We start from the raw sequence: 46,931 nt of genomic DNA on the forward strand, positions 1-46,931 counted from the left end.
CATCGATCAGGGCGAGGTCGGCATCGGGTTTGGCCGTCTTGAGCAGCTCGGCGTCCTTGACGTCGACCTGCATGTCATTTCGCCCCTGGACGATCAAGGCCGGCATTTTCAGCTGGGCGAAGGCGGCTGCCGGGTCCTGGCGAAACAACGAAATCAGGTAGGGTTGGACGCTGGGACGAAAGATCACCTGCAGTTGCGGGGGCACGTTGGCGTCGGTCTGGCCGGCCTTGAGGTGGTCGATCAACTCCAGGGCGCGAGGCAACAAAGGGCGGGGCAGGCGTGCCTGCAATTGTTCGCGCAGCACTTGATCGATGGGGCGCGCACTGCCGGCCAGAGAAATCACAGCCTGGGCATCGACCTGCCCGGCAGCGAGGCTGGCGATCAGCGCGCCTTCACTGTGGCCCAGCAAAATCAGCGGGCCCAGCCGCGGGTCGCGCTTGAGCTTCTGGCTCCAGGCCACGGCATCAGCGACGTAGGCGTCCACGCTGAGTTTGCGTTCATCGGGCTGGGCGGCAAAACTCTCGGCCACCCCGCGCTTGTCATAGCGCACGCTGGCAATGCCATTTTTGGCCAGGAGCAGGGCCAGGCGCTTGAGGCTGTCGTTACGCCCACCGGCGGGGTTGTTGCCGTCGCGGTCGGTGGGACCGGAGCCGGCAATGATCAACACCACCGGTACCGGGACGTCCGAGCGTGGCAGCAGCAAGCTGCCCTTGAGGATGCCGCTGCCGGTGTCGAGGCTGATCGGCCGCTGCAATACGCCAGGGCTGGCTGCCTGGGCCAGGCCGCAGCACAGCAATAGGGCCAGCATCAAAATCCGCAACATCATCAAGCCATCATCTTCAGGGTGACCATAGGACTCGACAATTGATCGAAGGTTCGCAGGCATGAGGGATGAACTGACCGGTTAGCCTGCGTATACTGGCGCCCTGGTTTAATTAGGCTGATTTCGCGGAGCGTCCTGCATGTCCGGCAATACCTATGGCAAGCTGTTCACTGTCACCACCGCTGGCGAAAGCCATGGACCGGCGTTGGTCGCCATTGTCGACGGCTGCCCGCCGGGGCTCGAATTGTCGCTGCAGGACTTGCAGCATGACCTGGACCGGCGCAAGCCCGGCACCAGTCGCCATACTACCCAGCGTCAGGAAGCCGACGAGGTGGAAATCCTTTCCGGGGTTTTCGAAGGGCGCACCACGGGGTGCTCCATCGGCCTGTTGATCCGCAACACCGACCAGAAGTCCAAGGACTACTCGGCGATCAAGGACCTGTTTCGCCCGGCCCACGCCGACTACACCTACCACCACAAATACGGTGAGCGCGACTACCGTGGCGGTGGCCGCAGCTCGGCACGCGAAACCGCGATGCGCGTGGCTGCCGGTGCCATTGCCAAGAAGTACCTGGCCACCCAGGGTATCCGCATCCGTGGCTACATGAGCCAACTGGGCCCGATCGAGATTCCGTTCAAGACCTGGGAGTCGGTGGAGCAGAATGCCTTCTTCAGCCCCGACCCGGACAAGGTCCCGGAGCTGGAGGCCTACATGGACCAACTGCGCCGTGACCAGGATTCGGTCGGGGCGAAGATCACCGTGGTCGCCGAAGGCGTGATGCCGGGTCTGGGTGAGCCGATCTTCGACCGTCTGGATGCGGAACTGGCCCATGCATTGATGAGCATCAACGCGGTCAAGGGCGTGGAAATCGGCGCCGGCTTCGCCAGTGTCGCCCAGCGTGGCACCGAACATCGCGACGAGATGACGCCTGAAGGTTTCCTCAGCAACAACGCCGGCGGCATCCTGGGCGGGATTTCGTCCGGCCAGCCGATCGTTGCCCACCTGGCGCTCAAGCCCACTTCGAGCATCACCACCCCCGGGCGCTCGATCGATGTGGATGGCAACCCGGTCGAAGTCATCACCAAGGGCCGTCACGACCCATGCGTCGGTATCCGTGCCACCCCGATCGCCGAGGCGATGATGGCGATCGTGCTGATGGATCACCTGCTGCGTCACCGTGGCCAGAACGCCGATGTACGCGTGAAGACACCGGTCCTGGGTCAACTTTGATGGGCTACGGCGGCAACCCAGCTGCGGCGGTATGACCGCCGTGGCGCCGATCCCATACTGGCGCCTGTCCAGTTTCTACTTGTTCTATTTTGCCCTGCTCGGTTCGACCGCGCCGTTTCTGGCGCTGTATTTCGACCACCTGGGCTTTTCCAGCGCGCGTATCGGCGAACTGGTCGCCATTCCCATGCTGATGCGTTGCGTGGCGCCGAACCTGTGGGGCTGGCTGGGCGATTACACCGGGCGGCGCCTGGCTATCGTTCGCTTCGGCGCAGCTTGCACGCTGTTGACCTTCTCGCTGATCTTCATCAGCAAGAGCTACGCCTGGCTCGCCATGGTCATGGCCCTGCATGCGTTCTTCTGGCATGCAGTGCTGCCGCAGTTCGAGGTCATTACCCTGGCGCATCTGCAGGGGCAAACCGCACGTTACAGCCAGATTCGCCTGTGGGGCTCGATCGGCTTCATCCTCACGGTGGTCGGCCTGGGCCGGCTGTTCGAGTGGTTGAGCCTGGACATCTATCCGGTGGCCCTGGTGATCATCATGGGCGGTATCGTGTTCAGCAGCCTGTGGGTGCCCAATGCCCAGCCACCGGCCACGGACAATCGCGCGGCTGGCGAAGGCTTTCTCAAGCAACTGGCCGGCCCTGGTGTGCTGGCCTTCTACGGCTGCGTGGCACTGATGCAGTTGAGTCACGGGCCGTATTACACCTTTCTGACCCTGCACCTGGAGCATCTGGGTTACAGCCGAGGCGTGATCGGAATGCTCTGGGCCCTGGGCGTGGTTGCCGAGGTGCTGATGTTCCTGGCCATGAGCCGGATCCTGGCGCGGGTCTCGGTACGTCGGGTATTGCTGGCGAGTTTCCTGCTGGCAGCGCTGCGCTGGTTGTTGCTCGGTACACTGGCCGAACACCTGTGGGTATTGTTGCTGGCGCAGGTGCTGCACGCGGCCACGTTCGGCAGCTTTCATGCCGCGGCCATCCATTTCGTGCAACGTAGTTTCGGCGCTCGCCAGCAGGGCCAGGGCCAGGCGCTCTACGCAGCGCTGGCCGGTACCGGCGGCGCTCTGGGGGCCTTGTATTCCGGCTATAGCTGGAATCTGCTGGGCCCGGCCACCACCTTTAGTATTGCCAGCGTCGCAGCCCTGGCTGCAGCCGTTATGATTGCCACAAGAATGAAAGAGGACAGGGCATGAGCCTTACCCGTGAACAACTGGCCCAGGAAATTATCGACGCCGGGCGCTTTCTCTACGGTCGTGGCTGGTCGCCGGCGACCAGCAGCAACTATTCGAGCCGCCTCTCGGCCAGCGAAGCCTTGTTGACCGTCTCCGGTAAACATAAGGGCCAGTTGGGCCTGGATGATGTGTTGGCCACCGATCTGGACGGCAATAGCCTGGAAGCCGGCAAGAAACCTTCGGCAGAAACCCTCTTGCATACTCAGCTGTACCGCTGGAGCCCGCAGATCGGTGCTGTGTTGCATACCCATTCGGTCAATGCCACGGTGCTTTCGCGCCTGACCGCCGACGATCATCTGTGGTTCGAGGATTACGAACTGCAGAAGGCGTTCAGCGGGGTGACCACCCATGAATCCCGGGTGTGTGTGCCGATCTTCGATAACGACCAGGACATTGCCCGCCTGGCCAGCAAGGTCCAGCCGTGGCTCGAGGCGCACCCCGATTGCGTCGGCTATCTGATCCGTGGCCATGGTTTGTACACCTGGGGGGCACGCATGTGCGATGTCCTGCGCCAGGTCGAGGCCTTCGAGTTCCTGTTCGAATGTGAATTGAAAGTGCGATCGGTCACCGGTCGCTAGAAAAAGGAGTTGCCTGATGAGCAGCCTGAGCGTCTACCACGAATCTTCCCCGGACATCCCGAACAAGGTCCTGACCCACCTTGAAGATATTGCTTCGACCCTGGCCGAGCGTGGCGTGCGCTTCGAGCGTTGGGAAGCTGCCGCACCGATCCAGCCCGGGGCGACCCAGGAGCAGGTGATCGCGGCCTACCAGACCCAGATCGACAAGTTGATGACCGAGTGCGGTTACATCACCGTCGATGTGATCAGCCTGAACAGCGATCACCCGCAGAAGGCCGAGTTGCGGGCAAAATTCCTCGACGAGCACCGTCATGGCGAAGACGAAGTGCGTTTTTTTGTCGCTGGGCGTGGCCTGTTTACCCTGCACATTGATGACTATGTCTATGCGGTGCTGTGTGAAAAGGGTGACCTGATCTCGGTGCCGGCCGGCACCCCGCACTGGTTCGACATGGGCGAGCATCCGCATTTCGTGGCCATCCGCCTGTTCAACAACCCCGAAGGCTGGGTTGCCAACTTCACCGGCCAAGACATCGCCAGCCGCTTCCCGCGGCTCGAAGACTGATCTGGAGCATTCATGACGATCAAAGCCATCCTCACCGATATCGAAGGGACGACCAGCGCGGTGAGCTTCGTGTTCGACGTGCTGTTTCCCTTTGCCGCCAGGCACTTGCCCGATTTCGTTCGGGAACACGCCGGTGAAGCGGACGTGGCCGGGCAACTCGATGCCGTGCGCCGCGATAGTGGCGAGTCGGGCGCCGATGTGGAAAGGGTCATCGAGATTCTGCTTGGCTGGATCGCCGAAGATCGCAAGGCCACGCCACTCAAGGCCCTGCAGGGCATGGTCTGGGCCCAGGGCTACCAGGCCGGGCAGCTCAAGGGGCACGTCTACCCGGATGCCGTCGAAGCACTCAAGCGCTGGCATGCGGAAGGCTATCGGTTGTACGTGTATTCGTCGGGGTCGATCCAGGCACAGAAGCTGATTTTCGGCTGCTCGGAAGCGGGCGACCTGACACCACTGTTCACCGATTACTTCGATACCACGTCTGGCGGCAAGCGCGAGGCGCAGTCGTATCGCAACATCGCCGCTGCGATCGGTTTACCGGCGGAGGAGATTCTGTTCCTGTCGGACATCGTCGAAGAGCTGGATGCCGCGCAGCAGGCGGGGATGGCCACCTGCGGGCTGGTGCGTAATGGCGGAGAACTGGCTGGGCATGCGAATGTGGCGAGTTTCGCGGTGATCGACGTGGCGGCGAGCTGACGTTCTTGCGACCCCTGCGGGCTCGAGCGCAGCCTGGCGGCAGCGGCTACGGAGATCGCCTGTAGCCGCTGCCGTCAGGCTGCGCTCGGGCCCGAAGGGGCCGCAAATTCCCTAGGCCGAATGATAAGTCGGCAGCGCAAAGCGGTGCTGGCTCTGCAACTGGGAGATGGCCGGTAGATCACTGGCGTCTTGCGCCAGGTCCCGACGAATCGCGCTGATCACCCAGGTCAACTGCTCCGAGGCGTGTAATTGCGCGTAGGAAATATTCCGCTTGATCGTTTTACCGTCCGCACTGCGCAAGGTCAGCAATACGGCCCCATCCGGGCGCGGTTGAGTGGTGACTTCGTACGCAGAGAACACGGAAGCGAATTTTTGCTGGATGAGGTCCATATCAACTCCTTGGCTTCTGGTGGGCAAGCTGGAGTGATAGGTGCAGTGATTATGCCAGCATTCGTTGTTTATAAATTCATTCAAAATCAATAGCTTAAAAAGTGACGTGAAATCTGCGCTCGTGCAATTTGCATGATCGGTTCGGTTCTGCAATGCAATATGCAGGCTGTCGCCGTTTGCCGGTTTGTGGTCCCCTTACTGTGTAAGACCCCGTGGTTCCAATAAATTCCCTTGCAGTTGCCCATAGCCTGTCACTGTTGACCGCAAGTCCTGTGCTCGTGACACTGAATGCTTCCGCCAGCCAGGAGGTATTTATGTCAGATGAGCGCAATCCACAGCCAATGACCGAGGACGAAACCGCGGAATTTGCCGAACAGGTTTTCGATGTCGCGAGAAAGGGCGATGCCGAAATGCTTGGCCGTCTGTTGGAAAAAGGCCTGTCGGTAAACTTGCGCAATCACAAGGGCGACACATTGCTGATGTTGGCCAGCTATCACGGCCACCTGGAAGCGGTACGCACGCTCCTTGCACACGGCGCCGATCCGGAAATTCGAAATGACAACGGGCAAAGCCCTATTGCCGGCGCAGCCTTCAAGGGAGACTTGCCGGTTGTCGAACTGCTGGTGGAGCAGGGCGCCGACATTGAAGGGGCGGGGGCTGATGGGCGCACCGCCTTGATGATGGCGGCGATGTTCAATCGCATGGCGATGGTCGATTACCTGCTACGCAAAGGTGCCGATCCCAAGCGTGGGGATGCCAAGGGCATCACTGCACTCGGCGCTGCCCAGGCCATGGGCGCGACAGAGACCGCAGCTCGATTGCAGGCGTTGATCGGCTAACCCTGATGCCGGTTTTGCGGCTATCCTTTGCGCCCTTTTTGTTTTGTTGCAGGCTACTCGCATGAAAGACCAGCTCGTCGAACTCATTGGAAAAATCAGCTCGGGTTGCCTGCCGGAAACTGAAATCGAGCGTATTGCCGACGAAGCCGCCCAGGCCTATGCCGACCCGCAGGCCTTCCTGGTGGCCAATCCGGACATCAATTACGACGATAGCTTCCCGATTCCGCTGGGTGAGTGGGTGGTGGTCGGCAGCCTGCCGGACACCGTCCTGTTCCAGGCTGACAGCTATCAGGACCTGTTCGCGCAGATCGTTGCCTCGTTCGGCCCGGACGTGGCGTTCAATATCAAGCCCAAGCAACTGGCAAAGGTCGAAGCCCTGACGGCACTCAATCGTATCCAGGTGCAGATGGGCAGCATGAACAAGGAAGCGGGTGGCTATGTGCTGATGAACTTCAGCCAGTTGCTCGACGATGAGCTGCAAATGGTGTTGGTCTACGGCAATGACGTGGAGCGGGTACTGGAGCTCTGTGCTCAAGTGGGCATCGCTGCCGCGCCTGCATTGGAAGCATTGCGAGTAGCCCTGCACGTTTGACGTCGCCGCAGAAAAACACGGAGCCTTTGTCACGCCGGTCTATCCTGTGTCTTGCATGCCATCACAAGGGAGCGTCACATGGGTTCCACATTCAATAGCCTGGTTGGCCTGATCATCCTGGCACTGGATATCTGGGCGATCATCAATGTCTTGAAAAGCGGTGCCAGCACCGGACTTAAAATCGTCTGGGTGCTGCTGATCCTGCTGTTGCCAGTGCTGGGCCTGATCATCTGGGCAATCGCCGGCCCGCGAGGCGATGTCAGGCTCTAGCGCTGTGGATAAAACCCGCTCTGTGGATAAATAAAGATACCTGTGCGTCGCGCAAGTGTTCGACCTGTCATGCCTGGCGACGTAAAATGCGCGCCTTTCTTCATGGACGGGCGACCGTCCGTTGCCAGCATTCATCAGGGACCTGCCCATGAGCGACTATCAAGAAACACTGTACGAAGGCTACGGCCAGCGCTTTCGCATGGATAAACTTCTGCACGAAGTGCGCACCGAGCACCAGCATCTGGTGATCTTCGAAAACCCGCGCATGGGCCGGGTCATGGCCCTCGATGGCGTTATCCAGACCACCGAAGCCGACGAATTCATCTACCACGAAATGCTCACCCATGTGCCGATCCTGGCCCATGGCACCGCCAAGCGCGTACTGATCATCGGTGGCGGCGACGGCGGTATGCTGCGTGAAGTGGCCAAGCACCGCAGTATCGAACACATCACCATGGTCGAGATCGACGGCACTGTGGTCGACATGTGCAAAGAGTATTTGCCCAACCATTCCAAGGGCGCCTTCGATGACCCGCGCTTGAACCTGGTGATCGATGACGGCATGCGTTTCGTCGCGACCACCCAGGAGAAGTTCGACGTCATCATTTCCGACTCCACCGACCCGATCGGCCCGGGCGAAGTGCTGTTTTCCGAAAACTTCTACCAGGCCTGCCATCGCTGCCTGAACGAAGGCGGCATCCTGGTGACCCAGAACGGCACCCCGTTCATGCAGCTCAGCGAAGTGCAAACCACCGCGGGTCGCATGCGCAGCCTGTTCCCGGACTGGCACTTCTACCAGGCGGCGGTTCCGACCTATATCGGCGGCGCCATGACCTTTGCCTGGGGCGCGACCAACACCGCCTATCGCAAATTGCCGCTGGAAACCCTGCGCCAGCGCTTTGCCGGCAGCGGAATCGTTACGCGCTACTACAACCCCGAGATCCATATCGGTGCGTTCGCCTTGCCGCAATATGTGTTGCAAGCGGTGAACAAGCCCAGCAACGACTGATAGGTTCAGGGTTAGTCTGTGGGAGAATTGGATGTTGCCTGTCCGGGCCTCATCGCTGGCAAGCCAGCTCCCACAGCTGATCATTGAGCCACTGCTTACTCTGTGGGAGCTGGCTTGCCAGCGAAGGGGCCCGGGTAAACAACACTGGAACCTCTGTTTTGTGTTTCTAAACATTCTCCAAACGAAATTTTCACTACGCGTCGCAGAAAATCCGCGCGCGTATTTCTGCTCGATGAATGGCTGTGCATCGTCACGGCGATGGTGCAACATTGGCCGCTTCGCAAAGTCGATTCGAACTTCAACCCGATTCCAATGGATCCTCAATCCCCATGGCTAACACGGACGCCTTGAATCAGCAGCGGGCCTCGTCGCGCTTGCTGCAACCGACTGTAAAATCCCATCTGGCCTACACGCTGCTCTGCGCACTGGTCATGATGGTGATGCTCAGCCTGCTGCGCCTCGCGCTGCTGGTCTACAACCGCGAGATGATCGGCCAGACGCCGGCCTCGACCTTCTTTGAAGCTTTCACCAACGGTCTGCGTTTCGACCTGCGTCTGGTGGTCTATTTCATCATTCCTTTGATCCTGGCGCTGTTCAGTGCCCGGGCCATGGCCGCTCGTGGGTTTTTCCGTTTCTGGCTGACCATCGCTTCCAGCCTGGCGCTGTTCCTCGGGCTCATGGAGATGGACTTCTACCGCGAGTTCCACCAGCGCCTCAACGGCCTGGTCTTCCAGTATGTGAAGGAAGACCCCAAGACCGTCATGAGCATGCTCTGGTACGGCTTCCCGGTCGCGCGTTATCTGTTGGCATGGGCCGTGGGGACCTGGTTGTTGAGCCTGGCGTTCAAGGGCATCGACCGCCTGACCCGACCTAATGGCAATTACGCTTCGGCGGTTGCCGGTTCACGTGTTGTCGCGCCCTGGTATGCCCGCATCGTGATACTTGTGGTCTGCCTGCTGATTGCCGTGGTCGCCGCACGCGGCACCTTGCGTCAGGGCCCGCCGCTGCGTTGGGGTGATGCCTATACCACCGAATCGAACTTCGCCAACCAGTTGGGCCTCAACGGTACCCTCAGCCTGGCCACTGCGGCCCGCAATCGCATGTCCGAACAGCGCGATAACATCTGGAAGGCCACACTGCCGCCAGCTGAAGCGCAGCAGACGGTTCGTGACATGTTGTTGACCCCGAACGACAAACTGGTCGACAGCGATGAGGCCGCCATACGCCGTGACTACCTGCCACCGGCCCAGAACACCCTGCCGATTAAAAATGTGGTGGTGATCCTGATTGAAAGCTTCGCCGGCCACTCGGTGGGCGCCCTGGGCAGCGATGCGAACATCACGCCTTATTTCGACAAACTGGCCAAAGAAGGTCTGCTGTTCGACAAATTCTTCTCCAACGGCACCCATACCCACCAGGGCATGTTCGCCACCATGGCCTGCTTCCCCAACCTGCCAGGTTTCGAATACCTGATGCAGACGCCGGAAGGCAGCCACAAGCTGTCCGGCCTGCCTGCGTTGCTCAGCCCTCGCGGCTACGATGATGTGTATGTCTACAACGGCGATTTTGCCTGGGACAACCAGTCAGGTTTCTTCAGCAACCAGGGTATGACCAACTTCATTGGTCGCAATGACTATGTCAACCCGGTGTTCTCCGATCCGACCTGGGGCGTTTCCGACCAGGACATGTTCGACCGTGGCGCCGAGGAACTGGCCAAGCGCCAGGGTGACAAGCCGTTCTATGCGTTGCTGCAAACCCTGTCCAACCACACGCCGTATGCACTGCCCAAGGACTTGCCGGTGGAGCGCGTGACCGGTCACGGTACCCTTGATGAACACCTGACGGCCATGCGTTACACGGACTGGGCCCTGGGTCAGTTCTTTGAGAAGGCGCGCAAGCAGCCTTACTTCAAGGACACCCTGTTCGTAGTTCTGGGCGACCACGGTTTCGGCAACAACAAGCAGATCACTGAAATGGACCTGGGGCGCTTCAACGTGCCGTTGCTGCTGATCGGTCCTGGCATCCAGGAGAAATTTGGTGCACGCAATCACACCGTCGGTACCCAGATCGACGTAGTGCCGACCATCATGGGCCGCCTGGGCGGTGAAGTTCGCCACCAGTGCTGGGGACGTGACTTGCTGAACCTGCCTGCAGATGACAAGGGCTTCGGCATGATCAAACCATCGGGTACCGAGCAGACTGTTGCACTGATCACCGGTGATCGGATGTATGTTGAACCCAAGGATATGGCGCCAAGGGTTTACCGCTACGAGTTGGGTGCAAACCCTAAAGCCGAGCTGATCCAGGACCAGCCAGACGAGGCCGAGCTCAAGCGTAAGCTGGATTCCTTCATCCAGACCGCAACCAAGAGCCTGCTCGACAACACCGCCGGCGTTGTCAACGGCATGCCTGAATGATCGCAGTGCGTTGAACAGGAAGAGGCCCCTCAGGGGCCTCTTTTTTTTGCCTTGTGTCCGGCGGGGCGGCAGGGGGGGAACGAACGGCCGGTCGGCGGGGTCAAGAAGGAGTAAGCCCGCTTCTTGTCACTTTGCCGAGGAGATACCAATGAAACTATGGGAAATCACCTACACAGATAAAAGCGGTGCACCTGCCAGCCTGCAAACCAGCGCGTATCAACAGCCTTCCCACGAAGAGGCTGCCCGCCTGATTCGCTCGCACCTGTTCCCGGTCATCGACGAGGTTGACCTGAATGACTATCAGGGCAAAACCGCTGCGCCGACCGAGACGTGGCTGGACGAGAACAGTGGAGTGAAAATTCTTTCCATCGTTGAAGTGCCTTGAAACTTTAGTCTGTGCCGGGCCCCTTGGCACCGGCGTCAGCTTCGCGCTACTCTGCAATTGAGATCAGCGAATCACTCGCTACGATCCGATCTTGTCTTGTCAGCTCCATGCTTGTTCCAGGTCACTCAAACCCACCTGCCTTGCTTCAAGGCGGGCCCTGGAAGTACTGAAAGTCTATCCATCGGTATTGAGGAGGACGATTCATGAGCACAGCCTATCAAGAAGACATCAGCAGCAGTGTGCTGCGCCGCATGAAAGAGGGCGGTTTCGATTTTGCCCGTATTCACCCTATCGAGTTCTATGCCGTGTTCCCTGACGAGGAGCGCGCGCGCAGGGCTGCGGGCAAATTCCGTGGAGAGTCATTGAGTGCGCAAGTCAGTGAACGGGATGACGGCGGTTGGAATCTTGAGCTCAGCAAGGTGATGTATGCCACCTATGGCGGCATTGGTGAGTTCGAGCAGGACTTCGAGGCCAAGATTGCTCCCTTTGGCGGGGAGATCGAAGGTTGGGGTGTCAAGCAGGAGGTCAGGCGCCCCCTGGCATGACATGAATAGATTCACCGGCTTGCATCGGCTGACCTCGGGTCGGCCGATGTCGTTTTGGGGCCATAAAAAAGGCCACCGAAGCGGTGGCCGAAAGGGAAGAGCGCAGAATGTGTTTGCCGTAGGAGCTTGATCCTTGGCGTGCATGAATTATCGGCAATTTCCCACGTGCAGAGAAATCAACTCTGACTATGCTGGTGATAGCAAGAACCTGTGTCCAGACGCTTCGCAATGGAGCGTTGCCCTTGGCAGTTGGCTCAATCACCGCACAGCAATGGTGCGGCGTTTTTTTTGATATCCGGTCAACTAATTGAATTTAAAGCGTTTATGCCGATGGCACGGGCCTTGCGAAGGCCTTGATGTCCAGGTGACAAGGAGTACGGCATGATCCGCACCTTTTTTGATGAAATGTACGCTGCAGACGGCCAGGTCCGTCCGCATTATCGAGAGTTCGCCCGTTGGTTGGCCGAGACGCCAGAGGAGTTGCTGGCACAACGGCGACGTGAGGCCGACCTGTTGTTTCATCGCGCCGGGATAACTTTCACGCTCTATGGTGACGAGCAGGGCACTGAACGGCTGATTCCTTTCGATACGATTCCACGCAGTATTCCGGCCAGTGAATGGCGGGTGGTCGAGCGCGGGTGTATCCAGAGGGTCAAGGCCTTGAACCTGTTTCTGACTGATCTTTACCATGATCAGCGGATCATCAAGGCCGGGATCATCCCGGCCGAGCAGGTTCTGGCCAATGAGCAGTACCAGTTGGCAATGCAGGGCTTGAACCTGCATCGCGACATCTATTCACACATCTCCGGTGTCGATCTGGTGCGCGACGGCGATGGCACCTATTACGTGCTTGAAGACAACTTGCGCACACCCAGCGGTGTCAGCTACATGCTCGAAGACCGCAAGATGATGATGCGCCTGTTTCCCGAGTTGTTTGCTGCCCAGCGTATCGCGCCGATCGACCACTACCCGAACCTGTTGCTCGACACCCTGAAAAGCTCGAGCCCGCTGGATAACCCCAGTGTCGTCGTCCTGACACCGGGGCGGTTCAACAGTGCTTTTTTCGAACATGCATTCCTGGCGCGGGAAATGGGTGTCGAACTGGTGGAAGGCGCCGACCTGTTCGTGCGCGACGATCACGTGTTCATGCGCACCACGGACGGGCCCAAGCCGGTGGATGTGATTTACCGGCGCCTGGACGATGCCTTCCTCGACCCGCTGGCATTCAATCCGCAATCGATGCTCGGCGTACCCGGGCTGCTGTCGGCCTATCGCTGCGGCAATGTGGTGCTGGCCAACGCCATCGGCACCGGAGTGGCCGATGACAAGTCGGTCTATCCCTATGTCACCGACATGATCCGCTTCTACCTGGACGAAGAACCCATTCTCAAGAACGTGCCGACCTGGCAATGCCGCAAGCCCGAGGAACTGTCCCATGTGCTGGCAAACCTGCCGGAGCTGGTAGTCAAGGAAACCCAGGGGTCGGGCGGCTACGGGATGCTGGTCGGGCCGGCTGCCACTCGCGCCGAGATCGAGGCATTCGCCGCTCGGATCAAGGCCAGGCCCAACGCCTACATTGCCCAACCGACCCTGTCGCTGTCGACCTGTCCGACCTTTGTCGAAAACGGTATCGCACCACGCCATATCGATCTGCGCCCCTTTGTCCTGACGGGTCGCGAAACCCGTGTGGTGCCCGGCGGCCTGACCCGCGTCGCGCTGCGGGAGGGGTCCCTGGTGGTCAACTCCTCCCAGGGGGGCGGAACCAAGGACACCTGGGTGGTCGAGGATTAAGGAAGCCTGCCAATGTTAAGTAGAACTGCCTCGGATCTGTATTGGATGTCGCGTTATCTGGAGCGAGCGGAAAACCTCGCGCGGATGCTCGACGTCAGTTATTCGCTGTCTTTGATGCCCCAGGACGGTCGTGGCGCTGGCCTCGATGAAATGGCCATGCCGCTGTTGATCACCGGCACCCTGGATGATTACCTGGAGCGCCACGGTCAACTGCATGCCGAACGCCTGCTGCACTTCTTTGCCCTGGATGGGGAAAACCCGGCAAGTATCTACAGCTGCCTGGGCTCGGCACGTGCCAGTGCCCATGCCGTACGTGGGCGAATTACCGCCGACATGTGGGAAAACATCAACGCCACCTGGCTGGAGATACACGGCATAGCCGAACAGGGGCTGAGCCGTTATGGCATGAGCCGTTTCTGCGAGTGGATCAAGGAGCGTTCGCACCTGTTCCGTGGAGCCACCCACGGCACCATCATGCGTAACGATGCCTTTCGTTTCATTCGCCTGGGGACTTTCATCGAGCGGGCTGACAACACCCTGCGCCTGCTCGACGCCCGCTACGAGATGCTCGGCGACGAGGCCGAAGCGGTCAGTGACAGTTCTGCACGAGGTTATTACCAATGGAGTGCACTGTTGCGCGCGTTGTCCTCGTTCGAGGCCTATACCGAGATCTACCGGGACGCGCCCGGGGCACGGCATGTCGCCGAACTGTTGCTGTTGCGCGCCGATGTGCCACGTTCGCTGCGTGCCTGCACTGAAGAAATCGATCAGATCCTGGCGAGCCTGCCGGGTGTCAATGGCCGTCCGGCGCAGCGCCTGGCGGCAGAGGTTGATGCCCGCCTGCGTTATACCGCCATCGATGAAATCCTCGACGAAGGCTTGCACGCCTGGCTGACCGAGTACATCCCGCTGGTTCGCCAGCTGGGCAATGCCATTCACAGCGCTTACCTGGAGGCAGCATGAGACTGACCATTCGCCACGAAACTGCCTACCACTATGAAGATCAGGTACGCGCGAGCATCCAGTACCTGCGCCTCACGCCCCACGACAGCGAGCGTCAGCAAGTGTTGAGCTGGCAGCTTGACCTGCCGCGCCCCGTGCGGGCCCAGCTGGATCCGTTCGGCAACATCCTGCATGTGTTGACGCTGGATGAGCCGCACGCTGCAATCGTCATCGCCGCCCGCGGCCAGGTCGATATCGACGAGACACGCGAAGCCGAACATGAAAGCCAGTCGGCCTTGCCGTTCCTGCGTTTTACCCGACTGACCGAGGCCGACGAGGCGCTGCGCAGCTTTGCCGCCAGGGAATGCCGCAAGCGCAAGAGTCGCACGGCGCTGATCGACTTGATGCAGGCACTCAACCAGCACATGGCTTACAAGCCGGGCAGCACGGAAGTGGACACCTGCGCCGCCGAGGCCTTTGCCGCGCGTGCCGGCGTGTGTCAGGACCATACGCACGCATTCCTGGCTTGCGCTCGCAGTCAGGGGATTCCGGCGCGCTATGTGTCGGGGTACTTGTTCAGTGCCGAGAGCGAGCATATGGCCAGCCATGCCTGGGCCGAGGCGTGGTTCGATGGTGCCTGGTACAGTTTCGATGTCACCAACCAGCTGGCCCGTGCGGCGCGACACCTGAAGCTGGCCGTGGGGCTGGATTATCTGGATGCCTGTCCGGTGCGCGGGATGCGCCGTGGCGGGGGCGAGCAGATGCATGCGAAGGTGTTGGTTACGCCGACGATTTCGGTTCAACAGCAGTAATTAAAGCAGTGGCGGCTGGCGCCGCATCGCTGGCTTGCCAGCGATGGGGTCACTGCTTTCTGCCTGCCATGTGCTGTAGATAACCTATCAGCTTGTCCAACTCCGCATCTGGCAACACAACCTGATCAAACCCCGGCATCTTCGCCTGCGGCCATTGCCGCAGGCTCTGCGGATCACGGATGTAACGCCGCAGAAACTCCCCGCCGAAGTACTCGGTCGGGTTGTACGGAATATTCAAGTCAGGCCCCATCTGCGCATCACCGGCACCATTGAGTCGGTGGCACGCCATGCAATTTTTCTGGAACAGCGCAAAGCCCAGGTTCACCGGATCGTCGGCCGCCAGTTGCGAGTCGGGACGCATGGCCGGGAAGCGCTCTGCAACCGGGGCCAGGCGGCGGATGCTGGCGACATTGTAGGGCCATTGTTCGGGACTGATGTGCCCGGCCTGCGGGTTGGTCCAGACCAGGTAGAAGGGGCCGGCACTGGCTTTGCCTTTGCCCAGTGCGGGCCACGGATGCGCAGGGTCTTCGACCGCCAGCCAGGCACGGGCCGGGCCGTTGCTCAACAGAGGGGCGGCAGGCATTTCAGCTGCGAACCCGTCGGTCGCCACCGCTTGCAGGTGATCCTGCGCACTCACGCCCTCAAGCAGCGCGCTGACAGGTACAGCGCGGTAATGCATGAGTTTTTTGTAGGAAACATCGCTTTCGATCGTGATCGTCTGCGTCTGGGGATGCTTGAGCAGCGCTTCGGTCTGCCAGGTCTTGTGGGTCGAACCCAGATCAATCGTCAGCTGTGCCGCGAGTAGTGGGGCGCTCAGCAGCGTGGGTAACAGGGCAATCCAATAGCGCATGGGCCAATCTCCTTCAGTCAGGCAGGAAGATTGGCACACCTGCGCCGGCCTCGGAAGCTACCGAGGCTGGCGTATCAAGGATATGGGGCAAAGTGCCGCTCACCCGAACAGACGGGACAGGTTCGGAAGAATCAGCAGCAGTGTAGTGGCAAAGACAATGAGACTGGCCTGACGTACCTTGGTTTGCTTGAACATGGCTGACCGCCTTTTTTGTTGTTATTCCTGAGCGCCGCCTTGAGCTGGCCTGGCGTAAAGCATTTGAAATCGTATCCATGCCCGGCAAAACCCGGCCGCAATGGTTACATGTCTAACATTAGGGCCCACGTCACCTGTTGCTTAGAACGCTTTGGTATGGTTGCCTGCTTTAATTTGTATTTTTGGGTATGAATCGTTTTGCCATCATTGAGGCATGCCCTTTGCTAGACACTTGCGTATTCATACGACTGAATCCATTAGCGCGCTACCGTTCGTCCGAGCGTAGAAACATCGCCGGGTAGCTCGTCAAAGTCATGTAGCGGACTTGCCTTGATGCCAGTATTCAAGGCAGGCTTAGACACAATTATTTAATGCCCTTGTCGTGTCAGGTACTTCTTATGTCGTTACGCATCTGCATCCTCGAAACCGATGTCCTGCGACCTGAGCTGGTCGGCCAGTATCAGGGCTACGGAAAGATGTTCGAGCAACTGTTTGCCCGCCAGCCGATCGCCGCCGAGTTCAGCGTGTACAACGTGATGAACGGTGACTACCCGGCCGATGACATGCAATTCGACGCTTATCTGGTCACTGGCAGCAAGGCCGATTCATTCGGTACCGATCCCTGGATCGAAACGCTCAAGACTTACCTGCTGCAACGCTATGAGCGTGGCGACAAGCTGTTGGGTGTGTGCTTCGGTCATCAGTTGCTGGCGTTGCTGCTGGGCGGCAAGAGCGAGCGGTCGACCCAGGGCTGGGGCGTCGGTGCTCATCGTTACACCCTGGAGCACCAGGCGCCGTGGATGTGCCCGGCGGTCGAAGAGCTGACGCTGCTGATCAGTCACCAGGACCAGGTAACCCGGCTCCCGGAGAACGCCACCGTGGTGGCCTCCAGTGAGTTCTGCCCGATTGCGGCCTTTCACATCAATGATCAGGTGTTGTGCTTCCAGGGGCACCCTGAATTCGTTCACGACTATTCCCGGGCGCTGCTCGATGCACGCCAGGACCGACTGGGCGAGCAGGTTTATCAGTCGGGTATTGCCAGCCTGGCAGAAGAGCACCACGGCGCGACCGTGGCTGAGTGGATGATGCGGTTTGTGGCGCATAAGCCTGAGGCTGATCGGGCTTCCTGATTTCAGGTAGACCGCGTCGCTTCCATCGCTGGCAAGCCAGCTCCCACAGGGTTAGGCACCCTGCATTCCCTGTGGGAGCGGGCTTGCCAGCGATGAGGCCCTGCCAGGCAACACAAAATCTCCTACAACCACCCCGACCGCTTGAAGCTCGCATACAACGCCGTGCAGCCCAACGAAATCACCCCAAGCACGATAAAGTATCCGTACTGCCAGCTCAGCTCCGGCATATTCTGGAAATTCATCCCGTAAATCCCCGCAATCGCCGTCGGAAAGGCCAGGATAGCTGCCCAGGCCGCGAATTTGCGTTGGGTGATGCTTTGTCGCGACGACTCCAGCAGCATGCCGATTTCGATCGTCTGGCTGGCGATGTCGCGGATGCCCATCAGATCTTCCATCTGCCGGGTGACATGGATCTGCACGTCGCGAAAATACGGGCGCATGTTCTTGTGGATGAAGGGGAAGTCCAGGCGCTGCAATTCTTCGCTGACCTCGACCATCGGCGCTACATAACGACGCAGACGCAGAATGTCACGGCGCAGACTATGGAGCAGGCGGATATCTTCTTCCCTGAGCGAACCGCTGAGTACGCTGCGCTCGAGCTCCTCGATCTCGTCATGGATCGCTTCGCTGACCGGCTGGTAATTCTCGGTAACGAAGTCGAGGAGGGCGTACAGCACGAAGTCTTCGCCATGGTCGAGCAGAAGCGGGCGCGCTTCGCAGCGTGAGCGTACCAGCCCGTAGGATGCCGAACTGCCATTGCGGGCAGTAATGACGTAGCCGGTACCGGCAAAGATATGCGTTTCGATGAATTGCAACTGCCCTTCGTGGCGGATCGGTGAGTACGTCACGATAAACAGTGCATCGCCGAAGGTTTCCAGCTTTGGCCGGCTGTGTGCCTCCAGGGCGTCTTCGATGGCAAGTTCATGCAGGTTGAACTGCCGTTGCAGGATGGCCAGTTGCTCGGCACTGGGCTGCTCCAGGCCGATCCAGACAAAATGACCGGGCTTGCTCGCCCATTGGCTGCCTTCTTCGAGGCTGATATCGGCAACTCTTTTACCGGCGCTATACACCGCGGCAGCAACGACTCGACCCATGGTTGTTCGCTTCTAATTCAAATGGCAGTGAGAAGCAGCATACCGCCTAGCTTGGTCTGTGAGTCGAAAGTCGGCAAGTACCCACTCAAATTATCAGGCGTGTTGCAGTTCACGCTCCATGTTCTGGATGCACAGCTGCATTTGCTCGCGGCACTGCTCGATCAAGCCGGGCATGTCCTGCTGGCCGAGGTTGGCCGTGGGAATCGGCGCCAGCGAGCGGATGATGATGCGGCCACTGGTCCAGCGGTTGAGGCGCATGCGCCTCGCATAACGACTGACGCAGACCGGAACGATGGGCACACCGGCTTCGATCGCCATCTGGAAGGCGCCCTTCTTGAACGGCAAGAGTGCGGCGTCGGCATTGCGCGTGCCTTCCGGGAACACCCAGATCGAGGTGTCTTCCTTTTGCAGCGTGCGCGTTGTGGTGAGCATGGCCTTGCGTGCCTGGTAGGCATTGCCGCGCTCGATCAGGACGTTGCCGCCCAGCCAGAACAGTTGGCCGAACAGAGGCACCCATTTCAGGCTCTTCTTGCCGATGCAGACCGTGCGCCGCGGCACCACTGGGCCGAGCACGAACAGGTCGAAGTTGGATTGATGGTTGGCGATGATGACGCAGCCCGGTGGTTGATCGAACAACGGGCCGACTTCGGCCTGGATATCCAGGCGCAATATCCATCTAGTCGCCCAGCCATACAGGCGGGCAAACAGGCGGCTGTTGTCCGGGTTGAACGGACGGCACAGACCGATCAGCACACCCAGAACGCCGACCAATAAAAAGTGCAGACTCAACAACAACATGCGGACAAGGAAAAGCATTGCGCAACTCATCGGGACAAAAGCGGCGCAGTGTACGGATGTGCTCTACCTTCGGCAAATGCGCAATCAATACGTGCCCTGAACAGGCCGGCGCGGGGCCGGACCTGTTGCAAAGCAGCCGGTGAGGCTCAGATCGGGTGTTCCTGGTCGCGGATGATGGCGTCGTCCAGAGTCTCCAGCAGCGCCTTGCGCACTTTCAACTTGGTATTTTTGTGCGCCGTCATATTGATCTTCTTCAATTGCCGGGCAGCGACGAGGGCCGCTTCCTGCAGCTCTTCGGGCTTGACCACCTTGTCGAGGAAGCCGGCATCCACTGCGCTGGTCGGGTCGAACATTTCACCATTGATGACCGAACGGTGAAACGCCGAGCGACGCAGGCGGTCACGCGCAAGTTCGATGCCGACATGGTGCATGGTCATGCCGATCTGCACTTCATTAAGACCAATGCTGAAAGGGCCTTCGACACCGATCCGGTAGTCGACCGACAGCAGGATAAAGGCACCTTTGGCGACCGCATGGCCAGGGCAGGCGACGATGATCGGGAAGGGGTGCGCGAGCAGGCGACGGGTCAGGGTAGAACCGGCCGCTACCAGGCTGATGGCGGCCTGTGGCCCGGAGGTCATCACCTTGAGGTCGTAACCGCCGGAGAGAATTCCCGGCTGACCGGTAATGATCACCACGGCGCGATCTTTCTCGGCCTGGTCCAGCGCGGCATTGAAGGCGACAATCACGTCAGGGGAAATGGCGTTGACCTTGCCGTTGTTCAGCGTCAGGGTCGCGATGCCGTCATCGAGTTGGTAGGAAATCAGCTCACTCATGACAGGGTTCCTTGTAGAGAAGTGGGGAAGACGTTACCCAGCGCTCGGACCAAGGTAAAGCGCCGTGACTGACTGGTGAGTCAGCCCGGTTGGCGCATAGCCGCGCAATGTCGGGCGTAGGAGTGAGATCTTCAGAATGAGGGTGTCAAACAGCCCCGGAGATTGGCCGCTTTGCCATCGCCGGGTGCCGCGGCTGGGCTTTTTTCTGGATAAGTGCTTAAGCACATGAAAATTCTGAAAAAAACCTTTGCCATCACCGGAGCTTTCGACTACATTAGCGCGCCTCGACAGACTGAAAGGTTTGAAGAGAAACGGTGAAGTGTCCGAGTGGCTGAAGGAGCACGCCTGGAAAGTGTGTATACAGGAAACTGTATCAAGGGTTCGAATCCCTTCTTCACCGCCATATTCCATACAAGACCCCTGGTTTCCTCGCGAAGTCAGGGGTTTTGTGTTTCTGGGGTCCGTTTGTGCCAGGTCCTGGTCATTTTCGAGTAGGTCTTGACGTCGGTAATCGCCATCAGCTTACGACCATCCTTCAAGGTGGCCACGAAGGTGACTTCCTCTTCCTTGCCACCGAGCCACAGGCCGGCGATCAGTCCGATGGGGCCAGCCACCAGTGCGCCCGCCATGCCCCAGCCGATGGCACTGCTCAGGCTCTTGCTGCTTTCCTGATTGGCAACAGACATTTCCTTGATGCGACTGAGGGCGATTTTCTCTCCGGGAGAAGGGCTTATGGCCGTCTTGAGAGTGAGCGATCCATTGCTGTACTCGCCTTCACCCTGCAAGAAGTCGCCCGCTTGAACGGTGAGTCTTGTCATGGGAAATACCCTTTTAAAAGAAGAGCATAAAAAACTTACTCAGCGCCTTCGGCGGGCGCTGAGTCAATGTTTTTGCGACGAAGTGCAGTGTAGGACGAAGCCAGAATCATGCAGAGAAAATTGCCCTGTATTTTGTACAGGGCAGGTTTGGCGTGGGTTCAGGCTGAAAAGCCGCCGTCAATGGTCAGGCTGGCACCGGTGATGTATCCGGCTTCAGGGCCGGCCAGGTAGCTGACAAAGCTGGCGATCTCATTGGCCTTGCCATAACGACCGACCGCCATGAAACCGATCAGTGTCTCGGCAAACTCGCCGTCGGCCGGGTTCATGTCGGTGTCGACCGGTCCTGGTTGAACGGTGTTGATGGTTATGCCACGCGGGCCGAGGTCACGTGCCAGGCCTTTGGTCAGGCCCACCAGTGCCGACTTGCTCATGGCATAGGGACCGCCGCCTGCGAACGGCATGCGCTCGGCATTGGTGCTGCCGATGTTGATGATCCGGCCACCCTCGGTCATGTGCCGCGCGGCTTCCTGGGTCGCGATGAATACACTGCGTATATTGATGTTGAGGGTGCGGTCGAAGTCTTCCAGGCTGAAGCTCTCCAGCGGGCCGATCGCCAGGACACCGGCGTTGTTGACCAGGATATCGAGCCGACCAAAGGCTTTTACCGTAGCACCGACGGCCTCGCGAATGGCGGCCTCGCTGGCGCTGTCGGCAAGAATTGCCAGGGCCTTGCCGCCCGCTGCCGTGATGCTGTCTTGCAGGTCCTTGGCCTTGGCCGCCGAGCTGACATAGGTGAAGGCTACGGCAGCGCCTTGCTCGGCCAGGCGTTTGACGATAGCGGCACCGATGCCGCGCGAGCCGCCCTGGACGAGGGCCACTTTTCCGTTGAGGTTTGCTTGAGTCGACATTTCGTAATGCTCCAGGAATTCAAGGCGGTATGCCTTGTTGATGGGTGGAGTATCGACGGCTGATTACCCTCTGTGTAGATGGTAATTGCTATAGTCAGAGTGAACTAAATGTATCGAGTGAGCCTGTGGAAAGTTTCAGCAGCATCGAGTGTTTTGTCCGTAGCGCCGAGGCCGGCAGCTTCGCCGAAGCAGCCCGACGTCTGAGCCTGACCCCGGCCGCGGTGGGCAAGAATGTCGCCCGACTCGAGGCGCGGATGGGCGTGCGGCTGTTTCAGCGTAGTACTCGCAGCCTGATGCTGACAGAAGCCGGTCAGCGATTTTTGAACGAAGTCGGCAGCAGTTTTCAGATCATCCAGAATGCCGTCGCCAATCTCGCCGGCGCCGAAGGACAGCCCGCCGGGACCTTGAAGGTGAGTATGGGGACCGTTTTCGGCAGGTTGTATGTCGTGCCGTTGCTGGGTGAATTCCTGCGACGCTATCCGGCAATCACGCCGGACTGGCATTTCGATAATCGCCAGGTCGACCTGATCGGTCAGGGGTTCGATGCCGCCATCGGTGGTGGTTTCGAGCTGCCGCAAGGGGTGGTGGCACGCAAGCTCGCGCCGGCCCATCGGGTCCTGGTGGCCTCGGCCGGCTATCTGGGTGGGTGCGCGCCGATCCGGCATCCCGAAGACTTGCTTGGGGCCGATGGCATCCTGATCCGTTCACCCCAGACGGGGCGCGTGCGCTCCTGGCCATTGAGCAATCGTGCCCAGGAGCACAGCCCGTTGAGCCTGAAAGCGCGCATGACCATGAGCGATTCGGAAGCGGCCTGCGCAGCGGCCGAGCAGGGCCTGGGCGTTGCCCTGGTCAGCATGCCGTTTGCCGTGCCGTACCTGCACAGTGGTGCCTTGCATCGGGTCTTGCCGGGCTGGTATGTGGACGACGGCAATATCTCGCTGTACTACGCCGAGCACAAGCTGCTGCCGGGCAAGACCAGGGCCTTCATCGATTTTGTCATCGAGCAGTTTGCCGAGCAGAAGCTGGCCGAGCGTTTCAGTGCGATTTGATTTACAGGACTTCCAGCACTTCGTAGCGCTGACTGACGCCGTCGACCTTGATCTGCACCTCATCTCCCTCGTGCTTGCCCAGCAGGCTCTGGCCCAGCGGCGAGCGAGGAGTGATGACGGTGACCTGGCGACCGTGGCAGGCGATTTTCAGACCTGCCGCTTCCGGCCCCAGGAACAGGTACTGCTGGCTGCCGTTCTCGGCCTCGAGGGTGACCAGCATGCTGACCTGAATGCCGGACTGCTCATCGTAGGTTCGCAGGGTCAGGTTTCGATAGAGCGCGAGCGCCTGGCGAATTTCCTCCATGCGCCGCGCCTGGCCCGTGGCGAGGTAGGAAGCTTCCAGACCCAGGGTGTCGTACTTGTTTTCTGCGACATTTTCTTCGTGGGTCGCCGTTTCGTAGGCGGTTTGTGCCGCGCGCTGTGCGACGTCCAGGTCGACGGTCAGTTTGTCGGTGATCAAACCCAGCAAGACGTGTCTATTCATATCAATCGCAGAACTTGAGGACATTGGCCCGGCTCTTGTCACTGGGGGCGGTCTGGTTTTGTTGCAGCCAGAATTGGCATTTGGGTTTGGACTGATTGCGTTCGTTGTTGCGCGCCTGATTCTCGGCCTGCTGCAACTCCTGCTTGTACAGGTTCTCTTTGTATTGCTCGAACATCGGGCTTTCCGGCGCCGGTTGGGCGACGGCCGGAGGCTCTGGCGATTCGGCGGTGCTGCTCAAAGGCAGCGGGGAATTGAACACGACCTTGTAGGCCAACCAGCAGGTCAGCGCGATGGCAACGAATCCCAGCCACATGCCCAGGGCAATGCAGCCGGTCAGGTGCAGCGGGCTGAGGGTAACAGACAGCTCGCGACGACGTGGACGGTAGGGCATGGCAGCCTCCTGGCTCGATTGGGATATTGGCGATTGTCGCACGTCGCCGCCGGCTTTTAATCGGCGAGAGGCCTTTTGTCTGCGATCATTTATGCGGACAATCGGCGGTTTTTCACAACCTGAGGCAAGGGGTGCCTGATATGAAAGCCTCCTGGGATATTTTCTGCAGTGTCGTCGATAACTACGGTGATATTGGCGTGACCTGGCGGCTGGCTCGGCAACTGGTCGCCGAACATGGGCTGGCAGTGCGTTTGTGGGTGGATGACCTGCGCGCGTTCGTGCGGCTTTGCCCCGAAGCCGATGGCCAGGCTTTACAGCAGGAGCGCCAGGGTGTGCGGGTCTGCCAATGGTCGGCAGACTGGCAGCCAACGCCTGTGGCGGATGTCGTGATCGGCGCCTTTGCCTGTCAGTTGCCTCGGGACTATGTGACGGCGATGGTCGAGCGCGAGAAGGCCCCGCTGTGGTTGAACCTGGACTACCTCAGTGCTGAAGATTGGGTAGAGGGCTGCCATGGCTTGCCATCACCGCAACCAAACGGCTTGCGCAAGTTTTTCTTCTTTCCCGGCTTCCAGGCCAAAACCGGTGGCCTGCTGCGCGAAGCGGGATTGCTTGCAGCGCGACAGACTTTCCAGCAAGACCCGGCCGTACGGCAAGCATTCTTGCAGGCCATGGGTATTGCGCCCGCGGCCAATGCCCGCTTGATTTCATTGTTTGCCTACGAAAATGCCGGCCTGGCTGGATGGCTGGATGTCATGGCGACCGACTCCCGGCCCAACCATGTGCTGGTCCCGGAAGGGCGGATCCTGGGGGATTTGCAGGCATGGCTGGGCGTTGGTGAACTGGCCGTGGGGGCGATCGAGGTCCGTGGCGCCTTGACGGTGCAGGTGCTGCCATTCGTCAGCCAGGATCAATACGACCGCCTGCTCTGGTGCTGCGATTTCAATGCCGTACGCGGGGAAGACTCGTTCGTCCGGGCCCAGTGGGCCGGTCGACCGTTGCTATGGCATATCTATGTACAGGAAGAATACGCGCACTGGGAAAAACTCGAAGCGTTCCTGGCGCTCTATACCAAGGGATTGAGCGTCGCAGCCAGCCTGGCGCTGATCAATTTGTGGCGCGCCTGGAACATGGATCGGGACATGGGCGAATGCTGGCTGCAGGTGCTGCAGCATGAGCAGGAGCTGACCGAACATGCCGGGCACTGGTGCCGGCAACAAGCCGCTCAGCCTGATCTTGCCACGACGCTGGTACAGTTTTACCTAAATTGGATATGATACGCGGCCTAGATTTTGTATATCACCATCCAAATTCGGATATTCGTAATGAAAACTGGTAAAGAACTGAAACCCGGCACCGTCATCCGTATCGACAACGATCCTTGGTTGGTGCAGAAAGCCGAATTCACCAAGTCTGGTCGTAACAGCGCGATCATGAAGACCAAGCTGAAGAACCTGCTGACCGGTTACAAGACTGAAACCGTGTACAGTGCAGACGACAAGCTGGACGACGTGATCCTGGACCGCAAGGAAGCGACCCTGTCCTTCATCAGCGGCGACACCTACACGTTCATGGACACCACCGACTACACCATGTACGAACTGAACGCCGAAGACATCGAAAGCGTTCTGCCGTTCGTTGAAGAAGGCATGACCGACGTCTGCGAAGCCGTATTCTTCGAAGGCCGTCTGGTTTCCGTAGAGCTGCCGACCACCATCGTGCGTCAGGTCGACTACACCGAAGGTTCCGCTCGCGGTGACACTTCGGGCAAGGTGATGAAACCTGCCAAGCTGAAAAATGGTACCGAGCTGAGCGTTGCCGACTTCATCGAAATCGGCGACATGATCGAGATCGATACCCGCGAAGGTGGTTCCTACAAGGGCCGCGCCAAGTAATATCGGCGTTTCGCGAAGTACAAAAAAACCCGACCAGTGTGTCGGGTTTTTTTGTGGGCGCGATTTATACCAATCGCCTCAGGTGTCAGACGCTGACATGCAGGCGCACATCGACGTTGCCACGGGTGGCGTTGGAGTAAGGGCAGACCTTGTGTGCTGCATCGACCAGTGCCTGGGCGTCGGCTTGTTCCAGGCCGGGCAGGTTGATGCGCAAGTCGATATCCAGACCAAAACCACCCGGGATCTGGCCGATGCCGACTTCAGCGGTGACTTTGGTGTCGGCTGGCAGTTGGCGCTTGCTTTGCCCGGCAACGAATTTCATGGCACCAATAAAGCAGGCGGAGTAGCCGGCGCCGAACAGTTGCTCAGGGTTGGTGGCTGCCCCGCCGGCGCCGCCGAGTTCTTTGGGGGTGGCCAGTTTCACATCGAGAATGTTGTCGCTGGAAACAGCGCGGCCATCGCGGCCACCGGTGGCGGTTACGGTTGCAGTGTAGAGAGTTTCCATGATGAGCCTCCTGGGTTCGAGTGGTATCTGCTGCGCAAGAAGTTTGCGCGCTAACTAAGTGCGAGAAAAATGTAGCGCGCATTTAATTTGCGCGCAATACAATTTTTAAGAAACTTGAAAGCCTGCGACCAGCGGTCGGCAATTCATTCTAGGACATGGGGGGGAAGGCTGCGCTCAGGTGTGCCGCAGCCGGGTCGATCAGAGGTTTTCTTGCAGGTTGCTGCGCAAATCCACGAGCTCGGCTTGCAAGCGCTGTAGCCGTTCCAGCGATTGGCCGCTGGCTTTGAGAATGCAACTGGGAATGTCCTTGGCGCGTTCGCGCAAGGCTCGGCCTTGTTCGGTCAGTTCGACAATGACCACGCGCTCATCCTCGCGGCTGCGGGTGCGGCTCAGCAAACCTTCGGCCTCGAGCCGCTTGAGCAAGGGCGTCAGGGAGCCCGGATCGGTGAGCAAGCGCGTGCTGATTTCGCCCACGGTCAGGCCATCCTGTTCCCATAGCACAATCATGGCCAGATACTGCGGATAGGTCAGCCCCAGGGTCTGGAGCAGCGACTTGTAGACCTTGGTCATCAATAGCGAAGTGGAGTACAGCGCGAAGCACACTTGGCTATCGAGCAGCAGATCGTCGCATGGCTCCGAAGTTGGTCTGGGGGTTTCGCGGTCGGCGTTCATGGGGGAGATCCTTTGAATCAATTCGTCCATTAATTTAGCGCTCTGATCTTTAATGTGCCAGCGAATGCCAGTTCAGGTCGCTCCGCAGTGCAAGGTCCCAAGGCGGGACAGGGCTGAAGCGGCTCTTGAGAAATTCGAGGAGCAAGCGGCTTCGCGAGCTCGTTTCATGTTCCAGGCGCAGGGCATAGATGCCACTGGATTCGGCAGCCGGCAGGCCATTTTCACAAAACAGCGGCATCAACTCACCCCGCAGCAGGTACTCGCTGATCAACCAGGTCGGCAAGTGCGCAATGCCGAGCCCGGCCAGGGCACCGAACAGCAATGTTTCAGCATTGTTGGCGCTCATGCGCATGCGCTTCGGGCGCTGTAGGCGCAACTGGCCCTCTTGTTCGAAGCGCCAGGCGAAGGGCGGCGCCAGGCCATCCCAATCCAGGCCGTCGTGCTCGACCAGTTCGCTTGGGTTGGCGGGGATCCCGCGCTTTTTCAGATAGTCAGGGCTGGCGCAGGCGATTCGCACCATGTAAGCCAAGGGCGTGGCGACCAGGCGCGTATCGGCCAGGGGACCGGCACGCAGCACCAGGTCGACTTCACCCAGGTGCGAACCCTGAAGATCGACGAAGCTGTCGATCAGACGCAATTGCACATCCAGGCCGGGGTAGGCGACCAGGAAGTCGGCGATGGCCGGCGCCAGGTGTCGGCGGCCGAAGGCGGCGGGTGCGTCAATGCGGATCAAGCCTTCGGGGGCACTGCTCAGGGAAACGGCTTCGGCACGGGCCAGGCGCAATTCCTCGACTATTCTGCGGGCGCGCTCGGCAAAGGCGATGCCGGCAGGCGTCGGTCGCACAGCGTGGGTACTGCGCACGAACAGGCGGCTGCCCACGGCGGATTCCAGGTTGTCGATACGCCGGGCCACGGCCGAAGGGGTCAGCGGATGGCGTCGGGCAGCGGCGGAAAAACTGCCGCTTTCCAGAACATCGAGAAAGAGACCGAGTTGTTCGGTGAGGGTGTCGGGATTCATTCTTCATTCGCTTATGCGTAATCGGCAAAGCCATTGTGCGTTGCTGTGCGTTTCCGTGCCAGTCCCGGGTCGTTAGCATGGCGACAAGTGCACTCGAGGGGACGGTAATGATTGACGTGGTGATGTATGTAGTCCTGGGGGCCGCGCTCGGTACTGTGGGTGGTCTGTTCGGCATCGGTGGCGGCTTGATTGCGATCCCGGTACTGGGTGTCCTGTTTGGCCTGGATCAACAACTGGCCCAGGGGACGGCACTGGTCATGGTCGTGCCCAACGTGTTGTTGGCCCTCTGGCGCTACCACCAACGCAACCACATCGAAATGCGTCATGCCGTGCCGCTGGCGCTGGCAGGTTTCGTCTTTGCCTGGTGGGGCTCGCTCTGGGCAGTGGGCCTGGATGCGCAAGCGATGCGCCTGGGCTTTGTCGTGTTTCTGGTCGCGCTGGCGGCCTATAACCTGGCGCGGATGTTCATGCGCAAGGCCGAGCCTTCCACCGAGTTGCGTCAGCCGTGGCCCTGGCTGGGCGTGTTGGGTGCGGGCTCGGGAGCGCTGGGCGGTGTGTTTGGCGTCGGTGGTGCCGTGGTCGCGACGCCGGTGCTGACCAGTGTGTTCGGCACCACGCAAGTGGTCGCCCAAGGGCTCTCATTGGCGCTCGCTGCACCCAGTACAGCCGTGACCCTGGCGACCTATGCCCTGCATCACCATGTGTATTGGGCCATGGGCATTCCTTTGGCAATCGGAGGGCTGCTGAGTATCAGTTGGGGCGTGAAACTGGCCCATGCGACGCCGGAAAAAGTCCTGCGTTCGCTGTTCTGCGGCTATCTGGTGCTCTGTGCGGTAGTGCTCGCCTTTAAAGTTTGAAGCCTTCTGCGATGTGTTCGGCCAGGCATTCGGTCATTTCATTCTGGGTGCTGCTGTTGCGCAGCAGCATCACACTGGCCATCGGCAGCTGCGGCATACCCTCGGCTTCACCGAGAATGCGCATGTCCGGGGTAATCAGACTCTGCAATTGCGCAGTGACCGCCAGGCCCGCACTGACCACCGCCAGGATCGCCGCCAGGCTGGGACTGGTGTAAGCCACCCGATAGGCCTTCTGCACGGCATCGAGGGCGTGGCAGGCCCATATCCGACAGAAACAATCGCTGTTGAACATCGCCAGTGGAATGGGCGTTTGCTCGTGCGGGCAATGGCCCACGGCCTGGGCCCAGACGAAGCGCTCATGGCGCAGCATCTGGCCGATTTCACTGCCCGGCTCGCGGGTGACGATGGTCAGGTCCAGATCGTTGCGCTGCAGCAGCTGTTTCGTGCTTTCACAGTGCACTTCGACTTGCACCAGCGGATAAGCCTGGGCGAAGCGCGAAAGAATCCCGGGCAAGAAGCGCATGGCGTAATCGTCCGGCGTACCGATGCGCACCACCCCGACCATGTGCGGCTCGCGCAGGGTGTTGAACACTTCACTGTGCAACTTGAGGATGCGCCGGGCATAGCCGAGCAACACCTGGCCCTCTGCTGTCAGCCGGACCTGGCGACCATCACGCTCGAAGAGTCGACGTTGCAGAATGTCCTCTTCAAGGCGCTTCATCTGCATGCTCACCGCTGATTGGGTGCGGTTGACGATTTCGCCGGCGCGGGTGAAGCCACCTTCATCGGCAATCGCAACGAAGGTGCGCAGCACTTCGGAGTCAATGCTCTGATACTGGGACATACATCAATCTCCAAGATGTATAGCATAAGAAACATTCGTTGGATTGATCATACTGCTTACGCGAGACTTCAGTCATCCCCACTTGGAGGGCGAGATGATGAAAGGTCAAAAAGGTTTTCTGCTGGTTGCCAAACTGCCGTCCCATGGTTTTTCGCTAAAGGCGTCCTTTGCTTCCATCCTGAAACAAATTTTGCGTTGGCATGATCTGCACCGTGAACGAGCCCAACTGATGCAGCTCAGCGATGCCGCCCTGAAGGACATGGGTCTTAGTCGCGCCGATATTTTCGAGGAAAGTGAGCGCCCGTTCTGGGACGACCCGCTGAAAAGATGAGTACACGGGGCCCTTCGGCGGGTGAAACATCAAGCCAAGGTATCAGGCTGGATCGATCGCGTGCCTGGGCCCAGACTTTTTCCTCCACCAAAGGAGCACAAAGTCATGAAGGATCATGCAAGCTTTGAGGTTCATGCCCCAGCCACATGGGTTTTCCGGGGTTTGTTGGGTAGAGGGTTGGCTCAGGTCAGGCGTTGGCGGCAATTGCACTGCGACCGTGCCGAACTGATGCGCTTGAGCGATGCTCAGTTGCGGGACGTCGGCCTGAGTCGTCTCGATGTACTGCGCGAGTACCGCCGGCCATTCTGGGACGACCCAATCAAGAAATGAGTCAGGAGGCTATAGCGGCGGCGTGGGCTCGCGTCTAGTGTAGGCGCAAGCCTTGAGGAGAAGTGCATGCCCAGCCCCTTGTCTCTCTCTATAGCGCAGGCGCGTCGGTTGAGTCTTGCCGCACAAGGCTTCGCCGGCCGTCAGCGTGCAACTGCAGTCACTGCGCGACTGCTTGGGCAGCTCATCGAGCGCCTGGGTGCGGTGCAGATCGATTCGGTCAATGCCTTGGTGCGGTCGCACTATCTGCCACTTTTCTCCCGTCTGGGAAGTTATCCACACGCGCTGCTCGATCAACTCGCCTGGGGCAGCGGGCGACAGCGCAAGTTGTTCGAGTATTGGGGGCACGAAGCCTCGTTGCTGCCGCTTGTGTTATATCCGGCGATGAATTGGCGGATGCAGCAGGCGGCAAGAGGGGAGGGCATTTATCAACAGCTGGCGCGTTTCGGTCGGGAGCAGCAGTCAACCATCCGCCGTGTACTTGCGGCGGTTGCCGAACAAGGCGCCCTGGGTGCAGGCAGCCTGTCGACCCGCCAGCAGCCGGCCGGGCAGTGGTGGGACTGGAGCGCCGAAAAACATGCATTGGAATGGTTGTTCGCAGCCGGTCAGGTCTCGGTGGCCGGGCGCCGGGGGTTTGAGCGTCTCTACGATTTGACTGAGCGGGTTATTCCTGCCCACGTCCGCTCTCAGCCAGTGCCCGACCAGGCACAGGCGCAGCGGCAACTGTTGTTGCATGCGGCCGGGGCGTTGGGCGTGGCGACAGAAAAAGACCTGCGCGACTATTTTCGGTTGGCGCCGGCCGACAGCCAGGCGCGCCTGAGTGAACTGCTGGAGGACCGGACATTGCAGAGCTGTCAGGTGCAAGGCTGGCGCCAGCCAGCGTATTGCCTGGCTCAGGCGCGAGTGCCTCGCAAGGTATCGGCCAGCGCCCTGCTTTCACCCTTCGACTCGCTGATCTGGGAGCGCGGCCGTACCGAGCGGTTGTTTGACTTCCGCTATCGGCTGGAAATCTACACTCCCGCGCACAAGCGCGTTTACGGGTATTACGTGTTGCCATTTCTCCATGACGAACGGATTGCCGCCCGGGTCGACCTGCGCGCCGAGCGCGCTCAGGGGCGATTGGCAGTGCATGCGGTACATGAAGAGGTGGCGGGGCTGGATGAGGCGGGGATGAAGGCCCTGGCCGGCAATCTGCAGGAACTGGCCAACTGGTTGGGGCTGGAGCGAATTCAGCTCAATTGTCCAAGGGCCAGCGCCGATCGATTGCGAACGGCGCTGGCAGCCAGCGTCAGCGGCGAACCTGTTTGAGGGTTTCGGCAATCAGGAAGGCCAGCTCAAGCGACTGATCGGCATTCATGCGCGGGTCGCAATGGGTGTGATAACGGTCTGACAGGCTATCCTCGGTGATCGGTCGGGCGCCGCCGATGCATTCGGTGACATTTTGCCCGGTCATTTCGATGTGGATGCCGCCGGCATAACTGCCTTCGGCCTGGTGCACCTGGAAGAACTGCTTGACCTCGCTGAGAATCTGCGCGAAATCGCGAGTCTTGTAGCCGCTGCTGGCCTTGATGGTATTGCCGTGCATCGGGTCGGAGCTCCAGAGCACCTTGCGGCCTTCGTTTTCCACGGCGCGAATCAGTGCCGGCAGATGGTCGCCGACCTTGTCTGCGCCCATGCGCACGATCAGGTTGAGGCGGCCGGGATCGTTGTCCGGATTGAGGATGTCGATCAGGCGGATCAATTCCTCGGTGTTCATGCTCGGTCCGACCTTGACCCCGATCGGATTGTTGACCCCGCGCAGGAATTCCACGTGGGCACCGTCGAGTTGACGGGTGCGGTCGCCGATCCAGAGCATGTGCGCCGAGCAGTCGTAGTAATCGTTGGTCAGGCTGTCGCGCCGAACGAAGGCTTCCTCATAATTGAGCAGCAGCGCTTCGTGGGCAGTGAAGAAGCTGGTTTCGCGCAGTTGCGGCGAACTGTCCATGCCGCAGGCCCGCATGAAAGCCAGGGTTTCATCGATGCGGTCGGCCAACAGGCTGTATTTTTCCGCCAGCGCCGAGTTGGCGATGAAGTCCAGGTTCCATTTGTGCACTTGGTGCAGGTCGGCGAAACCACCCTGGGCAAAGGCGCGCAGCAGGTTCAAGGTGGCGGTCGCCTGGTGATAGGCCTGGAGCAGGCGCTCGGGGTCCGGCACGCGGCTCTTTTCATCGAATCCGATGCCGTTGACGATGTCGCCACGGTAAGCCGGCAGGGTAACGCCTGCGATGGTTTCGTCATTGGCCGAACGCGGCTTGGCGAATTGACCGGCCATGCGCCCGACCTTGACCACCGGGCAACCCGCGGCGAAGGTCATGACGATGGCCATTTGCAGCAGTACCTTGAAGGTGTCGCGAATTTTCGCGGCCGAGAACTCGGCGAAGCTCTCTGCGCAATCGCCGCCTTGCAACAGGAAGGCACGGCCCTGGGTCACTTCGGAAAACTGTCGGCGCAATTCGCGTGCTTCACCGGCGAACACCAGCGGTGGATAACTGGCCAGGCTCTGCTCGACCTGCAGCAGGCGATCGGCATCGGGGTAGACGGGTTGCTGCTGGATTGGCAGGGCGCGCCAGCTGTCGGGGCTCCAGGGTTGGCTCATCACGGGCTCGGTATTCTTGGGGGAGATAGGTTCATGTTATCAGGTCGGGTTTTTGTGTGGCCTTTAGATTGTAATCGCGGGCAAGCCCGCTCCCACAGGGATCTCCACAGTACCTGTGGGAGCTGGCTTGCCAGCGATGAGGCCCTGACAGTCAATATAAAACGTGACCTGATGTGACCAGTCGCCGACAATCCCCTCCCTTTGACGCCCCCTAGTGACGAACGGTGTGATGGAAAAGCAAGAAGATGAAATCCCGAGAGAGCGCGTAGAGGTTCTGCTCGCCGAGGTCCACGATCAGTACGGCATGATCCGGGTGCTCGAGGTCGAGGACTATCGCTTTCTCGAATTCGGCGATGCCATCGAGCAAAGCTGCGTGTTCACCGCCGATCCCAGTTGGCTGGAATACGACTACACCCGCGCCATGCTGATCGGTGCGTTGTGCCATCAGGCGCCGGAAAGCGCATTGTTCCTGGGCCTGGGTGCGGGAACCCTGACCCAGGCGTGCCTCAAGTTCCTGCCGCTGGAGGATGTCGAGGCCATCGAGCTGCGCCCGGACGTGCCACGCCTGGCAATCGAGTACATGGGCCTGGATGATGACCCGCGCCTGTATATCCGCGTTGGCGATGCGATCGAGTTGCTTGGCACTGCCGAGCCTGCCGACCTGATCTTCGTCGACCTTTATACCGATCACGGTCCTGGCGTCGGACATCTGGCCTGGCGTTTCCTTGAGGATTGCCAGAAGCGCCTGAATCCTGGCGGCTGGCTGATCATCAACCAGTGGGCCGGAGATGATGGCAAGCCGTTGGGGGCGGCCCTGTTGCGTGGCCTTTATCACCGGCACTACTGGGAACTTCCGGTCAAGGAGGGCAACGTCATCCTGATGGTGCCCGCCGATCTTGAACAGGGCCTGGACATGCCGGCCTTGATTGCACGGGCCGAAGCCCTGGCACCGCGCCTGGGCTATTCCTTGCAATCGCTGATCGGACAGATCCGGCCGGCGACCTGATCACTGCCCCTTGAAGTCGCCCAGGCGGCGCTCCAGCATGGCCGCCATGCCTTCGCGGGCATCTTCACTGTCGAGCAGTTTGGTAGTCATGGCTTGCAGGTCGCTGATCGCCTGGGTTTCGCCTTTGAGCAAGGCCTGGCGTGCGGAGGCCAGGATGGCTTGTACGCCCAAGGGGGCCTGCCGGGCGATTCGTGTTGCCAACTCCAGGGCGCGGGGCATAAGGTCTTCGGTAGCCATGACTTCCTGCACAAGGCCCAGATGCAGCGCTTCATGGGAGTCGAACTCGTCCCCGGTGAGCAACCAGCGCATGGCATTGCCCCAGCCCGCGATCTGCTGCAGACGCACCGTGGCGCCACCGAAGGGAAAAATGCCGCGCTGCACTTCCAGTTGGGCGAAGCGGGTGTTGCTCGCGCACAGGTTGATGTCGGCAGCCAGCATCAATTCAATGCCGATCGTCAGGCAATAGCCCTTGACGGCCACTATCACCGGTTTGCTGACTCGTGCTGCGCCGAATACGCCCCAAGGGTCGCAACCGCCTTGGGGTATTTCCCATCCCTTGCTGAGTGTGGCTGCAACGTTGACCAGGTCGAGCCCGGCGGTGAAGTGCTCGCCGTGGGCATGCACCACTGCCACGCGGGCCTGTTGATTGCGTTCGAATTCGCCGTAGGCCAGGCTCAATTGATTGAGCATGTCCAGGTCGAAGGCATTGCACTTGGCCGGTCGGTCGAGTCCGATCAGCATGACTTGGCCACGCAGTTCACGCGTGACGTGGCCGGGGCAGGGGGTGGTCATGATGAAAATTCCTCGAGCGGGAAGGAGGGTTCAGGATGAACCGTTTTAGCAACGCAGTCAGCACAGCCGGCCTTTTGCAAAATAGTCCCTGCGGCAATTATCCGCAAAGCCTGTGACACAGAGGTGTACGGCTGCAGGTTTCTGATAAAAAACTCTCACGTGGGGAGCGAATTCAGGTATAGTGCGCGCCGGTCTTTGATCAGACCACGTTTAGGTAGTGCAATCCCCCGAAGACAGCTTCGGCTGCGCGTTCGCCCTGCGGACTCTCCTTGACGTTCCTTTCATTCAATCGTTTTCGCAAATCCCCGCCGACAAAGCTGCCAGGGTGACTTTCGAGTCTTACAAGGCATGCGCAGCTTTGGAGCATGGGTCTTTGCGGATGCACTTAGAGGCAGACCCATGACCCAGGAACTCGGCGGCTTCGCCGCTCTCGAACTTCATCCAAGTATTGTTGCTGCAGTAGTAGCTACAGGCTACGAAGAGCCTTCGGCCATTCAGCAGCAATCGATCCCGATTATCCTCGCCGGTCACGACATGATTGGTCAGGCGCAGACCGGTACCGGTAAAACCGCTGCCTTCGCCCTGCCGATCCTGCATCGTATCGACCCGAGCAAACGCGAGCCGCAAGCCCTGATCCTTGCGCCAACCCGTGAGTTGGCGCTGCAAGTAGCCACCGCTTTCGAAACCTACGCCAAGCAGATGCCGGGCGTAACCGTGGTGGCTGTATACGGTGGTGCCCCGATGGGCCCACAACTGAAAGCTATCCGTAACGGCGCTCAGATCGTCGTCGCTACCCCGGGCCGTCTGTGCGACCACCTGCGTCGTGACGAGAAAGTCCTGGCGACCGTGAACCACCTGGTTCTCGACGAAGCCGACGAAATGCTCAAGCTGGGCTTCATGGATGACCTGGAAGTCATCTTCAAGGCCATGCCTGAAACCCGTCAGACCGTGCTGTTCTCGGCCACGTTGCCGCAGTCGATCCGTGCGATCGCCGAGCGTCACCTGCGTGACCCGAAACACGTCAAGATCCAGAGCAAGACCCAGACCGTTACTGCGATCGAGCAGGCTCACCTGCTGGTTCATGCTGACCAGAAGACCTCCGCTGTCCTGCGTCTGCTGGAAGTCGAGGAATTCGACGCCCTGATCGCTTTCGTGCGTACCAAGCAAGCGACCCTTGACCTGGCAAGCGCCCTGGAAGCCAAAGGCTACAAGGCTGCCGCCCTGAACGGCGACATCGCCCAGAATCAGCGTGAGCGCGTCATCGACTCGCTCAAGGATGGCCGTCTGGACATCGTCGTCGCCACCGACGTTGCTGCCCGTGGTCTGGACGTTCCGCGTATCACCCACGTATTCAACGTGGACATGCCGTACGATCCAGAGTCCTACGTTCACCGTATCGGCCGTACCGGCCGTGCCGGCCGTGAAGGTCGTGCGCTGCTGCTGGTCACTCCGCGTGAGCGCCGCATGCTGCAAGTGATCGAGCGTGTCACCGGGCAGAAGGTTGCCGAAGTTCGCCTGCCGAACGCCCAGGCCGTTCTCGATGCGCGCATCAAGAAGTTGACCAACAGCCTGTCGCCGCTGGTTGGCGATGCCGAATCGACCCACGGTGATCTGCTCGATCGCCTGACCGCCGACATCGGTTGCAGCCCGCGTGCCCTGGCCGCAGCCCTGCTGCGCAAGGCCACCAACGCCCAGGCCCTGACCCTGGAAGCCGTAGAGCGCGAGCAGCCACTGGTTCCGACCAGCGCACCGCGTGAGCGTACCGAGCGCAGTGGTGACCGTCCTGATCGTGGCGACCGCGAGCGTCGCGCGCCGATGCCGCTGGCTGAAGGTCGTGCGCGTTGCCGCACTGCCCTGGGTGCTCGTGACGGTATCGCCGCGAAGAACCTGCTGGGTGCCATCCTCAACGAAGGCGGCCTGGCCCGCGAAGCCATCGGTCGCATCCAGGTGCGTGACAGCTTCAGCCTGGTCGAGCTGCCGGAAGATGGCCTCGAGCGTCTGCTGACCAAGCTCAAGGACACTCGTGTCGCTGGCAAGCAGCTGAAGCTGCGTCGCTATCGCGAAGATTGATCCGCGCTGAATGAAAAAATCCCCGACTGGTTCGGGGATTTTTTTTGTCTGGCAATATGATGGCCTTGCGCGGGCCCTGTAGCCGCTGCCGCAGGCTGCGCTGAGGGCCGAAGGACCTCCTTGCGATTTGAAATCTTGCGCCCGCGTTGCGGTCGAGCGCAGCCTTCGGCAGCGGCTACGCCGACCGAGTCGCTCTCAATCAAACCGGTAGATATCCATCCCCAGCGCGCCCAGAGTGAAGCCCTGATGGACGATGCTGAACTCATCACCGGCACCCCTGGCGAAATACAGCGGTAACAGGTGCTCATCGCTGGGATGGTTGCGCACCGCAAACGGCGCTTGCCGGCGATAATCGAACAATGCGGCTTCGTCGTTGCTGGCGAGCTTCTCAACCACCCAGTCACGAAATGCCAATGCCCACGGCTCGACGCTCTCGGGGCCGGCGTGCCAGTCCAGTTCGCGCAGGTTATGGGTGATGCTGCCGGAGCCGATCAGCAGGATGCCTTGTTCTCGCAGTTGTGCGAGGGCCTTGCCGACCTGGTTTTGCAGTTCGGGGCCCAGGCGGCTGGGCAGGGATACTTGCACCACGGGAATGTCTGCCTGCGGATACATCAGCGATAGCGGTACCCAGACACCATGATCGAACGGACGTTGCGGGTCCAGGCGGGCCGGGAGTCCGGCCTGGTTCAACAGCCCAGCCACCTGGGCAGCCAGCTGCGGCTCGCCAGGCGCGGGGTATTGCACCGCGAACAGTTCTGCTGGAAAACCACCGAAGTCATGCCAGGTTTCCGGGGAAGGGCTGCTGGCTACCAGTAGCTCATGGCTTTCCCAGTGGGCGGAGACAATAACGATCGCTTTGGGTCGGGGCAGCTCGGCGGCCAGCTTGAGCAAGGCCGGCCCGCTGGCCCCCGGTTGCAGGGCAAGCATGGGTGAACCATGTGATATGAAGAGGCTGGGGAGCATGGAACAGGTCCTGAGCGTTAAGATGTGATCATCTTCAATCAGATCAATGATCTAATTCCAATATAAGTTTTAGTGTCTTTCAATCGAATTTCTTGAGGTGATCATGGAACCGGAGTTTTGGCACAAGCGTTGGGAGCAAAACCAGATCGGTTTCCACCAGGAGGACGTCAACCCTTGCCTGCAGCGATACTGGCCAGGCCTGGGGCTTGCTTCCGGGGCGCGAGTGCTGGTGCCGCTGTGCGGCAAGAGCCTGGATATGGTGTGGCTGGCGGGGCAGGGCTTGCGCGTGCTGGGGGTCGAGTTGTCGTCCAGGGCCGTGGAAGATTTTTGCCGGGAGCAGCAATTGCAGCCGCAAATTAACCGCCGGGGCGCCTTCACGGTTTACCAGTGCGACGGAATCGAACTGTGGTGTGGCGACATCTTTGCCTTGAGCGCGGCCGATGTGGCCGATTGCGTCGGCCTGTATGACAGGGCGGCGCTGATTGCCCTGCCAGCGGAAATGCGCGAGCGCTACTGCGCCCATCTCGACGGCATCCTGCCGCGTGAGTGCAGGGGCTTGCTGGTTACCCTGGAATACGATCAAGCCGCCATGGCCGGGCCGCCTTTCTCGGTGACCGATGACGAAGTGCAGGCTCGTCTGGCTGCGCATTGGCAGCTGCAGACCCTCGAGTCACTGGATGTTCTCGCCCAGAGCCCGAAATTCCTGCAGGCCGGTGTAAGTCGTTTGCAAGAGCGTGTCTATCGACTGCAGCGAGATTGACAAGGCAACAAAAAGGGCGACCGAAGTCGCCCTTTTTTTCGCTGGATCAACCGCGACGGCGCAGGGCCTCGATCCGGTCTTCCAGAGGTGGGTGACTCATGAACAGGCCCGCCAGGCCGTGCTTCAGGCCGCCATTGATGCCGAAGGCGGTCAGTGTGTCGGGCATGTGCACCGGTACGCCCTGTTCGGAACGCAGGCGTTGCAGGGCGCCGATCATGGCGTTGGTTCCAGCCAGCTGGGCGCCGGCTTCGTCTGCGCGGAATTCGCGTTTGCGCGAGAACCACATCACGATGACGCTGGCCAGGACACCCAGGACCAGTTCGGCGAAGATGGTCGCGATGTAGTAGGCCATGCCCTGGCCTTCCTCGTTCTTGAAGATGACCTTGTCGACGAAGTTGCCGATGATTCGCGCAAAAAACATCACGAAGGTGTTCACCACGCCCTGCACCAGTGCCAGGGTCACCATGTCGCCGTTGGCGACGTGGCCGATCTCGTGGGCCAGCACGGCTTTCACTTCATCGGGCGAGAAGCGCTCGAGCAAGCCCTGACTGACTGCAACCAGGGCGTCGTTCTTGTTCCAGCCCGTGGCGAAGGCGTTGGCCTCGTAGGCGGGGAAAATCCCCACTTCAGGCATTTTGATACCGGCTTCGCGAGACAGTTGTTCTACGGTCTGCAGCAGCCATTGTTCATGGCGAGTGCGCGGCTGCGTGATGATCTGGGTGCTGGTGCTCATCTTCGCCATCCACTTGGAGATGAACAGCGAAAACAGGGAACCGGCAAAACCAAATACCGCACAGAAGATCAGCAGCTGATTGAGGTTGAGATCAACCCCATTGGCCGCCATGAACCCATTGAAGCCAAACAGGCTCAAGGTAATGCTGGCAATCAGCACGACCGCAAGGTTGGTGGCCAAAAACAGCAAGATGCGCATCATGGTTGTAACGTTCTCCTGACGTATAAATATGTAGCGTATGCGGGTATATAAGGTGCGGACACCGGTGATTCAACCGGGGGACTATTTCAAACTGTGTCCTTGCTTGGATTCTAGACGCAGTCAGGCCGCCGGTATGCATGAAAATGCCAGGCTGTTGGCGGGCTGGAGTCGCTGGGGCGGGCCTGGGCGCACCGTATACGGGCACGCCCAGGGGGGGGCGCGTTTTTCGCTTATTGGCGATACGACTTGAGGAAATTTCCGATGCGGCCGATGGCCTGATCCAGGTCGTCTACCCGTGGCAGGGTCACGACGCGGAAGTGATCCGGCCATGGCCAGTTGAACGCGGTGCCTTGCACGACCAGCAGCTTTTCCGACAGCAGCAGGTCAAGGACGAATTTCTCGTCGTTGTGGATCGGGCAGATTTTCGGATCGATCCGTGGAAAGGCGTAGAGCGCACCCATCGGTTTCACGCAGCTGACGCCGGGAATGTCGTTGAGCAGTTCCCAGGTACGGTTGCGTTGCTCGAGTAGACGACCGGCCGGCAGGACCAGGTCGTTGATGCTCTGGTAGCCGCCCAGCGCGGTCTGGATTGCGTGCTGGCTGGGCACGTTGGCGCACAGGCGCATGTTGGCCAGCATGTCGATGCCCTCGATATAGCTCTGGGCATTGTGCTTGGGTCCGGAAATCGCCACCCAACCGGAGCGGAAACCCGCCACGCGATAGGATTTGGACAGGCCGTTGAAGGTCAGGCACAACAGGTCCGGTGCCAGCGAAGCGGTGCAGATGTGGACCGCGTCGTCGTAGAGGATCTTGTCGTAGATCTCATCGGAGAACACCACCAGATTGTGCTGGCGGGCCAGTTCGAGCATGCCCAGCAACACTTCCTTGGAATACACCGCACCCGTGGGGTTGTTCGGGTTGATGATGACCATGGCCTTGGTGTTCGGGGTGATCCTGGACTTGATGTCGTCAAGGTCCGGCCACCAGTTGGCCTGCTCGTCGCAAAGGTAGTGCACCGGGTTGCCGCCAGCGAGGGTGACGGCGGCGGTCCACAGCGGGTAATCGGGCGCCGGGATCAGGACTTCGTCGCCGTTGTTGAGCAGGGCCTGCATCGACATCACGATCAGCTCGGAGACGCCGTTGCCCAGGTAGATGTCTTCGATGCCGACACCTTCGACCTGCTTCTGCTGGTAGTACTGCATGACCGCCTTGCGAGCGCTGAACAGGCCTTTGGAGTCGCTGTAGCCCTGTGCGGTCGGCAGGTTGCGGATCACGTCCTGAAGGATTTCGTCCGGCGCTTCGAAACCAAATGGCGCAGGGTTGCCGATGTTCAGCTTGAGGATGCGATGGCCTTCCTCTTCCAGGCGTTTGGCGTGCTTGAGCACCGGGCCGCGAATGTCATAGCAGACATTGGCGAGCTTGTTCGATTTGCTGAACTGCATGATGTGATCCCGATTAGAAAAGATCGCCGCGCTGTGCGCTGTGAAAATCAGTTTGTAAAGCGTGTAACGCGGGTGCCAGACTGACGTCTGTTGAGGCGCAATCATACGTGCCGCTCGATCTGCGGAAAAGATACAGATCGGGCTTTTTCAGTTGCCGAGGTCTACCCATGGAAAAGCTTGAAAAGACGCTTGAAGAGTGGAAAGCAATGCTCGATCCAGAGCAGTACAACGTCTGCCGCCTGAAGGCCACCGAACGGCCGCACACCGGCAAGTACAACCGCCACACGGATGATGGGGTGTATCACTGCATTTGTTGTGGCGAGGCGCTGTTCGACTCGAAAGCCAAATTCGATTCCGGTTGCGGCTGGCCAAGCTTCTACCAGCCGATCGCCGAGCGTGCGATGGTCGAAATCAGGGACACCAGCCACGGCATGATCCGCACGGAAGTGACCTGCGCCAGGTGTGATGCACACCTGGGCCACGTTTTCCCCGACGGTCCGCCACCGACCGGCTTGCGCTACTGCATCAACTCGGTGTGCCTGGACTTCAAGCCGCGCGCCTGATTGCACGGTATTCGGGCAATGGATAGGGATTGCATTCCATTGCCCGAGGTTTTCCCCTGTGTCCTGACTTTCATGGAGGTTGCGTCATGAGTGACAAGCTATTGAGCATTCCCTGCACCACCATTACCGGTGAGCAGAAAACCCTGGGTGACTTCGCCGGCAAGGCGCTGTTGGTGGTCAATACCGCCAGCCAGTGTGGTTTCACGCCGCAATACAAGGGCCTGGAGAAGCTCTGGCAGAGCTACAAGGATCGCGGACTGGTGGTGTTGGGGTTCCCGTGCAACCAGTTCGGCAAGCAGGAACCGGGCGATGAGCGTGACATTTCGCAGTTCTGCGAGTTGAATTTCGGCGTGAGTTTTCCGTTGTTCCGCAAGATCGAGGTGAACGGTGGTGGTGCCCATCCATTGTTCGTTCAACTGAAGAAGCGTGCGCCAGGCGTTCTGGGGAGCGAGCGGATCAAATGGAACTTCACCAAGTTCCTGATCGGGCGTGACGGCCAGACCATCAAGCGCTTCGCGCCCCTGACCAAACCCGAAGACTTGACTGCCGAGATCGAAGCGCTGCTCAAGTGAGCGGGCAGGATTCCAGGGCATCCGGTCATTGGGCAGGCGTCGCCGCCACCCAGTGATCGATCAGCATGATCAATTCTTCCCGGCGAAACGGCTTGGCCAGATAGTCGCTCATGCCGGCCGCACGACAGCGTTCGCGTTCTTCGGGCATGGCGTTGGCGGTCAGGGCGACGATTGGCAGCTGCGGCCAGCGTCCGCTTTGGCGGATACGTCGACTGGCTTCGTAGCCGTCCATCACGGGCATGTTGCAGTCCATCAGCACCAGATCGAAGGTGTTGTCTTCCAGTAGCAGCATGGCTTCGCCGCCGTGGCCGGCCACGGCCACGTCACATCCCAGCTTGCTCAACATGCCTTTGGCGACCAACTGATTGACCGGGTTGTCTTCGACCAACAGGATGCGTGCCCGTCGCTCGGTAGATGCCTCGCCGGGGTTTGCACCCGGGTTCGGGCTGTCCGCTGTATGCAGGATGCGTCGCAAGGTCTGATACAGCGCATTGCGCGCCAATGGCCGTGCCTGTTGTTGCAAGGGGGCCAGGGCCGCTGCCTGCTCGCTGGGCAGGAAGTTGCCGTAGGCGGTCACCAGCAAAATGGGGGCAGTGATGCCCGGGCGCAGGCCAAACAGGCATTCGGGGCAATCGGTGATCAACAGGTCGGGGCTGCAGCCAGCCAGGCTTTCATCGATGCTGTAGCGGCGGTAGTCCAGGCCCATGGCGGGCAGCAAACTGTCGAGAAGTTCGGCAAGGCCGCTCCCGGCCGCGCTGATTGAGATGACCTGACCTTTGAGTGGTGCGGGTGGGATCGCCGGCGTATGGGTGAGCAGAGGCAGCACTGCACTGAACTGACTGCCAAAACCGGCCTCGGAGCTGATGCTCAGGCGCCCTTGCATGGCTTCGCACAGGTTGTTGGTCAATGCCAGGCCCAGGCCGGTGCCACCAAACTGGCGGGTGATGCCGGCGCCCGCCTGGGTGAATGGCTGGAAGATCTTGACTTGCGCATCGCGGGGGATGCCGATGCCGGTGTCGCAGACCTCGATCCGAACACCGCCCGGGTAGCTGCTCAGGCGTACATCGACGCGGCCGAAACGGGTGAATTTGAGCGCGTTGGACAGCAGGTTGCTGACGATCTGGCGTACCCGGGTCGGGTCGCCGAGCACCATGGAGGGAAATTGCGGGTCGATCAGGCAGGTCAGTTCGACGTTGGGGGCGGCATTCTGCGAAAGCAGGTTGGCAGTGTCCTCGACCAGGGCGCCCAGATCGAAGGGGATACGCTCGAGCTCCAGTTGCCCGGCATCGAATTTGGACAAATCGAGAATGTCGTTGAGCAGCTCGACCAGAACTTTGCCCGAGTCATGGGCGATTGACAGTTGCTGGCGTTGTTCGGCAGAGAGCGGGCTGTCCAGCGACAGGGCGATCATCCCCAGCAAACCGTTCAGCGGGGTGCGGATTTCATGGCTCATGTTGGCCAGGAATGCCGCGCGCGCATGGGCCATGTCCAGGGCAGTGCGACGGGCTTTTTCAAGTTCTTCGTTGGACAGGCTCAGGCGGGTGTTGCTGGCCTTGAGTTCAGTGGTCCGGGCGGAAACGATGTTTTCCAGCTCGTTGAGATAATCGGTCAGGCGGTTTTCGGCGTTGCGCCGTTGCTGGATCTCGGTGGCCATGCTGATGAATTGCTGGTTGGCGACTTTGACCAGCACACCGATTTCATCGCGTTCATGACCGGGCGGGCAACGCAGCTTGTGCTGGTTCGCGCTGCCGGGATCGCGTTTGCTGAGTGCGCCGATGACCCGTACCAGCGGTTTGGTCAGCATGAAGTAGAACAGCGTGAGCAGGATCCCGGTGAGGATCAGGCTGCGGATGCAGCCATTGAGCAGGGTGATCTCGGCACGGCGCAGAAAGCGCTCGCCATAGGCATAGGTATCGGCGCTCAGTTGCAGGGTGCCCAAGGGCTCATCGGGCAGGTGGCTGAGAAACAGGACGTCTTCGAACTGGCGACTCTCGCCGAACAGAAAGTCGCTGAGCAGGCGATAGCGACTTTCCAGGCGCGGCCGTTCGACATTGGCAAGCACGGTGCCGTTGTTGTCGGTCAGTTTTGCCGCATTGATGGCGGGCGAGCGCAACAAGCCCAGGGTCAGCTCTTTGGCCAGCTCCGGGTCGATGTTGTAGGCGATCCGCGAGGCCGGGTTATGACTGATTTCCATCTGGGACAACATCTCGCGGTTGATGGAGGCGTCTTCGCTGGCATAATCGATGCTGATCTGGATGAGGCTGAGCAAGGTTCCAAGAATGAAGCCGACCAGTACCGTCAGTCGGGCTTGCTTGAACGACAGGCGCTGGGTGAACTTTATATCCATGGGGTCATGAGCCGGTTTCTCGTTTCAAACGCGCCCAAGCATAGCCGAAGAAGTCTAGCCTGCGGCATGTCACTTTTTTGCGTCGTTGATCCCGTATCTGTCTTGAGGAGAAGTCGTGGACTCTCGTTTGAATGCCTTTCTGGAGCGTGCCGATGCCGTCCTGGCGCGCCTGGAGCCTTTGTTGCCGGCACCTCGCCCGGCCATCGACTGGGAGAAATGCCTGGCCGCGCGTTGGCACCGCGACAGCCGCGGCGGTTTTCTGTTGCCGCTGGACGTCAGCCTGGACATGCGCCTGTCGGACTTGATCGGCGTCGATCAACAGCGTGATCAACTGGCCCGCAATACCCGGCAGTTCCTCGATGGCATGCCGGCCAACCATGCCTTGCTCTGGGGGTCGCGTGGTACCGGCAAGTCTTCGCTGATCCGCGCTTTGCTGGCCGAGCACGCCGAGGCTGGACTGCGGCTGATCGAAATCGAGCGCGACCACCTGTCGGATCTGCCGCGGGTCGTGGAGCAACTGCACAAACTGCCCCAGCGCTTCGTACTGTTCTGCGACGACCTCTCGTTCGAGGCCGGAGAGAGCGACTACCGCGTGCTCAAGAGTGTACTCGACGGTTCGTTGGAACGGGCACCGGACAACGTGCTGTTGTATGCCACATCCAACCGCCGCCATCTGGTACCAGAGAAGCAGAGCGACAACGAACACTGGCAATTGGTCGATGGTGAAGTGCATCCCAACGAAGCAGTGGAAGACAAGATCGCCTTGTCCGACCGTTTTGGCTTGTGGCTTTCGTTCTATCCCTTTACCCAGGACCACTTTCTCAGTGTGGTCGAACACTGGATCGGCGAGCTGGCTCAGAAGGCTGGCCTGGTCTGGGAGCGCAGCGAGGAGCTCGACAAGCTGGCAATCCGTTGGGCGACCGGGCGCGGCAATCGCAATGGCCGCTGCGCCTATCAATTCGCCCGTTATTGGGTTGGGCTCAAACTGTTGGAGCAAAAGGCATGATCGATCTACAAAAAGCCGGTGCGGGTCTTGGCGGCTACGCGCTGCTGGCGGCGCAGCTGGAGTCCTTGTTGGCCGATGAACGCGACTTCATCGCCAATGCCGCGCAGTTTTCCGCCTTCCTCTACAGCCAGGTCGAGGACCTGAACTGGGCGGGCTTCTACCTCAATCGCAATGAAGAGCTGGTACTGGGGCCGTTTCAGGGGCAGATCGCTTGCGTACGCATTGCCTTCGGGCGCGGTGTCTGCGGGACGGCGGCCAGCACCCGGCAGACCCAGCGGGTGGAGGACGTGCACGCCTTCCCGGGGCACATTGCCTGCGACAGCGCCTCGAACAGCGAGGTGGTGATTCCTTTGGTGAAGAAGGGGCGCTTGATCGGTGTGCTTGATCTGGACAGCCCGAAACTGGCGCGGTTTACCGAGCAGGATCAGGTCGGGCTGGAGCGTTTGGCGGAGATATTCTTGCGTTTGACTGACTGTTAAGAGGGTTTCATCTCGTTCCCACGCTCTGCGTGGGAATGCTTCCCCAGACGCTCTGCGTCGCCCTCGGTTTGACGCAGAGCGTCATTCACTGCGTTCCCACGCAGAGCGTGGGAACGAGGGCAGGTATTTGCTCAGTCGTAGATGACTTTTTTCTTCCAGTTTTCTTCTTCGTCGGTCTTGAGTCCATCAGTCAACTGATTGACCTGATCTTCGGCTGGCGCGGTAATGGCCACTAACATGGCGTTGGTACGGGCCAGCAGTTTCTCGAGGTACTGGAGCTGTTCCTGATAGACCTGGGGCTCAGGCTGCTTGCGCAGGTACTGCACGCCACGTTCGAACGCCAGGCGGGCCTGGCCCGGCTGATTCTGCTGCAAGGCGTGCTGCCCCAGGTTGTTGAAGAACTCGATATGCAGCTGCACCAGAATATGACGGACTTCCCTGATCCAGTGCTTGGCCTCGGAAGCAGGCAGGAAACCTTCCTGGGCGGCGCGAGCGATCTGGCTATGCAGGGCTTCGAGCAGGTGCCGTACATCCTTGGCACGGGCTTCGGTCAGGATCGGGGTGGGCCGATTGCTGATCGGCATCGCTTCACCCTTGGCCAGCAATGCTTCGAGTTCACCGATGCGCGTTATCAGTACCGGGTTCTTTTTATCCTGGGCCAGCAGGCGTTTGTTTAGGTTCAGCTCCAGGCGCGTCAACAGCACCTTCAAGGCCGGCGACATGAATTGGCCGGGAAAGGACTCGGTGACTTCACCACAGCGACGTATGCGCTCTCCCAGGTCAATCTTGAGGCGAGCTTTTTCCAGTTTGTTGTTTTCCACCACATTGTTCATGTAGCCGACGGCGATCAACAGGGCGATCCCGGCTACGATGAAGAGAGTGATCATGAGTGGCGTCACTGTTAAAGCCTCTTCTGGACGATTTTCGTTCGAGTGTAGTGGCTTAGCATTTGGCCGGATAGAGCCTTTGATGACTTCGCCGTGGGCCAATAGTGGCTATTTGATCTGTATCGGCCGTGCCAGTGGGGTTTGCGCTTGTTCGGGTGCCAGAAAATAAACGTCAAGGCCCCGGCGCGTGCAAAGGCATGCCGGGAGGGCTGAAAGGGCAGGGAAGTCATTGATTTAAATAAATTTATATCAGGGGGTTGACGACCTCTCAAAGCATCCATAGAATGCGCGCCACTTGCAGCGTAAAGCACACAGCGAAACGCAGCGAGTAGTGAATGTTGTAGTGTGTCCCCTTCGTCTAGTGGC

The 46,931-nt window shown here is 59.9% G+C and carries 51 protein-coding genes and 1 tRNA gene (1 of these 52 only partly in view); 31 read left to right on the forward strand and 21 right to left on the reverse strand.

The features are described from left to right. On the reverse strand, window positions 1-826 hold the 5' portion of the coding sequence (locus F2S13_RS03970) for an alpha/beta hydrolase (protein ID WP_166359147.1). Its footprint begins 137 nt before the window's first position; 826 of the gene's 963 nt are visible here — the first part of the coding sequence; it begins with the start codon at window positions 824-826; the stop codon falls past the left edge of the window. Window positions 827-962: 136 nt separating this feature from the next. Between F2S13_RS03970 and aroC the strand changes: the two genes are divergently transcribed. From aroC to mtnC, 5 genes are read left to right on the forward strand one after another with little or no spacing between them, the layout of a single operon-like run. Continuing rightward, window positions 963-2,054 (forward strand): chorismate synthase, encoded by a 1,092-nt coding sequence (gene aroC, locus F2S13_RS03975; RefSeq protein ID WP_166359148.1) that lies wholly within the window; start codon window positions 963-965, stop codon window positions 2,052-2,054. 31 nt (window positions 2,055-2,085) lie between these two features. Then, window positions 2,086-3,243, forward strand: coding sequence for an MFS transporter (locus F2S13_RS03980; protein ID WP_166359149.1), 1,158 nt, complete (start codon window positions 2,086-2,088; stop codon window positions 3,241-3,243). After that, the gene (locus tag F2S13_RS03985; RefSeq protein ID WP_166359150.1) at window positions 3,240-3,860 is read left to right on the forward strand and encodes a methylthioribulose 1-phosphate dehydratase; all 621 of its coding nucleotides are present in this window, start codon (window positions 3,240-3,242) and stop codon (window positions 3,858-3,860) included. Before F2S13_RS03980 ends, F2S13_RS03985 begins: the two co-directional genes overlap by 4 nt. A 16-nt stretch (window positions 3,861-3,876) precedes the next feature. Next, a complete protein-coding gene (locus F2S13_RS03990; RefSeq protein ID WP_166359151.1) occupies window positions 3,877-4,422 on the forward strand; it encodes a 1,2-dihydroxy-3-keto-5-methylthiopentene dioxygenase in 546 nt (181 codons plus the stop codon). Between the two features lie 12 nt (window positions 4,423-4,434). Beyond that, the gene (gene mtnC / locus F2S13_RS03995; RefSeq protein WP_166359152.1) at window positions 4,435-5,118 is read left to right on the forward strand and encodes an acireductone synthase; all 684 of its coding nucleotides are present in this window, start codon (window positions 4,435-4,437) and stop codon (window positions 5,116-5,118) included. Between the two features lie 111 nt (window positions 5,119-5,229). Here mtnC and F2S13_RS04000 read toward each other — a convergent pair whose 3' ends face one another. Then, window positions 5,230-5,508, reverse strand: a complete 279-nt coding sequence (locus F2S13_RS04000; protein ID WP_166359153.1) for a DUF3509 domain-containing protein — start codon at window positions 5,506-5,508, stop codon at window positions 5,230-5,232. Between the two features lie 314 nt (window positions 5,509-5,822). Between F2S13_RS04000 and F2S13_RS04005 the strand changes: the two genes are divergently transcribed. The 10 genes from F2S13_RS04005 to F2S13_RS04050 all read left to right on the forward strand — a co-directional run bounded on the left by F2S13_RS04005 (window position 5,823) and on the right by F2S13_RS04050 (window position 15,110). Then, entirely contained in the window at window positions 5,823-6,347 is a 525-nt protein-coding gene (locus tag F2S13_RS04005) for an ankyrin repeat domain-containing protein (protein WP_166359154.1), read from the forward strand. 61 nt (window positions 6,348-6,408) lie between these two features. Further along, window positions 6,409-6,939: a hypothetical protein gene (locus F2S13_RS04010; protein ID WP_166359155.1), complete on the forward strand. Its 531-nt coding sequence runs from the start codon at window positions 6,409-6,411 to the stop codon at window positions 6,937-6,939. Between the two features lie 78 nt (window positions 6,940-7,017). Then, the gene (locus F2S13_RS04015; protein ID WP_166359156.1) at window positions 7,018-7,209 is read left to right on the forward strand and encodes a PLDc N-terminal domain-containing protein; all 192 of its coding nucleotides are present in this window, start codon (window positions 7,018-7,020) and stop codon (window positions 7,207-7,209) included. 148 nt (window positions 7,210-7,357) lie between these two features. Beyond that, window positions 7,358-8,218, forward strand: coding sequence for a polyamine aminopropyltransferase (gene speE / locus F2S13_RS04020; protein ID WP_166359157.1), 861 nt, complete (start codon window positions 7,358-7,360; stop codon window positions 8,216-8,218). Between the two features lie 329 nt (window positions 8,219-8,547). Beyond that, window positions 8,548-10,635 carry an LTA synthase family protein gene (locus tag F2S13_RS04025; RefSeq protein ID WP_166359158.1) on the forward strand — a complete coding sequence of 696 codons (2,088 nt, stop codon included), beginning with the start codon at window positions 8,548-8,550 and terminating at the stop codon, window positions 10,633-10,635. A gap of 148 nt (window positions 10,636-10,783) precedes the next feature. Beyond that, window positions 10,784-11,020, forward strand: coding sequence for a hypothetical protein (locus F2S13_RS04030; RefSeq protein ID WP_166359159.1), 237 nt, complete (start codon window positions 10,784-10,786; stop codon window positions 11,018-11,020). A gap of 203 nt (window positions 11,021-11,223) precedes the next feature. Beyond that, a complete protein-coding gene (locus F2S13_RS04035; RefSeq protein ID WP_166359160.1) occupies window positions 11,224-11,565 on the forward strand; it encodes a ribonuclease E inhibitor RraB in 342 nt (113 codons plus the stop codon). 381 nt (window positions 11,566-11,946) lie between these two features. Beyond that, on the forward strand, window positions 11,947-13,356 hold the full coding sequence (locus F2S13_RS04040; protein WP_166359161.1) for a circularly permuted type 2 ATP-grasp protein: 1,410 nt from the start codon (window positions 11,947-11,949) through the stop codon (window positions 13,354-13,356). 12 nt (window positions 13,357-13,368) lie between these two features. Further along, on the forward strand, window positions 13,369-14,319 hold the full coding sequence (locus F2S13_RS04045) for an alpha-E domain-containing protein (protein ID WP_166359162.1): 951 nt from the start codon (window positions 13,369-13,371) through the stop codon (window positions 14,317-14,319). Beyond that, window positions 14,316-15,110, forward strand: a complete 795-nt coding sequence (locus tag F2S13_RS04050; RefSeq protein ID WP_166359163.1) for a transglutaminase family protein — start codon at window positions 14,316-14,318, stop codon at window positions 15,108-15,110. Before F2S13_RS04045 ends, F2S13_RS04050 begins: the two co-directional genes overlap by 4 nt. Before the next feature lie 49 nt (window positions 15,111-15,159). Here F2S13_RS04050 and F2S13_RS04055 read toward each other — a convergent pair whose 3' ends face one another. Beyond that, window positions 15,160-15,960: a cytochrome c gene (locus F2S13_RS04055; protein ID WP_166359164.1), complete on the reverse strand. Its 801-nt coding sequence runs from the start codon at window positions 15,958-15,960 to the stop codon at window positions 15,160-15,162. A 593-nt stretch (window positions 15,961-16,553) separates the two neighbouring features. On the opposite strand from F2S13_RS04055, the gene F2S13_RS04060 reads away from it, so the two are divergent. Further along, window positions 16,554-17,285, forward strand: coding sequence for an amidotransferase (locus F2S13_RS04060; protein ID WP_166359165.1), 732 nt, complete (start codon window positions 16,554-16,556; stop codon window positions 17,283-17,285). A gap of 122 nt (window positions 17,286-17,407) precedes the next feature. On the opposite strand, the gene F2S13_RS04065 is transcribed toward F2S13_RS04060, so the two are convergent. The 3 genes from F2S13_RS04065 to F2S13_RS04075 form a co-directional block, all read right to left on the reverse strand. Further along, window positions 17,408-18,379, reverse strand: a complete 972-nt coding sequence (locus F2S13_RS04065) for a magnesium and cobalt transport protein CorA (protein WP_166359166.1) — start codon at window positions 18,377-18,379, stop codon at window positions 17,408-17,410. A 93-nt stretch (window positions 18,380-18,472) separates the two neighbouring features. After that, the gene (locus tag F2S13_RS04070; protein ID WP_166359167.1) at window positions 18,473-19,195 is read right to left on the reverse strand and encodes a lysophospholipid acyltransferase family protein; all 723 of its coding nucleotides are present in this window, start codon (window positions 19,193-19,195) and stop codon (window positions 18,473-18,475) included. A 128-nt stretch (window positions 19,196-19,323) separates the two neighbouring features. Next, the gene (locus F2S13_RS04075) at window positions 19,324-20,013 is read right to left on the reverse strand and encodes a crotonase/enoyl-CoA hydratase family protein (protein ID WP_166359168.1); all 690 of its coding nucleotides are present in this window, start codon (window positions 20,011-20,013) and stop codon (window positions 19,324-19,326) included. Window positions 20,014-20,326: 313 nt separating this feature from the next. Here F2S13_RS04075 and F2S13_RS04080 point away from each other — a divergent pair. Next, window positions 20,327-20,416: transfer RNA gene (locus F2S13_RS04080), tRNA-Ser, on the forward strand. 34 nt (window positions 20,417-20,450) lie between these two features. On the opposite strand, the gene F2S13_RS04085 is transcribed toward F2S13_RS04080, so the two are convergent. Together F2S13_RS04085 and F2S13_RS04090 are read right to left on the reverse strand one after the other, a co-directional pair. After that, the gene (locus tag F2S13_RS04085; RefSeq protein WP_166359169.1) at window positions 20,451-20,831 is read right to left on the reverse strand and encodes a hypothetical protein; all 381 of its coding nucleotides are present in this window, start codon (window positions 20,829-20,831) and stop codon (window positions 20,451-20,453) included. A gap of 158 nt (window positions 20,832-20,989) precedes the next feature. Beyond that, window positions 20,990-21,739: a 3-oxoacyl-ACP reductase family protein gene (locus F2S13_RS04090; protein WP_166359170.1), complete on the reverse strand. Its 750-nt coding sequence runs from the start codon at window positions 21,737-21,739 to the stop codon at window positions 20,990-20,992. 125 nt (window positions 21,740-21,864) lie between these two features. Between F2S13_RS04090 and F2S13_RS04095 the strand changes: the two genes are divergently transcribed. Beyond that, window positions 21,865-22,788, forward strand: coding sequence for a LysR substrate-binding domain-containing protein (locus F2S13_RS04095; RefSeq protein ID WP_166359171.1), 924 nt, complete (start codon window positions 21,865-21,867; stop codon window positions 22,786-22,788). A gap of 1 nt (window position 22,789) precedes the next feature. Here F2S13_RS04095 and F2S13_RS04100 read toward each other — a convergent pair whose 3' ends face one another. Both F2S13_RS04100 and F2S13_RS04105 read right to left on the reverse strand, forming a co-directional pair. Then, window positions 22,790-23,272, reverse strand: a complete 483-nt coding sequence (locus F2S13_RS04100) for a GreA/GreB family elongation factor (RefSeq protein WP_166359172.1) — start codon at window positions 23,270-23,272, stop codon at window positions 22,790-22,792. Window position 23,273: 1 nt separating this feature from the next. Continuing rightward, on the reverse strand, window positions 23,274-23,663 hold the full coding sequence (locus F2S13_RS04105) for a hypothetical protein (RefSeq protein ID WP_166359173.1): 390 nt from the start codon (window positions 23,661-23,663) through the stop codon (window positions 23,274-23,276). A 140-nt stretch (window positions 23,664-23,803) separates the two neighbouring features. On the opposite strand from F2S13_RS04105, the gene earP reads away from it, so the two are divergent. Next, entirely contained in the window at window positions 23,804-24,937 is a 1,134-nt protein-coding gene (earP, locus tag F2S13_RS04110) for an elongation factor P maturation arginine rhamnosyltransferase EarP (protein WP_166359174.1), read from the forward strand. A 48-nt stretch (window positions 24,938-24,985) separates the two neighbouring features. Beyond that, window positions 24,986-25,555: an elongation factor P gene (locus F2S13_RS04115; RefSeq protein WP_166359175.1), complete on the forward strand. Its 570-nt coding sequence runs from the start codon at window positions 24,986-24,988 to the stop codon at window positions 25,553-25,555. A gap of 85 nt (window positions 25,556-25,640) precedes the next feature. Here the strand turns inward: F2S13_RS04115 and F2S13_RS04120 are convergent, their stop codons facing one another. From F2S13_RS04120 to F2S13_RS04130, 3 genes are all read right to left on the reverse strand, one after another. Next, window positions 25,641-26,060: an organic hydroperoxide resistance protein gene (locus tag F2S13_RS04120; RefSeq protein ID WP_166359176.1), complete on the reverse strand. Its 420-nt coding sequence runs from the start codon at window positions 26,058-26,060 to the stop codon at window positions 25,641-25,643. Between the two features lie 198 nt (window positions 26,061-26,258). Next, window positions 26,259-26,732, reverse strand: a complete 474-nt coding sequence (locus F2S13_RS04125) for a MarR family winged helix-turn-helix transcriptional regulator (RefSeq protein WP_166359177.1) — start codon at window positions 26,730-26,732, stop codon at window positions 26,259-26,261. A 49-nt stretch (window positions 26,733-26,781) separates the two neighbouring features. Next, window positions 26,782-27,750 (reverse strand): LysR family transcriptional regulator, encoded by a 969-nt coding sequence (locus F2S13_RS04130; protein WP_166359178.1) that lies wholly within the window; start codon window positions 27,748-27,750, stop codon window positions 26,782-26,784. A 107-nt stretch (window positions 27,751-27,857) separates the two neighbouring features. Here F2S13_RS04130 and F2S13_RS04135 point away from each other — a divergent pair, with 107 nt between their 5' ends. Further along, entirely contained in the window at window positions 27,858-28,607 is a 750-nt protein-coding gene (locus F2S13_RS04135) for a sulfite exporter TauE/SafE family protein (RefSeq protein WP_166359179.1), read from the forward strand. On the opposite strand, the gene F2S13_RS04140 is transcribed toward F2S13_RS04135, so the two are convergent. Beyond that, on the reverse strand, window positions 28,597-29,451 hold the full coding sequence (locus tag F2S13_RS04140) for a LysR substrate-binding domain-containing protein (protein ID WP_166359180.1): 855 nt from the start codon (window positions 29,449-29,451) through the stop codon (window positions 28,597-28,599). The genes F2S13_RS04135 and F2S13_RS04140 overlap by 11 nt on opposite strands. Before the next feature lie 97 nt (window positions 29,452-29,548). Here F2S13_RS04140 and F2S13_RS04145 point away from each other — a divergent pair, with 97 nt between their 5' ends. The 3 genes from F2S13_RS04145 (at window position 29,549) to F2S13_RS04155 (ending at window position 31,417) form a co-directional block, all read left to right on the forward strand. Then, window positions 29,549-29,782, forward strand: coding sequence for a DUF1127 domain-containing protein (locus tag F2S13_RS04145; RefSeq protein ID WP_166359217.1), 234 nt, complete (start codon window positions 29,549-29,551; stop codon window positions 29,780-29,782). A gap of 105 nt (window positions 29,783-29,887) precedes the next feature. Then, complete coding sequence (locus tag F2S13_RS04150; protein ID WP_166359181.1) at window positions 29,888-30,112, forward strand: DUF1127 domain-containing protein; 225 nt, start codon at window positions 29,888-29,890, stop codon at window positions 30,110-30,112. A gap of 66 nt (window positions 30,113-30,178) precedes the next feature. Then, window positions 30,179-31,417 (forward strand): winged helix-turn-helix domain-containing protein, encoded by a 1,239-nt coding sequence (locus tag F2S13_RS04155; RefSeq protein ID WP_166359182.1) that lies wholly within the window; start codon window positions 30,179-30,181, stop codon window positions 31,415-31,417. On the opposite strand, the gene F2S13_RS04160 is transcribed toward F2S13_RS04155, so the two are convergent. After that, window positions 31,398-32,744, reverse strand: coding sequence for a class II 3-deoxy-7-phosphoheptulonate synthase (locus tag F2S13_RS04160; protein ID WP_166359183.1), 1,347 nt, complete (start codon window positions 32,742-32,744; stop codon window positions 31,398-31,400). The genes F2S13_RS04155 and F2S13_RS04160 overlap by 20 nt on opposite strands. Window positions 32,745-32,994: 250 nt before the next feature. Here F2S13_RS04160 and F2S13_RS04165 point away from each other — a divergent pair, with 250 nt between their 5' ends. Beyond that, window positions 32,995-33,750 carry a spermine/spermidine synthase domain-containing protein gene (locus F2S13_RS04165; protein WP_166359218.1) on the forward strand — a complete coding sequence of 252 codons (756 nt, stop codon included), beginning with the start codon at window positions 32,995-32,997 and terminating at the stop codon, window positions 33,748-33,750. On the opposite strand, the gene F2S13_RS04170 is transcribed toward F2S13_RS04165, so the two are convergent. Further along, window positions 33,751-34,542 carry a crotonase/enoyl-CoA hydratase family protein gene (locus F2S13_RS04170; RefSeq protein WP_166359184.1) on the reverse strand — a complete coding sequence of 264 codons (792 nt, stop codon included), beginning with the start codon at window positions 34,540-34,542 and terminating at the stop codon, window positions 33,751-33,753. A gap of 399 nt (window positions 34,543-34,941) precedes the next feature. Here F2S13_RS04170 and F2S13_RS04175 point away from each other — a divergent pair, with 399 nt between their 5' ends. Further along, on the forward strand, window positions 34,942-36,612 hold the full coding sequence (locus F2S13_RS04175; protein WP_166359185.1) for a DEAD/DEAH box helicase: 1,671 nt from the start codon (window positions 34,942-34,944) through the stop codon (window positions 36,610-36,612). A gap of 195 nt (window positions 36,613-36,807) precedes the next feature. Here the strand turns inward: F2S13_RS04175 and F2S13_RS04180 are convergent, their stop codons facing one another. Further along, on the reverse strand, window positions 36,808-37,575 hold the full coding sequence (locus F2S13_RS04180) for a DODA-type extradiol aromatic ring-opening family dioxygenase (protein ID WP_166359186.1): 768 nt from the start codon (window positions 37,573-37,575) through the stop codon (window positions 36,808-36,810). A 103-nt stretch (window positions 37,576-37,678) separates the two neighbouring features. Here F2S13_RS04180 and F2S13_RS04185 point away from each other — a divergent pair, with 103 nt between their 5' ends. Continuing rightward, entirely contained in the window at window positions 37,679-38,335 is a 657-nt protein-coding gene (locus F2S13_RS04185; protein WP_166359187.1) for a thiopurine S-methyltransferase, read from the forward strand. A gap of 46 nt (window positions 38,336-38,381) precedes the next feature. Here F2S13_RS04185 and htpX read toward each other — a convergent pair whose 3' ends face one another. Beyond that, window positions 38,382-39,269: a protease HtpX gene (gene htpX, locus F2S13_RS04190; protein WP_166359188.1), complete on the reverse strand. Its 888-nt coding sequence runs from the start codon at window positions 39,267-39,269 to the stop codon at window positions 38,382-38,384. A gap of 230 nt (window positions 39,270-39,499) precedes the next feature. Next, window positions 39,500-40,711 (reverse strand): pyridoxal phosphate-dependent aminotransferase, encoded by a 1,212-nt coding sequence (locus tag F2S13_RS04195; RefSeq protein WP_166359189.1) that lies wholly within the window; start codon window positions 40,709-40,711, stop codon window positions 39,500-39,502. A gap of 167 nt (window positions 40,712-40,878) precedes the next feature. On the opposite strand from F2S13_RS04195, the gene msrB reads away from it, so the two are divergent. Together msrB and F2S13_RS04205 are read left to right on the forward strand one after the other, a co-directional pair. Then, window positions 40,879-41,274, forward strand: a complete 396-nt coding sequence (gene msrB / locus F2S13_RS04200; RefSeq protein WP_166359190.1) for a peptide-methionine (R)-S-oxide reductase MsrB — start codon at window positions 40,879-40,881, stop codon at window positions 41,272-41,274. An 86-nt stretch (window positions 41,275-41,360) separates the two neighbouring features. Further along, window positions 41,361-41,846 carry a glutathione peroxidase gene (locus tag F2S13_RS04205; protein WP_166359191.1) on the forward strand — a complete coding sequence of 162 codons (486 nt, stop codon included), beginning with the start codon at window positions 41,361-41,363 and terminating at the stop codon, window positions 41,844-41,846. A gap of 25 nt (window positions 41,847-41,871) precedes the next feature. Here F2S13_RS04205 and F2S13_RS04210 read toward each other — a convergent pair whose 3' ends face one another. Continuing rightward, complete coding sequence (locus tag F2S13_RS04210) at window positions 41,872-44,193, reverse strand: response regulator (RefSeq protein ID WP_166359192.1); 2,322 nt, start codon at window positions 44,191-44,193, stop codon at window positions 41,872-41,874. A 115-nt stretch (window positions 44,194-44,308) separates the two neighbouring features. On the opposite strand from F2S13_RS04210, the gene F2S13_RS04215 reads away from it, so the two are divergent. Together F2S13_RS04215 and F2S13_RS04220 are read left to right on the forward strand one after the other, a co-directional pair. Continuing rightward, window positions 44,309-45,199: a DUF815 domain-containing protein gene (locus F2S13_RS04215; protein WP_166359193.1), complete on the forward strand. Its 891-nt coding sequence runs from the start codon at window positions 44,309-44,311 to the stop codon at window positions 45,197-45,199. Next, window positions 45,196-45,678, forward strand: a complete 483-nt coding sequence (locus tag F2S13_RS04220; protein ID WP_166359194.1) for a GAF domain-containing protein — start codon at window positions 45,196-45,198, stop codon at window positions 45,676-45,678. The genes F2S13_RS04215 and F2S13_RS04220 overlap by 4 nt, the downstream gene beginning before the upstream one ends. Window positions 45,679-45,809: 131 nt before the next feature. On the opposite strand, the gene F2S13_RS04225 is transcribed toward F2S13_RS04220, so the two are convergent. Then, window positions 45,810-46,577: a hypothetical protein gene (locus F2S13_RS04225; RefSeq protein ID WP_166359195.1), complete on the reverse strand. Its 768-nt coding sequence runs from the start codon at window positions 46,575-46,577 to the stop codon at window positions 45,810-45,812. Window positions 46,578-46,931: the final 354 nt, after the last annotated feature.

This window comes from Pseudomonas akapageensis (genome assembly GCF_011355085.1).
GTDB lineage: Bacteria > Pseudomonadota > Gammaproteobacteria > Pseudomonadales > Pseudomonadaceae > Aquipseudomonas > Aquipseudomonas akapageensis.

What these genes read in the sequence shown, in the direction of transcription:
- F2S13_RS04060 (WP_166359165.1), top strand. Translation starts at nt 16,554, where the DNA reads ATGTCGTTACGCATCTGCATCCTCGAAACCGATGTCCTGCGACCTGAG.
- F2S13_RS04120 (WP_166359176.1), bottom strand. Translation starts at nt 26,060, where the DNA reads ATGGAAACTCTCTACACTGCAACCGTAACCGCCACCGGTGGCCGCGAT.
- F2S13_RS04175 (WP_166359185.1), top strand. Translation starts at nt 34,942, where the DNA reads ATGACCCAGGAACTCGGCGGCTTCGCCGCTCTCGAACTTCATCCAAGT.
- F2S13_RS04050 (WP_166359163.1), top strand. Translation starts at nt 14,316, where the DNA reads ATGAGACTGACCATTCGCCACGAAACTGCCTACCACTATGAAGATCAG.
- F2S13_RS04210 (WP_166359192.1), bottom strand. Translation starts at nt 44,193, where the DNA reads ATGGATATAAAGTTCACCCAGCGCCTGTCGTTCAAGCAAGCCCGACTG.
- F2S13_RS04195 (WP_166359189.1), bottom strand. Translation starts at nt 40,711, where the DNA reads ATGCAGTTCAGCAAATCGAACAAGCTCGCCAATGTCTGCTATGACATT.
- F2S13_RS04205 (WP_166359191.1), top strand. Translation starts at nt 41,361, where the DNA reads ATGAGTGACAAGCTATTGAGCATTCCCTGCACCACCATTACCGGTGAG.
- F2S13_RS04140 (WP_166359180.1), bottom strand. Translation starts at nt 29,451, where the DNA reads ATGTCCCAGTATCAGAGCATTGACTCCGAAGTGCTGCGCACCTTCGTT.
- F2S13_RS04220 (WP_166359194.1), top strand. Translation starts at nt 45,196, where the DNA reads ATGATCGATCTACAAAAAGCCGGTGCGGGTCTTGGCGGCTACGCGCTG.
- F2S13_RS04055 (WP_166359164.1), bottom strand. Translation starts at nt 15,960, where the DNA reads ATGCGCTATTGGATTGCCCTGTTACCCACGCTGCTGAGCGCCCCACTA.
- F2S13_RS04090 (WP_166359170.1), bottom strand. Translation starts at nt 21,739, where the DNA reads ATGTCGACTCAAGCAAACCTCAACGGAAAAGTGGCCCTCGTCCAGGGC.
- F2S13_RS04185 (WP_166359187.1), top strand. Translation starts at nt 37,679, where the DNA reads ATGGAACCGGAGTTTTGGCACAAGCGTTGGGAGCAAAACCAGATCGGT.
- mtnC (WP_166359152.1), top strand. Translation starts at nt 4,435, where the DNA reads ATGACGATCAAAGCCATCCTCACCGATATCGAAGGGACGACCAGCGCG.
- F2S13_RS04145 (WP_166359217.1), top strand. Translation starts at nt 29,549, where the DNA reads ATGAAAGGTCAAAAAGGTTTTCTGCTGGTTGCCAAACTGCCGTCCCAT.
- F2S13_RS04015 (WP_166359156.1), top strand. Translation starts at nt 7,018, where the DNA reads ATGGGTTCCACATTCAATAGCCTGGTTGGCCTGATCATCCTGGCACTG.
- msrB (WP_166359190.1), top strand. Translation starts at nt 40,879, where the DNA reads ATGGAAAAGCTTGAAAAGACGCTTGAAGAGTGGAAAGCAATGCTCGAT.
- F2S13_RS04065 (WP_166359166.1), bottom strand. Translation starts at nt 18,379, where the DNA reads ATGGGTCGAGTCGTTGCTGCCGCGGTGTATAGCGCCGGTAAAAGAGTT.
- F2S13_RS04155 (WP_166359182.1), top strand. Translation starts at nt 30,179, where the DNA reads ATGCCCAGCCCCTTGTCTCTCTCTATAGCGCAGGCGCGTCGGTTGAGT.
- F2S13_RS04125 (WP_166359177.1), bottom strand. Translation starts at nt 26,732, where the DNA reads ATGAACGCCGACCGCGAAACCCCCAGACCAACTTCGGAGCCATGCGAC.
- F2S13_RS04000 (WP_166359153.1), bottom strand. Translation starts at nt 5,508, where the DNA reads ATGGACCTCATCCAGCAAAAATTCGCTTCCGTGTTCTCTGCGTACGAA.
- F2S13_RS03985 (WP_166359150.1), top strand. Translation starts at nt 3,240, where the DNA reads ATGAGCCTTACCCGTGAACAACTGGCCCAGGAAATTATCGACGCCGGG.
- F2S13_RS04115 (WP_166359175.1), top strand. Translation starts at nt 24,986, where the DNA reads ATGAAAACTGGTAAAGAACTGAAACCCGGCACCGTCATCCGTATCGAC.
- F2S13_RS04035 (WP_166359160.1), top strand. Translation starts at nt 11,224, where the DNA reads ATGAGCACAGCCTATCAAGAAGACATCAGCAGCAGTGTGCTGCGCCGC.
- F2S13_RS04005 (WP_166359154.1), top strand. Translation starts at nt 5,823, where the DNA reads ATGTCAGATGAGCGCAATCCACAGCCAATGACCGAGGACGAAACCGCG.
- F2S13_RS04135 (WP_166359179.1), top strand. Translation starts at nt 27,858, where the DNA reads ATGATTGACGTGGTGATGTATGTAGTCCTGGGGGCCGCGCTCGGTACT.
- earP (WP_166359174.1), top strand. Translation starts at nt 23,804, where the DNA reads ATGAAAGCCTCCTGGGATATTTTCTGCAGTGTCGTCGATAACTACGGT.
- F2S13_RS04025 (WP_166359158.1), top strand. Translation starts at nt 8,548, where the DNA reads ATGGCTAACACGGACGCCTTGAATCAGCAGCGGGCCTCGTCGCGCTTG.
- F2S13_RS04030 (WP_166359159.1), top strand. Translation starts at nt 10,784, where the DNA reads ATGAAACTATGGGAAATCACCTACACAGATAAAAGCGGTGCACCTGCC.
- F2S13_RS04100 (WP_166359172.1), bottom strand. Translation starts at nt 23,272, where the DNA reads ATGAATAGACACGTCTTGCTGGGTTTGATCACCGACAAACTGACCGTC.
- F2S13_RS04160 (WP_166359183.1), bottom strand. Translation starts at nt 32,744, where the DNA reads ATGAGCCAACCCTGGAGCCCCGACAGCTGGCGCGCCCTGCCAATCCAG.
- F2S13_RS04130 (WP_166359178.1), bottom strand. Translation starts at nt 27,750, where the DNA reads ATGAATCCCGACACCCTCACCGAACAACTCGGTCTCTTTCTCGATGTT.
- F2S13_RS03980 (WP_166359149.1), top strand. Translation starts at nt 2,086, where the DNA reads ATGACCGCCGTGGCGCCGATCCCATACTGGCGCCTGTCCAGTTTCTAC.
- speE (WP_166359157.1), top strand. Translation starts at nt 7,358, where the DNA reads ATGAGCGACTATCAAGAAACACTGTACGAAGGCTACGGCCAGCGCTTT.
- F2S13_RS04085 (WP_166359169.1), bottom strand. Translation starts at nt 20,831, where the DNA reads ATGACAAGACTCACCGTTCAAGCGGGCGACTTCTTGCAGGGTGAAGGC.
- F2S13_RS04040 (WP_166359161.1), top strand. Translation starts at nt 11,947, where the DNA reads ATGATCCGCACCTTTTTTGATGAAATGTACGCTGCAGACGGCCAGGTC.
- F2S13_RS04070 (WP_166359167.1), bottom strand. Translation starts at nt 19,195, where the DNA reads ATGCTTTTCCTTGTCCGCATGTTGTTGTTGAGTCTGCACTTTTTATTG.
- F2S13_RS04170 (WP_166359184.1), bottom strand. Translation starts at nt 34,542, where the DNA reads ATGACCACCCCCTGCCCCGGCCACGTCACGCGTGAACTGCGTGGCCAA.
- F2S13_RS04180 (WP_166359186.1), bottom strand. Translation starts at nt 37,575, where the DNA reads ATGCTCCCCAGCCTCTTCATATCACATGGTTCACCCATGCTTGCCCTG.
- F2S13_RS04045 (WP_166359162.1), top strand. Translation starts at nt 13,369, where the DNA reads ATGTTAAGTAGAACTGCCTCGGATCTGTATTGGATGTCGCGTTATCTG.
- F2S13_RS04150 (WP_166359181.1), top strand. Translation starts at nt 29,888, where the DNA reads ATGAAGGATCATGCAAGCTTTGAGGTTCATGCCCCAGCCACATGGGTT.
- F2S13_RS04075 (WP_166359168.1), bottom strand. Translation starts at nt 20,013, where the DNA reads ATGAGTGAGCTGATTTCCTACCAACTCGATGACGGCATCGCGACCCTG.
- F2S13_RS04105 (WP_166359173.1), bottom strand. Translation starts at nt 23,663, where the DNA reads ATGCCCTACCGTCCACGTCGTCGCGAGCTGTCTGTTACCCTCAGCCCG.
- F2S13_RS04010 (WP_166359155.1), top strand. Translation starts at nt 6,409, where the DNA reads ATGAAAGACCAGCTCGTCGAACTCATTGGAAAAATCAGCTCGGGTTGC.
- aroC (WP_166359148.1), top strand. Translation starts at nt 963, where the DNA reads ATGTCCGGCAATACCTATGGCAAGCTGTTCACTGTCACCACCGCTGGC.
- htpX (WP_166359188.1), bottom strand. Translation starts at nt 39,269, where the DNA reads ATGATGCGCATCTTGCTGTTTTTGGCCACCAACCTTGCGGTCGTGCTG.
- F2S13_RS03990 (WP_166359151.1), top strand. Translation starts at nt 3,877, where the DNA reads ATGAGCAGCCTGAGCGTCTACCACGAATCTTCCCCGGACATCCCGAAC.